This window comes from Streptomyces sp. NPDC048825, assembly GCF_043198355.1.
GTDB classification, from domain to species: domain Bacteria; phylum Actinomycetota; class Actinomycetes; order Streptomycetales; family Streptomycetaceae; genus Streptomyces; species Streptomyces xiangluensis.
Map to the genome: position 1 here is coordinate 286027 of NZ_JBICUR010000004.1, position 57154 is coordinate 343180.

General features: G+C 69.3%; 52 protein-coding genes (2 of these 52 running past the window's edge). 30 read left to right on the forward strand and 22 right to left on the reverse strand.

Annotated features, from left to right (window positions below):
- Together ACGFNK_RS12700 and ACGFNK_RS12705 are read left to right on the forward strand one after the other, a co-directional pair.
- Positions 1–480 carry the 3' portion of a helix-turn-helix domain-containing protein gene (locus tag ACGFNK_RS12700; protein ID WP_393415028.1) on the forward strand. Its footprint begins 381 nt before the window's first position, so only the last 480 of its 861 coding nucleotides appear in the window; its start codon lies off the left edge, out of view; its stop codon occupies positions 478–480.
- A complete protein-coding gene (locus tag ACGFNK_RS12705; protein WP_386345727.1) occupies positions 481–744 on the forward strand; it encodes a DUF397 domain-containing protein in 264 nt (87 codons plus the stop codon).
- Positions 745–925: 181 nt separating this feature from the next.
- Here the strand turns inward: ACGFNK_RS12705 and ACGFNK_RS12710 are convergent, their stop codons facing one another.
- Entirely contained in the window at positions 926–2413 is a 1488-nt protein-coding gene (locus ACGFNK_RS12710; RefSeq protein WP_393415031.1) for a PLP-dependent aminotransferase family protein, read from the reverse strand.
- Positions 2414–2499: 86 nt separating this feature from the next.
- On the opposite strand from ACGFNK_RS12710, the gene ACGFNK_RS12715 reads away from it, so the two are divergent.
- Positions 2500–3018 carry a carboxymuconolactone decarboxylase family protein gene (locus tag ACGFNK_RS12715; protein WP_393415558.1) on the forward strand — a complete coding sequence of 173 codons (519 nt, stop codon included), beginning with the start codon at positions 2500–2502 and terminating at the stop codon, positions 3016–3018.
- A gap of 22 nt (positions 3019–3040) precedes the next feature.
- Here ACGFNK_RS12715 and ACGFNK_RS12720 read toward each other — a convergent pair whose 3' ends face one another.
- Positions 3041–4528: a glutamate synthase subunit beta gene (locus ACGFNK_RS12720; protein WP_393415033.1), complete on the reverse strand. Its 1488-nt coding sequence runs from the start codon at positions 4526–4528 to the stop codon at positions 3041–3043.
- A gap of 195 nt (positions 4529–4723) precedes the next feature.
- Positions 4724–5203 (reverse strand): DUF1772 domain-containing protein, encoded by a 480-nt coding sequence (locus tag ACGFNK_RS12725; RefSeq protein ID WP_388677663.1) that lies wholly within the window; start codon positions 5201–5203, stop codon positions 4724–4726.
- Between the two features lie 187 nt (positions 5204–5390).
- Here ACGFNK_RS12725 and ACGFNK_RS12730 point away from each other — a divergent pair, with 187 nt between their 5' ends.
- Positions 5391–6023 (forward strand): uridine kinase, encoded by a 633-nt coding sequence (locus ACGFNK_RS12730; protein ID WP_393415035.1) that lies wholly within the window; start codon positions 5391–5393, stop codon positions 6021–6023.
- 256 nt (positions 6024–6279) lie between these two features.
- Positions 6280–6708 (forward strand): CBS domain-containing protein, encoded by a 429-nt coding sequence (locus tag ACGFNK_RS12735; RefSeq protein WP_393415038.1) that lies wholly within the window; start codon positions 6280–6282, stop codon positions 6706–6708.
- A gap of 91 nt (positions 6709–6799) precedes the next feature.
- Here ACGFNK_RS12735 and ACGFNK_RS12740 read toward each other — a convergent pair whose 3' ends face one another.
- Positions 6800–7927, reverse strand: coding sequence for a magnesium and cobalt transport protein CorA (locus ACGFNK_RS12740; protein WP_386345716.1), 1128 nt, complete (start codon positions 7925–7927; stop codon positions 6800–6802).
- 202 nt (positions 7928–8129) lie between these two features.
- Between ACGFNK_RS12740 and ACGFNK_RS12745 the strand changes: the two genes are divergently transcribed.
- The gene (locus ACGFNK_RS12745; RefSeq protein ID WP_393415042.1) at positions 8130–8924 is read left to right on the forward strand and encodes a methyltransferase domain-containing protein; all 795 of its coding nucleotides are present in this window, start codon (positions 8130–8132) and stop codon (positions 8922–8924) included.
- 52 nt (positions 8925–8976) lie between these two features.
- Here the strand turns inward: ACGFNK_RS12745 and ACGFNK_RS12750 are convergent, their stop codons facing one another.
- Positions 8977–9948, reverse strand: coding sequence for a carbohydrate kinase family protein (locus ACGFNK_RS12750; protein WP_393415045.1), 972 nt, complete (start codon positions 9946–9948; stop codon positions 8977–8979).
- Between the two features lie 56 nt (positions 9949–10004).
- Positions 10005–10907, reverse strand: coding sequence for a pseudouridine-5'-phosphate glycosidase (locus ACGFNK_RS12755; protein WP_393415048.1), 903 nt, complete (start codon positions 10905–10907; stop codon positions 10005–10007).
- A 100-nt stretch (positions 10908–11007) separates the two neighbouring features.
- Between ACGFNK_RS12755 and ACGFNK_RS12760 the strand changes: the two genes are divergently transcribed.
- Positions 11008–11436 carry a VOC family protein gene (locus tag ACGFNK_RS12760; protein WP_393415051.1) on the forward strand — a complete coding sequence of 143 codons (429 nt, stop codon included), beginning with the start codon at positions 11008–11010 and terminating at the stop codon, positions 11434–11436.
- Positions 11437–11624: 188 nt separating this feature from the next.
- Here the strand turns inward: ACGFNK_RS12760 and ACGFNK_RS12765 are convergent, their stop codons facing one another.
- The 3 genes from ACGFNK_RS12765 to ACGFNK_RS12775 form a co-directional block, all read right to left on the reverse strand.
- Positions 11625–12950, reverse strand: a complete 1326-nt coding sequence (locus ACGFNK_RS12765; protein ID WP_393415054.1) for an MFS transporter — start codon at positions 12948–12950, stop codon at positions 11625–11627.
- A gap of 102 nt (positions 12951–13052) precedes the next feature.
- On the reverse strand, positions 13053–13607 hold the full coding sequence (locus tag ACGFNK_RS12770) for a methylated-DNA--[protein]-cysteine S-methyltransferase (RefSeq protein ID WP_393415057.1): 555 nt from the start codon (positions 13605–13607) through the stop codon (positions 13053–13055).
- A gap of 90 nt (positions 13608–13697) precedes the next feature.
- Complete coding sequence (locus ACGFNK_RS12775) at positions 13698–14573, reverse strand: glycerophosphodiester phosphodiesterase (protein WP_393415060.1); 876 nt, start codon at positions 14571–14573, stop codon at positions 13698–13700.
- A 276-nt stretch (positions 14574–14849) separates the two neighbouring features.
- Between ACGFNK_RS12775 and ACGFNK_RS12780 the strand changes: the two genes are divergently transcribed.
- The 5 genes from ACGFNK_RS12780 to ACGFNK_RS12800 all read left to right on the forward strand — a co-directional run bounded on the left by ACGFNK_RS12780 (position 14850) and on the right by ACGFNK_RS12800 (position 21941).
- A complete protein-coding gene (locus ACGFNK_RS12780) occupies positions 14850–15713 on the forward strand; it encodes an MHYT domain-containing protein (protein ID WP_393415063.1) in 864 nt (287 codons plus the stop codon).
- A gap of 40 nt (positions 15714–15753) precedes the next feature.
- A complete protein-coding gene (gene uvrB, locus ACGFNK_RS12785; protein WP_393415066.1) occupies positions 15754–17883 on the forward strand; it encodes an excinuclease ABC subunit UvrB in 2130 nt (709 codons plus the stop codon).
- Between the two features lie 140 nt (positions 17884–18023).
- A complete protein-coding gene (locus ACGFNK_RS12790; protein ID WP_055615261.1) occupies positions 18024–18602 on the forward strand; it encodes a TerD family protein in 579 nt (192 codons plus the stop codon).
- Between the two features lie 37 nt (positions 18603–18639).
- The gene (locus tag ACGFNK_RS12795) at positions 18640–20619 is read left to right on the forward strand and encodes a TerD family protein (RefSeq protein ID WP_393415069.1); all 1980 of its coding nucleotides are present in this window, start codon (positions 18640–18642) and stop codon (positions 20617–20619) included.
- A 320-nt stretch (positions 20620–20939) separates the two neighbouring features.
- The gene (locus tag ACGFNK_RS12800; protein WP_393415072.1) at positions 20940–21941 is read left to right on the forward strand and encodes a TerC family protein; all 1002 of its coding nucleotides are present in this window, start codon (positions 20940–20942) and stop codon (positions 21939–21941) included.
- Positions 21942–22093: 152 nt separating this feature from the next.
- Here ACGFNK_RS12800 and ACGFNK_RS12805 read toward each other — a convergent pair whose 3' ends face one another.
- On the reverse strand, positions 22094–23140 hold the full coding sequence (locus ACGFNK_RS12805; RefSeq protein WP_393415075.1) for a S66 peptidase family protein: 1047 nt from the start codon (positions 23138–23140) through the stop codon (positions 22094–22096).
- Positions 23141–23253: 113 nt separating this feature from the next.
- Here ACGFNK_RS12805 and aroQ point away from each other — a divergent pair, with 113 nt between their 5' ends.
- Positions 23254–23727, forward strand: coding sequence for a type II 3-dehydroquinate dehydratase (gene aroQ, locus ACGFNK_RS12810; protein ID WP_393415078.1), 474 nt, complete (start codon positions 23254–23256; stop codon positions 23725–23727).
- 356 nt (positions 23728–24083) lie between these two features.
- On the opposite strand, the gene ACGFNK_RS12815 is transcribed toward aroQ, so the two are convergent.
- Positions 24084–24740 carry an MBL fold metallo-hydrolase gene (locus ACGFNK_RS12815; RefSeq protein WP_393415081.1) on the reverse strand — a complete coding sequence of 219 codons (657 nt, stop codon included), beginning with the start codon at positions 24738–24740 and terminating at the stop codon, positions 24084–24086.
- Positions 24741–24750: 10 nt separating this feature from the next.
- Positions 24751–25437, reverse strand: coding sequence for a maleylpyruvate isomerase family mycothiol-dependent enzyme (locus tag ACGFNK_RS12820; RefSeq protein ID WP_393415084.1), 687 nt, complete (start codon positions 25435–25437; stop codon positions 24751–24753).
- A 223-nt stretch (positions 25438–25660) separates the two neighbouring features.
- Here ACGFNK_RS12820 and uvrA point away from each other — a divergent pair, with 223 nt between their 5' ends.
- A complete protein-coding gene (gene uvrA, locus ACGFNK_RS12825; RefSeq protein ID WP_393415087.1) occupies positions 25661–28690 on the forward strand; it encodes an excinuclease ABC subunit UvrA in 3030 nt (1009 codons plus the stop codon).
- Between the two features lie 86 nt (positions 28691–28776).
- On the opposite strand, the gene ACGFNK_RS12830 is transcribed toward uvrA, so the two are convergent.
- The gene (locus ACGFNK_RS12830; protein ID WP_393415090.1) at positions 28777–29349 is read right to left on the reverse strand and encodes a YceI family protein; all 573 of its coding nucleotides are present in this window, start codon (positions 29347–29349) and stop codon (positions 28777–28779) included.
- Positions 29350–29449: 100 nt separating this feature from the next.
- On the opposite strand from ACGFNK_RS12830, the gene ACGFNK_RS12835 reads away from it, so the two are divergent.
- Positions 29450–30304 carry a helix-turn-helix domain-containing protein gene (locus tag ACGFNK_RS12835; RefSeq protein WP_393415093.1) on the forward strand — a complete coding sequence of 285 codons (855 nt, stop codon included), beginning with the start codon at positions 29450–29452 and terminating at the stop codon, positions 30302–30304.
- Between the two features lie 26 nt (positions 30305–30330).
- Here the strand turns inward: ACGFNK_RS12835 and ACGFNK_RS12840 are convergent, their stop codons facing one another.
- From ACGFNK_RS12840 to ACGFNK_RS12850, 3 genes are all read right to left on the reverse strand, one after another.
- Positions 30331–31242 carry a carbohydrate kinase gene (locus ACGFNK_RS12840; protein ID WP_393415096.1) on the reverse strand — a complete coding sequence of 304 codons (912 nt, stop codon included), beginning with the start codon at positions 31240–31242 and terminating at the stop codon, positions 30331–30333.
- Entirely contained in the window at positions 31239–32270 is a 1032-nt protein-coding gene (locus ACGFNK_RS12845) for a LacI family DNA-binding transcriptional regulator (protein WP_393415099.1), read from the reverse strand. Before ACGFNK_RS12845 ends, ACGFNK_RS12840 begins: the two co-directional genes overlap by 4 nt.
- 212 nt (positions 32271–32482) lie before the next feature.
- Positions 32483–33430 carry a hypothetical protein gene (locus ACGFNK_RS12850; RefSeq protein ID WP_393415101.1) on the reverse strand — a complete coding sequence of 316 codons (948 nt, stop codon included), beginning with the start codon at positions 33428–33430 and terminating at the stop codon, positions 32483–32485.
- Positions 33431–33627: 197 nt separating this feature from the next.
- On the opposite strand from ACGFNK_RS12850, the gene uvrC reads away from it, so the two are divergent.
- The 11 genes from uvrC (at position 33628) to ACGFNK_RS12905 (ending at position 45478) form a co-directional block, all read left to right on the forward strand.
- A complete protein-coding gene (gene uvrC, locus ACGFNK_RS12855; RefSeq protein ID WP_393415104.1) occupies positions 33628–35682 on the forward strand; it encodes an excinuclease ABC subunit UvrC in 2055 nt (684 codons plus the stop codon).
- The gene (gene rapZ / locus ACGFNK_RS12860; RefSeq protein ID WP_393415107.1) at positions 35679–36749 is read left to right on the forward strand and encodes an RNase adapter RapZ; all 1071 of its coding nucleotides are present in this window, start codon (positions 35679–35681) and stop codon (positions 36747–36749) included. The genes uvrC and rapZ overlap by 4 nt, the downstream gene beginning before the upstream one ends.
- On the forward strand, positions 36746–37813 hold the full coding sequence (yvcK, locus tag ACGFNK_RS12865) for a uridine diphosphate-N-acetylglucosamine-binding protein YvcK (RefSeq protein ID WP_393415110.1): 1068 nt from the start codon (positions 36746–36748) through the stop codon (positions 37811–37813). The genes rapZ and yvcK overlap by 4 nt, the downstream gene beginning before the upstream one ends.
- Positions 37804–38793: a DNA-binding protein WhiA gene (gene whiA / locus ACGFNK_RS12870; protein ID WP_165342597.1), complete on the forward strand. Its 990-nt coding sequence runs from the start codon at positions 37804–37806 to the stop codon at positions 38791–38793. Before yvcK ends, whiA begins: the two co-directional genes overlap by 10 nt.
- Positions 38794–39005: 212 nt before the next feature.
- On the forward strand, positions 39006–40016 hold the full coding sequence (gene gap / locus ACGFNK_RS12875; RefSeq protein WP_386345676.1) for a type I glyceraldehyde-3-phosphate dehydrogenase: 1011 nt from the start codon (positions 39006–39008) through the stop codon (positions 40014–40016).
- Positions 40017–40144: 128 nt separating this feature from the next.
- On the forward strand, positions 40145–41356 hold the full coding sequence (locus tag ACGFNK_RS12880) for a phosphoglycerate kinase (protein ID WP_386345675.1): 1212 nt from the start codon (positions 40145–40147) through the stop codon (positions 41354–41356).
- 42 nt (positions 41357–41398) lie between these two features.
- Entirely contained in the window at positions 41399–42154 is a 756-nt protein-coding gene (gene tpiA, locus ACGFNK_RS12885) for a triose-phosphate isomerase (protein ID WP_386346423.1), read from the forward strand.
- A 134-nt stretch (positions 42155–42288) separates the two neighbouring features.
- A complete protein-coding gene (gene secG / locus ACGFNK_RS12890; RefSeq protein ID WP_165342601.1) occupies positions 42289–42519 on the forward strand; it encodes a preprotein translocase subunit SecG in 231 nt (76 codons plus the stop codon).
- Between the two features lie 214 nt (positions 42520–42733).
- A complete protein-coding gene (locus tag ACGFNK_RS12895) occupies positions 42734–43069 on the forward strand; it encodes an RNA polymerase-binding protein RbpA (RefSeq protein ID WP_119105043.1) in 336 nt (111 codons plus the stop codon).
- A gap of 139 nt (positions 43070–43208) precedes the next feature.
- The gene (gene pgi / locus ACGFNK_RS12900; RefSeq protein ID WP_393415116.1) at positions 43209–44861 is read left to right on the forward strand and encodes a glucose-6-phosphate isomerase; all 1653 of its coding nucleotides are present in this window, start codon (positions 43209–43211) and stop codon (positions 44859–44861) included.
- Between the two features lie 110 nt (positions 44862–44971).
- Positions 44972–45478 (forward strand): DUF2087 domain-containing protein, encoded by a 507-nt coding sequence (locus ACGFNK_RS12905; protein ID WP_393415119.1) that lies wholly within the window; start codon positions 44972–44974, stop codon positions 45476–45478.
- 146 nt (positions 45479–45624) lie between these two features.
- On the opposite strand, the gene pgl is transcribed toward ACGFNK_RS12905, so the two are convergent.
- From pgl to tkt, 5 genes are read right to left on the reverse strand one after another with little or no spacing between them, the layout of a single operon-like run.
- Entirely contained in the window at positions 45625–46410 is a 786-nt protein-coding gene (gene pgl / locus ACGFNK_RS12910; protein WP_386345671.1) for a 6-phosphogluconolactonase, read from the reverse strand.
- Positions 46407–47645, reverse strand: a complete 1239-nt coding sequence (gene opcA / locus ACGFNK_RS12915; protein ID WP_393415122.1) for a glucose-6-phosphate dehydrogenase assembly protein OpcA — start codon at positions 47643–47645, stop codon at positions 46407–46409. The genes pgl and opcA overlap by 4 nt, the downstream gene beginning before the upstream one ends.
- Positions 47642–49180, reverse strand: a complete 1539-nt coding sequence (gene zwf / locus ACGFNK_RS12920; RefSeq protein ID WP_386345668.1) for a glucose-6-phosphate dehydrogenase — start codon at positions 49178–49180, stop codon at positions 47642–47644. The genes opcA and zwf overlap by 4 nt, the downstream gene beginning before the upstream one ends.
- A gap of 4 nt (positions 49181–49184) precedes the next feature.
- Entirely contained in the window at positions 49185–50303 is a 1119-nt protein-coding gene (gene tal, locus ACGFNK_RS12925) for a transaldolase (RefSeq protein ID WP_393415126.1), read from the reverse strand.
- Between the two features lie 34 nt (positions 50304–50337).
- Positions 50338–52440, reverse strand: a complete 2103-nt coding sequence (gene tkt / locus ACGFNK_RS12930) for a transketolase (RefSeq protein ID WP_393415129.1) — start codon at positions 52438–52440, stop codon at positions 50338–50340.
- A 376-nt stretch (positions 52441–52816) separates the two neighbouring features.
- On the opposite strand from tkt, the gene ACGFNK_RS12935 reads away from it, so the two are divergent.
- The 4 genes from ACGFNK_RS12935 to ACGFNK_RS12950 all read left to right on the forward strand — a co-directional run bounded on the left by ACGFNK_RS12935 (position 52817) and on the right by ACGFNK_RS12950 (position 56188).
- Positions 52817–53770: a heme o synthase gene (locus ACGFNK_RS12935; RefSeq protein WP_393415132.1), complete on the forward strand. Its 954-nt coding sequence runs from the start codon at positions 52817–52819 to the stop codon at positions 53768–53770.
- Positions 53771–53820: 50 nt separating this feature from the next.
- A complete protein-coding gene (locus ACGFNK_RS12940; RefSeq protein ID WP_344386992.1) occupies positions 53821–54195 on the forward strand; it encodes a hypothetical protein in 375 nt (124 codons plus the stop codon).
- A gap of 104 nt (positions 54196–54299) precedes the next feature.
- Positions 54300–55406 carry an amidohydrolase family protein gene (locus ACGFNK_RS12945; protein WP_386345662.1) on the forward strand — a complete coding sequence of 369 codons (1107 nt, stop codon included), beginning with the start codon at positions 54300–54302 and terminating at the stop codon, positions 55404–55406.
- A 29-nt stretch (positions 55407–55435) separates the two neighbouring features.
- The gene (locus tag ACGFNK_RS12950; protein WP_393415136.1) at positions 55436–56188 is read left to right on the forward strand and encodes a nucleotidyltransferase domain-containing protein; all 753 of its coding nucleotides are present in this window, start codon (positions 55436–55438) and stop codon (positions 56186–56188) included.
- Between the two features lie 51 nt (positions 56189–56239).
- Here the strand turns inward: ACGFNK_RS12950 and ACGFNK_RS12955 are convergent, their stop codons facing one another.
- Positions 56240–57154: the 3' portion of a heme A synthase gene (locus ACGFNK_RS12955; RefSeq protein WP_393415139.1), read on the reverse strand. It continues 96 nt past the right edge of the window; only the last 915 of its 1011 coding nucleotides appear in the window; its start codon lies beyond the right edge, outside the window; its stop codon occupies positions 56240–56242.

The window sequence follows — 57154 nt, forward strand, 5'->3', positions numbered from 1 at the left end:
GAGGAGTACGCCTATGGCGTTATGGAGTCCGGCGCCATCGGCCAGACGAGACCCGAGGACATAGAGCGACATGTGGCGCTGCGTATGCAACGCCAGGAGCTGCTCACACGTGAGGACGCGCCACGCTTCTGGGTCGTGATGGACGAGACGGCCCTGCGCCGGCCCGTCGGCGGCCCCGAGATGATGCGCGCCCAGATCGACAAGCTGCTCGAGGTCACGAAACTGCCGAACGTGACGCTGCAGATCGCCCCGTTCTCCTCGGGGCCGCACGCGGGCACGTACGGGCCCTTCGTGCTCTTCCGATTTGCCGTGCCCGAACTGCCGGACATGGTCTACAGCGAGTACTTGACCGGCGCCGTCTACCTGGACGCGCGTGCCGAGGTGGCCACTCATCTCGAGGTCATGGACCGCATGGCGGCGCAGGCCGCCACAGCACATCGCACGAACGAGATCTTGCTGGATCTCCGCAAGGAGCTGTGAATGACTCGCATCAAGTCCCGGGTTCACAACGGGCGCATCTACAACGGCATGCCCGCACGGGAGTTGGGCAGCGAAGGCTGGCACAAGCCCTGGAGCGGGGGCAACGGCGGCAACTGCCTGGAGGCGATGAAGCTCGCCGACGGCCGTATCGCGGTCCGTCAGTCGGCGGATCCGGACGGACCCGCCCTCATCTACACTCCCGGCGAGATGACGGCGTTCATTCAGGGGGCCAAGGCGGGGGAGGCGGACTTCCTGCTGTCCTGAGGCCCTTGTTCACCAACTCCGTTGTCAGTTGTCCATTATTCGTTGTCCTTTGAGTCCCCTATCAAGGTGTAGAACTGCTCGATCGACGGCGGCCCGACCGCGAGGGTGCGGCGGGCCGCCGCACAGCGGTGGGCCGGTTGTCGCCGACGCGACTCTTCGGCCACCTGCCCGATGTGGCCACTTACCCGGGCGGCAGCGCCGCGCACAACGCCTCCAGCGCGGCCCCGTACGCATGCTCCGGAGGCGTCGCATAGCCGACGACCAGCCCGTCCGGTCCGTCCGGTCCGCCCGGCCCAACGGGCGCCGAGACGGCTGCCTCCGGGTGCCGGAACTCGGCGAGCCCGTCCAGGGCCAGTCCCTGCCAGTGGGCGGCTCTGACGGCGGCTTGCTCGCTTCCGGGCGGCAGCCGTAGCACCGCGTGGAGCCCGGCCGCGATCCCGGTGACCTCGATGTGCGGTGCGTGGGCGGCGAGCGCGACGACGAGACGGTCCCGTCGCGTCCGGTACCGCTGCCGCATGCGCCGCACATGACGGTCGTACGCCCCGGAGACGATGAAGTCCGCGAGCGTCAGCTGGTCGAGGACGCTCACCCACGCCTCACGCTCGCCCTTCGCCTCCAGTACGGCATCGACGTATCGCTCCGGAAGGACCATCCAGCCCAGCCGGAGCGCTGGCGACAGGCTCTTGCTGACCGAGCCGATGTGGACGACCCGCTCCGGGTCCAGACCCTGAACTGCGCCCACGGGCTTGCGGTCGTAGCGGAACTCCCCGTCGTAGTCGTCCTCCAGAATCACCCCGCCACGCGCGCGTGCCCAGTCGATCACGGCGGCGCGGCGCGAGGGATGCAGGGGCCCACCGGTCGGGAACTGGTGTGCCGGCGTGAGCAGTACAGCCCGCTCCTTGCCCAACTCCTCGACCTGGGCGCCGTCTTCGTCGAGGGGCAGCGGGAGCGTCCGTACGCCTGCCGCTGCCAGCAACTCGCGGTGGAAGGGCAACCCGTACGCCTCGACGGCCAGCGGGCCCTGGAGCACCCCGCCTCCGGCGCCGCCGAAGAGGAGCCGCAGCGCGTGTGCGAAACCGGAGCAGATCACAATGCGGCCCGGCTCGGTGCGTACGCCACGCGCGCGTGCCAGGTACTCCGTGAGCGCCTCCCGTAGTTCGCGACGGCCGGCAGGGTCTCCCGGCCCGAACGCTTCGTTGGGCGCCTGCTGCAAGGCCCGCCGATACGAGGCGAGCCAGGCCGTACGCGGGAACACCGACACGTCCGGAGTGCCCTGCCGCAAGTCGTGTCGTGGTCCACGCACGCGTGGAGGTGCCTTCTTGGGCGTGCGCGCGGCACGTTGCAGGGGTTCGGCGCTCCCCCACTGCCTTAAGGGCGTGGGCGGTACCCCCATGGCGACCAGGGTTCCCGAGCCCTGGCGCGCGGTCAGCCAGCCCTCGGCGACGAGTTCGGCGTAGGCGTCGGCGACCGTGTTGCGGGCCACGCCGAGATCGGCGGCCAGTGAGCGGTACGGGGGCAGGCGGGTGCCCGGGGCGAGACGGCCGCTTCGCACGGCCTCGCGCAGGGCGCGGATGAGAGTGGCGCGACGACCTCTCTGGCCCGACAGCTCCAGTTCCAGATGCAGATCGGCGCCGATGCGCTCCGCCAAATTGACCCACGATTCCGCCATGAAAATGAACCCTACAGAGGGTCTTTCCGAGCCGTAGTTTCGTGGTCATGACGACGAACACGACGAACGCGATGAACGAGACGGACATGGTGAACACGGCGAGCACGGCGAGCACGGCGAATGCGACGAAGGCGGTGAACGGGGACGCGGTGTCCAAAAACGTTCGCCTCGACTTCGCGAAGTCCGCCCGGAAGGCTTTCCGGGCCCTCATCGGCTTCGACGCCGCCGCCCGCGAGGGGCTCGACCCGGCCCTCGTCGAGCTGATCCAGATCCGCGCCTCGCACCTCAACCACTGCGCGTACTGCCTCCACATGCACACCAACGACGCGCGCAGGGCGGGCGAGAGCGAGGACCGGCTGCACATGGTCGCGGTGTGGCGCGAGGCCCGGCACTTCTTCACGGAGCGGGAACAGGCGGCGCTCGCGCTGACGGAGGCGGTGACGCTGGTGGCCGACCGCGGTGTCCCGGACGACGTCTACGCGCGGGCCGCCGCCCAGTTCGACGAGCAGGAACTCGCCCAGGTCCTGGCACTGATCTTCGCGATCAACACCTGGAACCGGATCGCCCTGTCGACAGCAAAGGTGGCGGGCACGGACGAACGCTGACGCGGGTGTCCCTGGTGTTGTCTCACACCGTCATCGGCCGGTCGTACGGCCCTATCGGCGCCGGAAGCCGTGAACTCCCCGTCAGTTGACGGTCGACCGCCGCCGCCACCGCTCGGCCCTCCGCGATGGCCCACACGATCAGGGACTGGCCGCGCGCGGCGTCCCCGGCGGCGTACACGCCGGGGACGTTGGTCGCGAAGTCGGCGTCGCGGGTGATCGTGCCACGGGGGTCGAGACCGAGGCCGAGCTGGTCGACCAGGCCGTCGGAGCGGTCGGGGCCCGAGAAACCGAGGGCGAGCAGGACGAGGTCGGCGGGGAGTCGGCGTCCAGTGCCGGGGACGGGCCGGCGCTCGGCGTCGACCTCGACCAGGTGCAGCGCGCGTACATGCCCGTTCGCATCGCCGGTGAAGCGGAGCGTGGACGCCGCGAAGAGCCGCGCGTCGGCGTCCGCCGAGGGCGCCGTCCGCAGCTCGCGGGCCTCCTCATGCGCGGCCGACAGCCGGTAGATCTTCGGGTACGTCGGCCAAGGCTCGGTGTCCTCGTCGCGTTCCGTGCCCGGCTGCGTATAGATGTCGAGCTGGGTCACGGACGCGGCGCCCTCGCGTATCGCCGTGCCCAGGCAGTCGGCCCCTGTGTCGCCGCCGCCGACGATCACGACATGCTTGCCGGCCGCGGACAGAGGGGAGGCCTTCATGTCCCCCTCGCACACCCGGTTGGCCAACGGCAGATACTCCATCGCCTGGTGTATGCCATCCAACTGGCGCCCCGGTACGGGGAGTTCACGCCAGGCCGTGGCGCCCACGGTGAGCACGACGGCGTCGTAACGGGTCCGTAGCCCGGCGGCATCGATGTCCCGGCCGACGGCGGTCGACGTCCGGAACTTGGTTCCCTCTGCCCGCATCTGCTCGAGCCGCCGCTCCAGATGCCGCTTCTCCATCTTGAACTCGGGTATCCCGTACCGCATCAGCCCGCCGAGCCGGTCGTCCCGCTCGTACACGGCGACGGTGTGCCCGGCCCGCGTCAACTGCTGCGCCGCGGCAAGGCCGGCAGGTCCCGAGCCGATCACCGCGACCGTACGCCCCGAGAGCCGGTCCGGCGGTCGCGGCGGCGCGAAGCCCTCCTCCCAGGCCCGGTCGGCGATCGCGACCTCGACGTTCTTGATGGTGACCGCGGGCTGGTTGATCGCCAGCACACAGCCCGCCTCGCAGGGCGCGGGGCACAACCGGCCGGTGAACTCGGGGAAGTTGTTCGTGGCGTGCAGGCGATCGCTCGCCGCGCGCCAGTCGTCGCGCGAGACCAGGTCGTTCCAGTCGGGGATCAGATTGCCGAGCGGACAGGCCTCGTGGCAGAAGGGGATTCCGCAGTCCATGCAGCGGTCGGCCTGCGTGCGGATGATGGGCAGCAGCGCGCCGGGAACGTACACCTCGTCCCAGTCACGGGCCCGTTCCTCGACGGGGCGGCGCGGCCAGTCCTTGCGGGAGGCGTTGAGGAAACCCTTGGGATCGGCCATGGCCGTCTTCCCTTACATACGCGAACGGGGCCCGTACGGCTTCCGGCCTCCGGGGCGGCGGGCCGGGTCCGGAGGGCGGAGTGCGCAGGGCCTTGCGGCAGACTCTTTCCGCCACGATACGTCGCCCGCGGCGCGTACGCCTCAGTGCGTGCGCCGGCGCACGCACCTCTGCCTCAGCGCCTCTGCCTCAGCGCCTCAGGCGAGTGCCAGCACGTACGAGATCGCCGCGGCGGCGGACGCGATCATGCGGACGTGGTTCCACGTCGTCCACTCGCTCACATACGAGCGCCAGTACGCGGCGGCCTCCCGGGTCCCCGGATCCATCGTGGCCAACTTCTCGTTGCGCGGGACATTCGCGACCATCGTGACCCCGAAGCAGCCGAACAGATACAGCGCACTGCCGAGCAGCAACTCCACCGTGCCCTCGTCCGGCCACAGCACGAACGTGACCACCGCGAGCACCGCGCACAGTACGGCCGACCCGACGAACACGGCCATGAAGGCCGGCGTCAACGCCGTCACATTGATCGACTTCATCGCGGCAACGCCCTGTGCCGGCGGCAGCGCGGCAAGCCCTCTCATCACAAACGTCGAGAACGCGCAGAAGACTCCGGCCACCAGCCCCGTGCCGAGCACACCCAGCACCGTCAGCACGAAGTACGGTCCATCGATCATGACAACTCCCGTATGTTGAAAGATCCTGCCTGCCACTCCCTGTCACCACAAGTGAAGTCCGGCACGACCAGGGTCACCATCGCCGAGTGACTCGGGGGCATACGCGAAGCGCTCGGCCCTGTCAGGGGCGCGGGGCTGTATCGATGTGCGGCTCCGTCGCGAATCGCCCGCGCGGCATGATGGCCCTGTGCGACTCGAAGCGATCACTTGGGAACGGCTCGGCGACCTCCTCGCCGAGCGGTTGCTCGACCTGAAGCCGGACGACGGCAGCCCCTGGCCGCGCATCGCCTTCGACGGAGCCCCGGCCGCCCACCCCGGCGATCTCGCCGAACGCGTGGCCGAAGCCTTGCGCCTGCGCGGCCGGCCCGCCCTCGTCGTCGCCACGGAGGGCTTCGTGCGCCCCGCGTCGCTCCGGTTCGAGCACGGCCACCGGGACGTCGAGGCGTACTACGACGGCTGGTTCGACACGGGCGCCCTGTGGCGCGAGGTCTTCGGCCCGCTGGATCCCGGCGGCGACGGCCGCGTCCTGCCCGACCTCTGGGACCCCATCGCCGACCGCGCCACCCGCAGCCCTCACGTCCAACTCCCGCCCGGCGCCCTACTGTTGCTGCACGGCCCGCTGCTACTGCGACACTGGTTCCCGTTCGACTTCACCGTCCACATACGCCTCTCTCCGAGCGCCCTGCGCCGACGCACCCCCGAAAGCGAGCACTGGACGCTTCCCGCGTACGAGCGCTACGAGAGCGAGGCGGCTCCGGGCGACACAGCCGACGTCCTGGTGCGCGCGGACGACCCACGACACCCGGCATGGAACGGCTGACCTCGGCGAGTGGCTCTGGGCAACCTCGGTATCGACCCCCCAGCGGAGAAGAACGACGAGGTCCTGATGATCACCCGAGTTCTCCCGGAGCGGATCGTGACCTGCTGGGACTGATGCCGGGCGGGGCGTCGGCAGGGTCGCCGTACTCCGGGCCCTTGCGGGTGCGTATCGCCTTGCGCCCGGCGAGAATGTAGGGCGCCGGGACTAGCGGTGCGTCCCCGCGCCGCGCCGGCCCGCCGGCATCGGGAGGTACTTCATGGCCACTGCCGGAGACATCATGCACCGCGGCGCCCAGTGGATCCCCGCCCACGAGACCCTGGACCGCGCCGCCCAGCTGATGCGCGAGCTCAATGTGGGCGCGCTGCCCATCAGCGACGAGAACGAACGGCTTTGCGGCATCCTCACGGACCGCGACATCGTGGTGGGCTGCGTGGCCATGGGCCACGACCCGGCACGCGTCACCGCGGGCGAGATGGCCCAGGGCACACCGCGCTGGATCGACGCGAACGCCGATGTCAGCGAAGTGCTCGGCGAAATGCAGGGGCACCAGATCCGCCGCCTTCCTGTCATCGAGAACAAGCGTCTGGTCGGAATGATCAGCGAGGCCGACCTGGCCGCGCATCTGACGGAAGAACAGCTCGCGCACTGGGCCGAGAGCGTCTACGCGAGGACCGCCACACGCTGACGCCGAGATCCCGCGCCACCGAGATCCCGCGCTACCGGGAACCCGCTCTCGTCCGGTCGGCCGTGCCGGACGAGGAGCGTCAGAGCCGGTGTCACAGCCAGCCGTTGCGCTTGAACCCCCGGTACAGAACGAAGCACGCAGTGGCGATCACACCGAGCGTCAAGGGGTAACCCAACCTCCAGTGCAGCTCCGGCATGTGTTCGAAGTTCATGCCGTACACACCGCAGACCATCGTCGGCACGGCGATCAGCGCCGCCCATGCCGTGATTTTCCGCATGTCCTCGTTCTGCGCGACGCTGACCTGCGCGAGGTGCGCCTGCAGAATCGAGTTGAGCAGCTCGTCGAACGCGGCTATCTGCTCGGTCGCCCGCAGCAGATGGTCGGAGACGTCCCGGAAGTACGCCTGTATCTCCGGATCGACCACCCGTATCGGCCGGGTGGCGAGATCCATGAGCGGGCGGCTCAGGGGCGCCACTGCCCGCTTCAGCTCGAGGAGTTCACGCTTGAGCTGGTAGATGCGCCCAGGGTCGGCCCGAGCGCCGCTCTCCGCGAACACATCCGTCTCGACCTGGTCGATGTCCGCCTGCACCGAGTCGATGACGTTCAAATAGTCGTCGACCACATGGTCCGCGATCGCGTGCAGCACCGCGGCCGGTCCCTTGGCGAGCTGCTGGGGATCGGCCTCCAGCTCCTCGCGGAGCGGGCCCAGGGAACCATGCCGGCCGTGCCGCACCGTGATCACGAAGTGGTGGCCGACGAACACCATGATCTCGCCGGTGTTCACCACCTCGCTGGTCGCGGTCAGTTCGGTGTGATCGACGTAGCAGACCGTCTTGAGCACCGCGAACAGCGTCTCGCCGTACCGCTCCAGCTTCGGGCGCTGATGCGCGTCCACCGCGTCTTCGACCGCCAGCGGATGCAGGTCGAAGAGCTCGGCGATGCCCGCGAACTCCACTTCCGTCGGCTCGTGCAGCCCGAGCCAGACGAAACCGTCGTCGGCCTTGCTGACCTGCTCCACCGTCTCGACGAGATCGCGACCGCCGGGCACTCTCGTCCCGTTCTCGTACGCCACGCAGTTCACCACCGCGGAGCCCAGCGGGGACCGGGCCGGGTGACTCAGGTCCACACGGGGACGCCGCCGTGCCAACCGCGCCACCTTGCGAAGGCCGCCGACCCTGTCAAGGCCCGTGACCTTCCGCAGATTCCCTGCCATCGACATCTGGAATCTCCTCGTGGATCTCCTCGCGCCGCACTCTGCGCCTGCAGCGGCCAGTCTGCCAGGCCGCTTCGACGGTGAAGAAAGCCTGTGGGAACGGAACACTCCGATCCAGTGCCCTGGCGTGTGCTCCGGTAGTCCTGATATGTGACCGACGGGAGCGTCACCGGTCACGGATAAGACGGACAACTGGGATGATTCCCCCATGACGCGAACCGACGGGTATCTTCTCGACAACCGACAGACCGAGGCCGGGCAGCGCTTCGATGCCCTCGCCACCCTCTTCGACCCCACGACGTTCCGCCACATCGAGCAGTTCGGCATCGGATCCGGCTGGCGCTGCTGGGAGGTCGGCGTGGGCGGCACATCCGTGGTGTCCTGGCTGGCCAAGAAGGTCGGCCCCACCGGACGGGTCGTCGCGACCGACATCGACACCTCGTGGGCGGCCTCGGCCACCCGGGCGCCGGTCGAGGTGCGAGTGCACGACGTGGGCGTGGACGAGCCGCCGGGCGAGGGCTTCGACCTGGTGCACGCCCGGCTCGTACTGTCCCATGTGCCGCAGAGGGAACGGGCGTTGCAGTCGATGATCAGAGCCTTGCGGGCCGGCGGACGGCTTCTGGTCGAGGACGCCGACCCCTCACTGCAACCGCTGCTCTGGCCCGACGAACGCGGCACCGAGCAGCAGCTGGCCAGCCGGCTGCGCCACGCCTTCCGCCAGTTGCTCGCCGAACGCGGCGCCGATCTCGCGTACGGCCGTCGGCTTCCGCGGCTGCTTCGCGAGGCCGGACTGCGACAGGTGGAGGCGGACGCGTACTTCCCGATCACCTCGCCCGCCTGCGCCGCCCTGGAATCCGCGACGGTCCACCAGGTCCGCGACCAGCTCGTCGAGGCGGGCCAAGTCACTGCCCAGGACATCGACCGCCACCTGGCGAATGTGGCGGCAGGCGCCATGGACCTGGCCACGGCACCGCTGATCTCGGCGTGGGGGCGCAAGCCGTAGTTCCGGAGCGGGAGTTGGCGGGAGAGTGGCCACCATGTGCCCCTTCGGCCCGTTACGGGACCGTCCTCGGCCCGTCCATCCCCCTCTGAGGCCTCCCGCCCACCCGCTCCACCGCGAGCGCCCCCGCTCGACACCCCTGTGCTGCCGCTTCCCCGGGCCGGCTGCCCGAGAGCAGGGCGGCCAGGAAGGCGCCGGTGAACGCGTCCCCGGCTCCCGTCGTGTCCACGGGAGCCGCGGGCGTCGCCGGGACGAGATCCCGTACGGTGCCCGACTCGGCCACCAGAGCCCCGGCGCCGCCATGCTTGACCACCACCAGCGGGACGTGGCGGCTCAACTTGGCCGCCGCGTCCGCGGTATCGGGCAGCCCGGTGAGCAGGCAGGCCTCGTCCCGGCTCGGCAGCAGTACGTCGATCCCCTCGGCGAGCGAGAGGAACCTGTCCACGCCCAGTTCCGTGAGGAACCCCGCCGACGCGGGGTCCACACTCACCGGCACACCACGCGCGCGTGCCGACTCCAGAGCCACCGCCGCCAGCGCCCGGCACGACTCGGAGAAGAACAGGTAGCCCGACAGGTGTAGCCACGCGACGCCGTCGAGTAGCGACGGCGACCAGTCGTCGGGGTCGAGCCGCAGGGAGGCGCCGCTGTCCGTGAGGAACGTACGCTCCGCCGAAGCACCCGTGTCCACCAGGCAGATCACCGTCCCCGTCGGCGCCGCAGGATCGACGACCAGGTGAGGACGCACCCCCGAGGCGGTCAGCTCCCTCTCGTGCCACGCGGCGGCGTCGGCGCCCACCCGGCCCAGGAGCCGCACCTCCGCACAGCCCCAATGGGCCGCCCAGCATGCGACGTTGGCGCCCGCGCCGCCCGGCACGGTCCGGATGGCGGCGGCCGTATCGGTGCCGGAGGCGAGCGGTCCGCGGTACTGGGCGACGACGTCCGTGACGACATCGCCGACGACAAGAAGGGCTCCGTCACGAGGTTCACGTCGATACGGGCTCGTCGCGCCCCAGCCCGGCTCCCTCATGCTCCCGCCGGCCCCGACCCCGACCCCGACCCCGACCCCGATTTCGCCCGCCCCGGTCACGCCCCGGCCCAGGCCGCCGCGATCCGCCCCGCAAGCCGTACGTTGCCGCGTACGGCCGCCAGATTGGCGCTCAGCGACGCCCCGTCCGTGTGCCGGACCAGATAGTCGAGCAAGAACGGCGTGACCGCCTGGCCTGTCACGCCCTCCGCCTCGCACGCCTGTAGTGCGTCGGCCAGCACGCGCGCGTGGAGCTCGGGATCGAGCTGCTCCGCCTCGGGCACGGGATTCGCGACGATCAAGGCCGACTCGGGCCCGTCGAGCACGTCCTGTGCGCGCATCACGGCCGCGACCTCGGCGGGTGACTCCAGCGTCCAGTCCACCGGATGCCCCGAGTCGGACAGATAGAAGCCGGGAAAGCGCCCCGTTGCGTACCCGGCGACCGCGACGCCCAGTGTCTCCAGACGCTGCAGGGTCGCCGGCACGTCCAGGATGGACTTCACGCCCGCGCACACCACCGTGATCCGGGTACGCGCAAGAAGGCCCAGGTCGGCGGACTCATCCTGAGTGACCGTCCACTCCCGGTGCACGCCACCGAGGCCGCCCGTCGCGAACACGCGGACGCCTGCCCGCGCGGCCAGCAGTGCCGTCGCGGACACCGTGGTCGCCCCGCTCGCTCGCGTGGCGACGGCGAGTGGCAGATCGCGATGGCCGAGTTTGCGGATGCCGTCCTCGTTCGCGACCCGCTCCAGCTGATCCTTGTCGAGACCCACTTGGGGCTGCCCGTCCAGGACGGCGATCGTCGCGGGAACGGCCCCCTCCTGGCGTACGGCCTCCTCCAGTTCCAGTGCCACCTGGAGGTTGCGTGGGCGCGGCAGCCCATGGGCGATGATCGTGGACTCCAGGGCCACCACCGGCCGGTGCTCAGCGAGCGCCTCCCGTACCTCTTCGGACACCAGCACGCGCGTGCCTCCTGTCTGTCGGCTCTCCCCATCATCCCTGGCGGGCGGCCCGTCCCTCCAAACCCTTGCGGCGGCCGGAAGGGGGCAGCAGCCTGGAGGCATGACGGACAACTCGATACGTCTCGACCACGTCGTCCTCTGGGTGCGCGACCCCGTCGCCTCGGCCGACTTCTACGAGAAGACGCTCGGCATGGAGCCGCTCAGGGTCACCGATTTCGCCGTGGGGACGGTGTCGTTCCCCTCTGTACGCCTCAATGAGGAAACCATCTTCGATCTCGCGCCCCTGCCGCTGGCCGCGCGTATGGACGCCGTCCCCGGGGCGGCGGAAAGCGCCGGCCACCCGGTCAACCATGTATGCCTGTCCCTCCCCGGTGAGGACTTCGACGCGCTCCGCGCTCGTCTCGAGGAGCGGGCCGTCCCTGTCTCGGACTTCTCGTACGACGCGTTCGGCGCGCGCGGAATGGCCAAGCGCAGCTTCTACTTCCGTGACCCGGACGGAAACATCTTCGAGGCACGGCACTACGAGTAGCTCTCAGGTTCACGAGTAGCTCTCGGGCAGGGAAAGGGGTGTCCACGCGTGGCGTGGACACCCCTTTTTGAACGTCGGACGAGCGGGGGCCTCAGACGGGCTGTCGCCGTCCCTTCGGCTCCGTGACTTCGGGTGCCGTTGGCTGTGCGCACGGCGGAGTCCGCCGCGTAGTCGCGGACACAGTCCGCTCAGCTGTCGGTGTCGCGAGGTGCTTCGGATTCGCGATGTTCTTCGGATATCGATGATCCCGCCTTGCGCTTGCCCCGGGTGAACAGTGCGAGCGCGCCGAGCGGCAGCAGCAGGCACGCGGCGATGAGGTTGAGCCAGCCGTAGCCCGCCTGCGCGACGATGAGGCCCGCTGCCGCGCCGCCGACGCCCGCCGAGGCGTTCATGGTCAGATCGGACAGCCCCTGTGCGGCGGCGCGCGCGGGCTGGGGCACGGAGTCCGTGAGGAGTGCGGAGCCCGAGACGAGGCCGGCCGACCAGCCGAGGCCCAGCAGAAAGAGCCCGGCGGCACTCTGCCAGTGACTGCCGCCCGCGGTGCCCGCGAGCAGCGCCGCGCAGGCCAGCAGCCCCACGGCGAGGCCTATCACGGAGAAGCGCCCGAACCGGTCCGACAACCGCCCCATGATCGGCGAGAACGCGTACATGCCCGCGATATGGCCGCTGATGACCAGTCCGATCAGATCGATGCTCGCGCCATGGTGATCGAGGTCGACCGGCGTCATCGACATGACCGAGACCATCGCCGTGTGCGAGACGGCCACCGTCACCAGAGCGAGGCGGGCGCGCGCAGAGGCCCGCACCGCGTCCAGCCCGGCCCGTATGGAGCGCGCCTCGGCGGACTGCTCCTCGACCGGTGCGAGCGCGCGGGCGGTGAGCAGAGGATCGGGCCGCAGCAGCACGGCGACCACGAGCGCCGAGAGGAGGAAGACCCCGGACGCCCACAGGAAGGGGCCCGCCGTCTCCGGTATGCCGAGCCCGGAGACGCTGCGCCCCGCGGGCGCTGCGATGTTGGGGCCGAGGACCGCACCGATGGTGGTGGCCCATACGACGTTCGAGATGGCCCTGGCCCGTCGCTGGGGCTCGGCGAGGTCAGCGGCCGCGAAGCGTGCCTGCAGATTCGCCGAGGAAGCCGCACCGAACGCCGCCATGCCGAGCAACAGCAGCGGGAAGTTGCCGACGGCCGCTGCGATCACGCAGAGGCCCGCGCCCAAGGCACCGATGAGATAGGCCAGGACGAGCCCCGGGCGACGACCGCGCGCGGTCATCAGCGCGGCCAGCGGCATGGAGAGCACCGCCGTCCCCGTGACCGTCGCGGTGGGCGCGAGTCCCGCCAGCGACTCCGTGCCGCTGATGTCCTCGGCCAGTACGACAGCGAGCGCGATGCCCGTGGCGACGCCTAGTCCGCCCAGGATCTGACTGGCGATGAGCACAGCGGACGTACGGCGCTGCAGTGCCGGCAGCCCCTCCGCGTTTACAGCCACGGCGGTCTGCCGCTCGACGGCGCTCATGGTGAACCCGCCGTGCCGGACGCGTGCGCACGCGTGAAGGATGTGGTCACCGGCGCAGTCTCCCCCTTTTTTCCCACCCGGTCTTCCGAACTCGGGACACCCTCAGAACAGCGGCTCCGGCAGCACCCCTTCCAGCGCCAGCAGCTTCCGCTTCGTCTCCAGGCCGCCCCCGAAGCCCCCGATTCCGCCGTCGCTCTCGACGACCCGGTGGCACGGCACGACGACCGGAAGCGGATTGGCGCCCATGGCCATGCCCACGGCCTGCGCCGCGCCCGGCTGACCCACGCGGCCGGCCAAGTCGCCGTACCCCACGACCTTCCCGTACGGAACGCCGGACGCCAGTTCGTGCAGCACCTGGCGGTTGAACCCGGAGATCAGGGACCAGTCCAGCGGCAGCTCGAAGTCGTGCCGGTCACCCGCGAAGTACGCCCGAACCTGGAGTATCGCCTCGGCCAGCAGCGGGGAGTCGGGTGCCTCGACGGGCTCGGCGCCGAGCCGGGACTCCAGCCGGTCCAGAGCCTTGTCGCGCACCGCTTCCGTGGCGTGGAAGACGACGTTGACCAGGCCCTCGTCGGTCGCGGCCAGCAGCAATGGACCGATGTCGCTGTCGACGACGGCCCACACCACCCGCTGCTCGTTCTGCCCATGGCTGTCCATGCGCTCCACCGTACGGCGCACCACTGACAACGCCGGTGGCGCGGACGCATGCGGCGTCCGCGCCACCGGTGAGCGCTCCGGTCGAGAGCCTCAGAGCTCGTTCAGCGAAGCCCGGACCACGTCGGGCTTGTTCGTGATGATGCCGTCCACACCGAAGTCCGCGACGCGTCGTGCGCCGTCGGCGGTGTCGACGGTCCATGTGAAGATCTCCAGCTGCTTGCCGTGCGGCCCCTTGAGCGCATGGATCGAGGAGACGTAGTCGGCCGAGATGGATGTGTGCGTCGAGTTGATCTGATCGGCGAACTTCGCGTACGCGGGCAGCTCCGCGACCGCCGGCGTGCCCAGGAAGCCCGTTTTGATGTCGGGCCGCAGCGCGTGCACGGTCCGAACGCTGTCCGCGCTGAAACTCTGGACGACCAGCTTGCTCCGTACGTGGTGCGGACCCAGCCAGCCCTCGTTGCTGAGGACCTTGAGGGTCTCCTTCTCGATACCCGGGTAGAGTTCAGGCTTCTTGATCTCCAGTACGAGCTTCTGGTGGTTGCGGGACACCCGGTTCATGTACTGCTTCAGCGTCGGCACGCGCGCGCCCGCGTACTCGGGGCCGAACCAACTGCCCGCGTCCAGGCGGGCGATCTCCGCCGCGGTGAAGTCCTTGACCTTCCACGGGGCCCGGCCGGGGAAGACCTCCTCGACGTTGGTCGTGCGTGCCAGGTTGTCGTCGTGGATCACCACGAGCTCGCCGTCCTTGGTGCGCTGGACGTCGTTCTCGACCCAGCGGAAGCCCAGCTCCGCCGCCTTGTCGATGGCGGCCAGGGTGTTCTCGGGAGCGTAGGCGGAAGCACCGCGGTGGGCGACGACCAGCGGCTGATCGTCGCCCACCGCGGCATGAGCGGGGGATAGGGGCAGAACAAAGGCGGCGGCTCCCAGGAGTGCTGTGGTCGTGCCGGCGGCAGCGCGCGCATGCATGCGTACTCCTTGTGTCTGTGGTCACGGACCGCTCCAGAGTGACAGCAGAGTGTCAACAGGAGGGAGGTACAGGATGGCCACAGATTGAACGGAGTTGCCCGACGGCGATCACCAGTGCCGCACAACTGAGGCAAGGGCGTGTTTCTTTGCCGGAAAATCGTTCGAGCGCTCCGGTGGGAGTCATACTCTCTGCGTCAACCCTGGCCGCCATGGCGGTCCTGGGGCGGGGCATTGCACAGAATTCCGGGACGCAACAGGGCGGAAGGGCAACCGCGCATGCAGGGCACGGTCGACGGATTCAGCTACGGACTCGTCACACCGCTGGTGGCGTACCTCATGGCCTGCCTCGGTGGTGCGCTGGGCCTGCGCTGCACCACCAGATCGATGCTGGTCACCCACTCCTGGCGGCCCGGCTGGCTCGCGCTGGGCTCTGCGGCGATCGGCTCCGGCATCTGGACCATGCACTTCATAGCGATGATTGGTTTCTCCGTCCAGGAGACCCCCATCCAATACGACAAGCCGATCACCTTCGCGAGCCTCGGCGTCGCGATCCTCATGGTCGGCATCGGGATCTTCATCGTCGGCTACAAGGGGGCTTCCGGAACGGCCCTGTTCACCGGAGGCACCATCACCGGCCTGGGCATCGCTACGATGCACTACCTGGGCATGGCCGGAATGCGGCTCAACGGAAAGCTCGAGTACAACACCTTCACCGTGGCCGCCTCAGTCGTCATAGCAGTCGCAGCCGCGACCGCGGCGCTCTGGGCGGCGGGCCAGGTCCGCGGCTTTCTGTGGAGCGTGGGCGCGAGCCTCGTCATGGGCCTCGCCGTCAGCGGCATGCACTACACGGGCATGGCCGCGCTCAGCGTCCATCTGCACGCCACCACCGACGTCACCTCCGGTGACTCGCCCGCAGCCCTGCTGGCCCCCATGCTGATCGGCCCTCTCGCGTTCCTGTTCCTGGCCGGCGTCGTCGTGATGTTCGACCCGCTGATGGTCATGGGTAAGCCCGAGTGGAGCCCCGCCCAGCAGAAGCCCGGCATCCCGGCCCACATGGTCCGCCACACCGGCCGCCGGCCCACGACCCGCCCGCGCCGCCGCCCCGACCGCCCAGGCTCCCGGACCCCGCAGCGCTGGTGATCCGACCCCGTTGTCAGTGCGGAGTCGTACGGTGGATTCCATGCGGCCCGTATCCAAGATCGAACGCACGGTGGCGCCCTTCGAGGTCGTCAGTCCCTACTCGCCCAGCGGAGACCAGCCCGCTGCCATCGCCGAGCTCGAACAGCGCGTCCGCGCAGGTGAGAAGGACGTCGTCCTCCTCGGTGCGACCGGCACCGGCAAGTCCGCGACCACCGCGTGGATGATCGAGAAGCTCCAGCGCCCCACCCTTGTGATGGCGCCGAACAAGACGCTGGCCGCCCAGCTGGCCAACGAGTTCCGCGAGCTGCTGCCGAACAACGCGGTCGAATACTTCGTCTCGTACTACGACTACTACCAGCCCGAGGCGTACGTCCCGCAGTCGGACACCTACATCGAGAAGGACTCCTCGATCAACGAGGAGGTCGAGCGCCTGCGCCACTCCGCGACCAACTCGCTGCTCACACGCCGTGACGTCGTCGTGGTCGCCTCGGTCTCCTGCATCTACGGCCTCGGTACACCGCAGGAGTACGTGGACCGGATGGTCGCCCTCAAGCTCGGCGACGAGATCGACCGGGACGACCTGCTGCGCCGCTTCGTCGACATCCAGTACACGCGCAACGACATGGCCTTCGCCCGGGGCACCTTCCGGGTCCGCGGCGACACCATCGAGATCTTCCCGGTCTACGAAGAACTGGCCGTCCGCATCGAGATGTTCGGCGACGAGATCGAGGCCCTCTCCACGCTGCATCCGCTCACCGGCGAGGTCATCAGCGACGACGAGCAGCTGTACGTCTTCCCGGCATCCCACTACGTGGCGGGCCCGCAGCGCCTGGAGAAGGCCGTCAACGGCATCGAGAAGGAGCTCGAGGAGCGCCTCGCCGAGCTGGAGAAGCAGGGCAAGCTCCTGGAGGCCCAGCGGCTGCGCATGCGCACCACGTACGACCTGGAGATGCTCCGCCAGATCGGCTCATGCTCCGGTGTCGAGAACTACTCGATGCACTTCGACGACCGCGAGCCCGGCTCCCCGCCCAACACTCTCCTCGACTACTTCCCGGACGACTTCATGCTCGTCATCGACGAGTCGCACGTCACCGTGCCGCAGATCGGTGCCATGTACGAAGGCGACGCCTCCCGTAAGCGCACGCTGGTCGACCACGGCTTCCGGCTGCCCTCCGCCCTGGACAACCGCCCCCTGAAGTGGGAGGAGTTCCAGGAGCGCATCGGACAGACCGTCTACCTGTCGGCGACCCCGGGACAGTACGAACTCTCCCGCTCCGACGGCCATGTCGAGCAGATCATCCGCCCCACCGGCCTCGTCGACCCGGAGGTCGTGGTCAAGCCCACCGAGGGGCAGATCGACGACCTGGTGCACGAGATCCGCAAGCGCACCGAGAAGGACGAGCGTGTCCTGGTCACCACGCTCACCAAGAAGATGGCCGAGGACCTCACCGACTACTTCCTCGAACTGGGCATCCAGGTGCGCTATCTGCACAGCGACGTCGACACTCTGCGCCGCGTCGAGCTGCTGCGGGAACTGCGTGCCGGAGAGTTCGACGTCCTGGTCGGCATCAACCTCCTGAGGGAGGGCCTCGACCTGCCCGAGGTCTCCCTGGTGGCGATCCTCGACGCCGACAAGGAGGGCTTCCTGCGCTCCGGAACCTCACTGATCCAGACCATCGGCCGCGCGGCGCGCAACGTCTCCGGCCAGGTCCACATGTACGCCGACAGGATCACCCCGGCGATGGAGAAGGCCATCGAGGAGACCAACCGCCGCCGGGAGAAGCAGGTCGCGTACAACAAGGAGAAGGGCATCGACCCGCAGCCACTCCGCAAGAAGATCAACGACATCGTGGCGCAGATCGCCCGCGAGGACGTCGACACGGAGCAGCTGCTCGGCACGGGCTATCGCAACCTGAAGGACGGCAAGGGCGCCAAGGCCCCGGTGCCCGCGCTCGGCTCGAAGGGAGCCAAGCCCGCCAAGGGCAAGGCCAAGGAGACCGTGCCCACCGACCGCCCCGCCGCCGAACTCGCCGAGCAGATCGAGGAGATGACACAGCGGATGCGCGCGGCAGCCGCGGACCTGCAGTTCGAGATCGCCGCCCGGCTGCGCGACGAGGTCTCGGAGATGAAGAAGGAACTACGCCAGATGAAGGAGGCGGGCATCGCCTGACCACCGCGAATGGCGCGCTGTGTTGCAAGACCGACACAAAGTGTGGGCCAGGCTTAAGCACTGTCGGTGCCCCTGCGTAGGGTTGCTGGTCAACCGCAGGATTCTGCGGCAACAGGGGACGTTCGAGAGGGGAACAGCGCGTGACGGTCAACATGACCAAGGGTCAGGCCATCAGTCTGCAGAAGAACGACGGAGGCACCCTGACCGCGGTGCGCATGGGGCTTGGCTGGCAGGCGGCCCCGCGCCGCGGCCTGTTCGGCTCGCGCACCCGGGAGATCGACCTCGACGCCTCGGCGGTGCTCTTCGCGGACAAGCAGCCGGTCGACGTGGTGTTCTTCCGCCACCTCGTCAGCGACGACGGCTCCGTGCGGCACACCGGAGACAACCTCGTCGGCGGTGTCGGCCAGGGCGGCGACGACGAGGCGATCCTCGTCGACCTCGCGCGCATCCCGGTCCACATCGACCAGATCGTCTTCACCGTGAACTCCTTCACGGGGCAGACGTTCCAGGAGGTACAGGACGCGTTCTGCCGGCTGGTCGACGAGACCAACGGCCAGGAGCTCGCCCGCTACACACTCGCGGGCGGTGGCCAGTACACGGCGCAGATCATGGCGAAGGTGCACCGCGCGGGCGCAGGGTGGCAGATGACCGCCCTCGGTACGCCGGCCAACGGCCGTACGTTCCAGGACCTGATGCCCGCGATCCTGCCGCACCTGTAGACAGCCCGGCGCAGACGACAACGAGGGGGAGAAGGCGATGACGGCCGAGCTGGTGCGGGGACAGAACCATCCGCTGCCCCAAGCCCGACTCGAGGTCCGGGTGTCCGCCGGCAAGCCGATCGTGGCGGGAGCCACGCTCAGCGACGAGAACGGCAAGGTGCGGGGCGTCGAGTGGGTGGCCCACCCCGGCTCGCCCACTCTGCCCGGTCTCGAGGTCTCCAAGCAGGCGGCGGCCGACCACCGCCTCGCCTTCGACCTGGACGCCCTGACGGAGGCCGTGCACCGGGTCAGTGTGCTGCTCGCACTGCCGTCCGGAGTCGGCGGTCCCGGCCGGTTCGGCTCCGTCGCCGCTCCCTTTGTGGCGGTCACCGGACTCGACGGGTCCGAGATCGCCAGCTACACGATCACGGGCCTCGACGCAGAGACGGCCGTCGTCGCTCTGGAGATGTACCGCAGGCAGGGTGCCTGGAAGGTGCGCGCGGTCGGCCAGGGCTATGCGGGGGGCCTCGCCGAACTCCTCGCCGACCAGGGCCTGGCCCAGGCACCCCAGCTCGCGAACGACATCAACGAAGCGGTGGCCCGGGGCCTGGCACGTTCGGTGGCTGCGCCTCCGCCGCGCACGGCCGACGGCGACCGCTCCCGGCACACCGCGACATCGGCGCTGAGCCCCGAGCAGGGCGGCCCCACCCCTCAGGGCGCCACCGGCCACGTACCGCAGCAGACCGGCTACCCCGCAGGACCCGGTCAGACCGACCCGTCCGCCACCACGCCGCCTTCCCGGCCGACAGCCGGTGGTCCGGTCAACTACAGCCACCCCGGCCGGCAAGCCGCCGCGCCCCCCTCGCCCCCGCCGACCGCGCCACCGGCCCAGCCCGGACAGCCCGCGCAGCCCGTCGCGGGCGACGCGACCGGCTGGTCCATGGAGGAGCGGCTCTACAACCAGGTGTGGGGCATGTTCGAGGATCTGGCCCGCACCACGGCCGCCTATCGCAGTGCCGTCGACTTCGCCGACTCGCGTATGGAACAGGAGCTCGACAGGGTCTTGTCCGACCCGCGCAGCCGCATAGGCGGACAGGCGGATGCCGCCCGTGAGACGGCCCGCGCCAAGCACTCCCAGCTCGTCGATCAGGCAAGGGCCGCGCTCGACCGTGACCTCGCCCAGCTCAGCGCCGAGGCGGAGGTCGTCGAGCCCGCGCTGCCCACGGCGTTCGCGCGCTGGGACAGCCCCGTCTGGCAGGGCTACCGCGTGCCGATGGAGATCCCCATGGCCCTGCGCCTCGGCGATCTCCAGCTGCCCGAGAGCTCCGGGCTGAGCATCCCGATGCTGGTACGGCTGCCGCTGGAGCGTGGCCTGTGGATCGACAGCGGCCGCGCCGGATCTCTCGACGGCTCGCTCGCCGACTCCGACGAGCTGCGCCGCCTCGCCATGGACACAGCAGTTGCGCATGCCGCCCGGCTGCTCGCCGTCTACCCGGCGGGCGAATACACGGTGCACGTCATCGACCCGGCGGGTTCCGGCGCCTCGGCGCTCGCACCGCTCGTACAGACCGGTGTGCTCCATACTCCGCCCGCCGCCGGCGCCGCAGGAGTTACCGACGTCCTGGCCAGGCTCACCCAGCGCGTCGACCTGGTGCAGATGGCGATCCGCGGAGGCGCGGCCGACTCACTGCCACCCGACCTGGACACAGCTGAGCAGCTGCTGATCGTCAATGACTTCCCGCATGGTTTCGACGACCGCGCGGTGACCCAGCTGCGCTACCTCGCGGACGAGGGTCCGGCCGTCGGCGTCCACGTCATGCTGGTGGCCGACCGGGAGGACGCCGCCGCCTACGGACCGCTGCTCGACCCGCTCTGGCGCTCGCTCCTGCGCCTCACTCCCGTGCCCGACGACCACCTCGCCGACCCCTGGGTCGGGCACGCGTGGACGTACGAGCCCTCGCTCGTACCTCCCGGCAGTCAAGTGCTCCAGCACGTCCTCACTCAGGTCGCGGCGGCCCGCCGTGCCTGGAACCGCTGACGCTCCGCGGAGTCCGTCGCCTGCTCGGTCGCAGCCAGTCCCGCGTGCCGTCCCAAATCTTGGTCAACCCATCTGACCAGCACATTTGTCCTTTTCTTTGCCAATCTCTTTACCGTTCCTTGGTGATTGAGGTACTGTTTTTCGTGCGGAGGGGAGTACTCCCTTACTACTGCGGCGTGCCCGTCAATACGGATCTGGCCAGATCCCGGGGCGTCGGCCCGAAGGCACCAGGCGTCTCATTGCGCCCAGGAGCCCCGGGTGGAAGAGACCTCCGGCAGCGACGACGCTGACATTTGCCGTTACGTACTGCCGGAGGCGCAGTGGATGTCTCGACGACCCTTTGGGTCCTGACCATCGTGGGCCTTGCCGCCCTCATCGCGGTCGACTTCTTCATCGGCCGCAAACCCCACGACGTATCGATCAAGGAAGCCGGAATCTGGACCATCGTCTGGATCGTCCTGGCGGGACTGTTCGGACTCGGGCTGCTCGTCTTCGGCGGCGGCCAGCCCTCAGGCGAGTTCTTCGCGGGCTTCATCACCGAGAAATCGCTGAGCGTCGACAACCTCTTCGTCTTCGTCCTGATCATGGCGAAGTTCTCGGTGCCCTCGCAGTACCAGCAGCGGGTCCTTCTCGTCGGCGTACTGATAGCGCTCGTGCTCCGGGCGATCTTCATTGCCGCGGGTGCCGCGATCCTCGCGAGCTTCGCGTGGGTCTTCTACATCTTCGGCGCCTTCCTCATCTACACCGCCTGGAAGCTGATCCAGGAGGCTCGGGCCGACCAGGACGACGAGGAGTGGGAGGAGAACAAGCTGCTCAAGGCCGCCGAGAAGCGCTTCGGTGTGGCCGACCGCTACCACGGCACCAAGCTGTGGATCCAGCAGAACGGCAAGCGGGTCATGACGCCGATGCTCGTCGTCATGCTCGCGATAGGCACCACGGACGTCCTCTTCGCGCTCGACTCGATCCCCGCGATCTTCGGCCTGACGCAGGACCCGTACATCGTCTTCACGGCCAACGCCTTCGCGCTGATGGGTCTGCGGCAGCTGTACTTCCTCATCGGCGGACTGCTCAAGAAGCTGGTCCACCTCAGCTACGGACTGTCGGTCATCCTCGGCTTCATCGGCGTCAAGCTGGTGCTGCACGCCCTGCACGAGTCCGGGGTCCACGTCCCGGAGATCTCCATCCCGGTCTCCCTCGGCGTGATCTGCGCGGTCCTGATCGTCACCACGATCACCAGCCTGATGGCCTCCAAGAAGCAGGCGGCGGCCGAGGCGGCGCAGAAGGAGACCGAAGGGACTCCGAAGGACAGCATCGAGGCCTGAGCCTGACGGCGTCGGAAGCAACAAACAGCACCGGGAGCGGTCGGCGCCTTGCCGGCGACCGCTCCCGGTGCTTGCTTCTGTCCTGCGGGCGTCACAGAGTGCGACGCGCCGACGAGGCCGCCGCGAGCCGCAGCGCGGAGGCTCGGCATCCTTCAGTACGTGACCGTGACGCGTCGGGCCGGGCCGTCCACGCGGATCACGCCCCCGTAGGGGATGACCAGTTGCGGATCGGTGTGACCGAAGTCCACGTCGAGGACGACCATCATGTCCCGGGCATACATGTCCACCGCCCGGAGCACGGCCTCACGCTGCTCGCGCGCGTAACGGGCCTTCGCCTCAGGGGCGTTGGGCTTCTCGAACGACCACGTCTTCGGGCGGCCCATCAGGAGCGCGGGGAAGCGGCCGAGCAGTCCGCGCTCGCCCATGCTCCGCAGGATCCAGAAGACGTCGTTGGCACTCGGCATGTCCTCGGACGTCTCAAGGACCAGCACGCAGCCGTCGTACACGGAGGGATCGCGGGCGATCTCGCGATCCGCCATCAGCAGCCAGGACAAGATCTCGATGTTGCCGCCCCAGGAGCGCGCCTCGACCACACGCTCCGGGCGGTGCCAGGTCCAGCCGCCACCGGGCTCGGTCGGCGGTTCGGAGGCGAAGGTCTCCGGGGAGTCCCATGGCAGGTCGATGTCACGGAAACGCTCGGCGGGCCTGAGTTCGTACTCCCCGGAGGTGAAGAGCGCGGCCCGCAGTGACTCCGCGGTCAGCGGGTGCACGGCGCCCGGCCGGCCGAGTTCGCACATCACGCTCGCGCCGTGATAGGCGACGATCCCGGTGTTGTGCAGATACGCGAGCAGGTTCGTGTTGTCGCTCATGCCGAAGAACGGCTTAGGGTTCGCGCGGATCAACTCCCGGTCCAGCAGCGGCAGTACGGTGATCTGGTCGTCGCCGCCGATCGACGCGATGACCGCTTTGACCGTCGGATCGGCGAACGCTGCGTGGATGTCGTCGGCTCGCGCCTGTGGTGTCGCGCCCATCGTGCGGGTCGTCGGGTACTCGACCGGTTCGAGACCGTACTCCTTGCGCAGCCGCTCCAGGCCCAACTCGTAGGGGAGCGGGAAGAGGCCCGGGAGCCCCGCGGACGGCGAGATGACGGCGATCCGGTCGCCGGGCGACGGCTTGGACGGATACGTCGGTGGCGTCATGACCGGAGCGTACGAGCCGTCCCCGCCCCGGCGCACCGTGATAAACCGAGTCTGAGCAGCAGACCTGAGCGTCGCCCTCGGGCGACGGCTCAGCCGACAGGACCGGAGGAACAGTGCCCCGCACCCTCGCCACCGCCCCGATCATGATCCTCAACGGCCCCAACCTGAATCTCCTGGGCCAGCGCCAGCCGGAGATCTACGGCTCGGACACGCTCGCCGACGTCGAGGGGATGTGCGCCAAGGCGGCTGCCATGTACGGCGGGACGGTGGACTTCCGCCAGTCCAACCACGAGGGCGAGTTGGTCGACTGGATCCACGAGGCCCGCCTGAACCATGTCGGCATCGTGATCAATCCCGGCGCCTACTCGCACACTTCCGTCGCGATCCTGGACGCCCTCAACACCTGTGATGACATGCCCGTGTTGGAGGTCCACATCTCCAACATCCACAAGCGTGAGGAGTTCCGGCATCACTCGTACGTCTCGCTCCGCGCCGACGGGGTCATCGCGGGCTGCGGCGTGCAGGGATACGTGTTCGGGGTGGAGCGGGTCGTGGCGCTGGTGGGAGCGGGTCGCGCGGAGGCCTGACGCGTGGGCCGCGGGCCGCCCGGAGGCGGGCTCGCGGCCCCGTCACACCACGGTGGTGGCCGGCCGCCGGACGTCGACCGACCGCCGCCGTGATGGGCCGCCGGCCCGAGGGCGGGGATTCGGGTGGCCGGCGACCCCTCCGCTCAGGAGCGTCTTCCTGCGCGGGCTGCCTCCAGTGGACCGCGCCGCCGCGTGCGCCGGGAGCGCGTGCGTGACACCGGCGCGTGCGCTCGGTTCACACGGGGCGCGCGACGGCGCGCGCCCGCGAAACGCGCGTCCCCGCCTGACGAGTACACGAAGGCCAACGCCCGCCCGACGCCAAGCTGTTCCTCAACCCACTGCCTGGGCCGGGCAGTTCACCAGCCCCGCGCGTGCCACTCCGGCAGATGCGGCCGCTCCGCGCCCAGCGTCGTGTCGTTGCCGTGCCCCGGGTAGACCCACGTCTCGTCGGGGAGCACACCGAAAATCTTCGTCTCGACATCGCGGATCAAGCTGGCGAACGCCTTTGGATCCTTCCGGGTGTTGCCCACGCCACCCGGGAAAAGACAGTCACCCGTGAACACATGAGGATGCCCATGCGGATCGTCGTAGACGAGCGCGATCGAGCCGGGCGTGTGCCCCACCAGATGGCGCGCGGTCAGCTCCACGCGCCCCACCCGAATCGTGTCGCCGTCGTCGACCAGGACGTCGGTCGCTACGGGGATGCCCTCCGCGTCCTGACGACCCGCGTACGTACGCGCGCCCGTGGCCGCCACGACCTCCGCGAGCGCCTGCCAGTGGTCGCCGTGCTGGTGAGTGGTGACCAAGGATGCGATGCCGTCGGCGCCGATCAGCGTGAGCAGCGTCCCGGCGTCGTTGGCCGCGTCGATCAGGAGCTGCTCGTCGGTGGCCCGGCAGCGCAGCAGATAGGCGTTGTTGTTCATCGGGCCGACCGCGACCTTGGAGATCATCAGGTCCTGCAACTCGTGCACATCCGCAGGGCCGCCGACCTTCACCGCTCCGCTGTACGTCATGTTCTTCAGCCTATAGCGGAGGGAGTGCGGGGAGCGGACCGCCATCGGTGCTCAGTGCGGAACCGTCGCGGCGGCCGCAGAGCCAGCCGAGCAGGTCGGCCTGGCGCCCCGTGACGGTGATCTCCGGCTCGGTTGCCACTCTTCCCGTGCTCCACGCGCGCGTGCCGTCCGTGATGCGTGTGGGCGGCACTTCTGGATGCCCGGTGAAGCGCTCGGCGAGGAAGCCGATCTCCCGCTCCGTGAAATCCTCCGGCAGGTCCTCCAGCTCGTACCCGATCCCCAGATCCACGTGATGCAGCTCCACCTCGACCCACCGCCGGAACGGCACCCGGGATGCCGCGTCGGTAACCCCGTTGCGCAGCTCCACCGTGCGGGACCAGTCCGCAGGCGCGGCGCCCGTCGCCTGGAAGCGGGCCGCGCTCTCGCGTACGTCGGCCAGCTGGACGTCCAGCGGCCGTGGCGCGTCCCGCTCGATGTCGGTGTCGCGGGCGTCCGCGGAGGCGTACATGGGGCGCCCTTCGAGAACGTTGACGAGAGCGTCCGCGTTGCGGGCGAGGTGGGCCAGGACATGGCCGCGGCTCCAGCCGGGCAGCCGTGACGGCTCGGCCACGGAGGCGTTGTCGAGTTTGGCCGCTGCGGTGAGCAGTCGTTCGGTCGCGTCACGTACTGACGCCAGGTCGCGCACATGATCGTTCATGGCAACGACCCTAGCTCCGCCGCACGTTCGGGTGAAGGTGGAGGACCGCCCCTGCAAATCGAATGCGCGTGCTATAGGCTCAGGCGCGGCGTCGGGCATGCTGGATGGCCCGGGATTGTTACCAACCAGGGAAACCAACCGGCGCTGTCAGTGGCTCCCCCTAGTCTGAAAAAAGACGGGGGCCCCGCCCCTGTCACTTCTCTCAAGAAAGGTGCGGACCGGCGTGGCCGACCGTCTCATCGTCCGTGGGGCGCGCGAGCACAATCTCAAGAACGTCTCGCTCGACCTCCCGCGCGACTCGCTCATCGTCTTCACGGGTCTGTCCGGGTCGGGCAAGTCCTCGCTCGCGTTCGACACGATCTTCGCCGAGGGACAGCGGAGGTACGTCGAGTCGCTGTCCTCGTACGCCCGGCAGTTCCTCGGGCAGATGGACAAGCCGGATGTCGACTTCATCGAGGGCCTGTCGCCGGCCGTCTCCATCGACCAGAAGTCGACCTCGCGCAACCCGCGCTCGACGGTCGGCACCATCACCGAGGTCTACGACTACCTGCGCCTGCTCTTCGCGCGCATCGGCAAGCCACACTGCCCCGAGTGCGGTCGCCCCATCTCACGCCAGTCGCCGCAGGCGATCGTCGACAGGGTTCTGGAGCTGCCCCAGGGGAGCCGTTTCCAGGTCCTGTCGCCACTGGTGCGTGAGCGCAAGGGCGAGTTCGTCGACCTCTTCGGTGATCTCCAGACCAAGGGGTACAGCCGGGCCCGGGTCGACGGAGAGACGATCCAGCTCTCCGAACCGCCGAAGCTGAAGAAGCAGGAGAAGCACACCATTGAGGTCGTCGTCGACCGCCTCACGGTGAAGGAGGGCGCCAAGCGCCGCCTCACGGACTCCGTGGAGACCGCGCTCGGCCTGTCCGGCGGCATGGTCGTCCTCGACTTCGTCGACCTCCCCCAGGACGACCCCGAGCGCGAGCGCATGTACTCGGAGCACCTCTACTGCCCGTACGACGACCTGTCCTTCGAAGAGCTGGAGCCCCGTTCCTTCTCCTTCAACTCGCCCTTCGGCGCCTGCCCGGAGTGCACGGGTATCGGTACACGCATGGAGGTCGACCCCGAGCTGATCGTCCCCGACGAGGAGAAGTCCCTCGACGAGGGAGCCATCCACCCCTGGTCGCACGGGCACACCAAGGACTACTTCGGGCGTCTGATCGGAGCCCTCGCGGACGCGTTGGGATTCCGGACCGACATCCCCTTCGCGGGCCTCCCGCAGCGCGCCAAGAAGGCCCTCCTGTACGGGCACAAGACGCAGATCGAGGTGCGGTACAGAAACCGCTACGGCCGCGAGCGCGTCTACACCACGCCCTTCGAAGGGGCCGTCCCCTTCGTGAAGCGGCGGCACAGCGAGGCCGAGAGCGACGCGAGCCGCGAGCGCTTCGAGGGCTATATGCGCGAGGTGCCCTGCCCCACCTGTGAGGGCACGCGCCTCAAGCCCCTCATCCTCGCGGTCACCGTCCTCGGGAAGTCGATCGCCGAGGTCTCCGCGATGTCCATCAGCGACTGCGCGGAATTCCTGGGCGAGATGAAGCTCAACGCGCGCGACAAGAAGATCGCCGAGCGCGTCCTGAAGGAGGTCAACGAACGGCTGAGGTTCCTCGTCGACGTAGGCCTCGACTACCTCTCGCTGAACCGAGCGGCGGGCACCCTCTCCGGCGGCGAGGCCCAGCGCATCCGCCTGGCCACTCAGATCGGCTCCGGCCTCGTAGGCGTCCTGTACGTCCTGGACGAGCCCTCCATCGGGCTGCATCAGCGCGACAACCACCGCCTCATCGAGACCCTGGTCCGGCTGCGCGACATGGGCAACACGCTCATCGTCGTCGAACACGACGAGGACACGATCAAGGTCGCCGACTGGGTCGTGGACATCGGCCCCGGCGCGGGGGAGCACGGCGGCAAGGTTGTACACAGCGGCCCCCTGAAGGAGCTGCTGGCCAACCCCGAGTCGGTGACCGGGCAGTACCTGGCGGGCAAGAAGGAGATCGCACTCCCGGAGATCCGCCGCCCCGCCGACCCGATCCGCAAGCTCACCGTGCACGGCGCCCGCGAGAACAACCTCCAGGACATCGACGTGTCCTTCCCCCTGGGCGTCCTCACGGCCGTCACGGGCGTCTCGGGCTCCGGAAAGTCGACGCTCGTCAACGACATCCTCTACACCCACCTGGCCCGCGAGCTGAACGGCGCCCGGAACGTTCCCGGGCGGCACACGCGCGTGGACGGGGACGACCTCGTCGACAAGGTCGTACACGTCGACCAGTCGCCCATCGGCCGCACGCCTCGGTCGAACCCGGCGACGTACACCGGAGTCTTCGATCACGTCCGCAAGCTGTTCGCCGAGACGACCGAGGCGAAGGTCCGCGGCTACATGCCGGGGCGCTTCTCCTTCAACGTCAAGGGCGGCCGCTGCGAGAACTGCTCCGGTGACGGCACCATCAAGATCGAGATGAACTTCCTTCCGGACGTGTATGTCCCCTGCGAGGTCTGCCACGGGGCGCGCTACAACCGGGAGACGCTGGAGGTCCACTACAAGGGCAAGTCCATCTCCGAGGTCCTGGACATGCCCATCGAGGAGGCCCACGGCTTCTTCGAGGCCGTGCCCGCGATCGCGCGCCACCTGAAGACCCTCAACGACGTCGGTCTCGGCTATGTGCGGCTCGGCCAGCCCGCGCCGACCCTCTCCGGCGGCGAGGCCCAGCGCGTGAAGCTGGCCTCCGAACTCCAGAAGCGGTCGACGGGACGTACGGTCTACGTACTCGACGAGCCGACCACCGGTCTGCACTTCGAAGACATCAGCAAGCTGATCTCGGTCCTGTCGGACCTGGTCGACAAGGGCAACACGGTCATCGTCATCGAGCACAACCTCGACGTCATCAAGACCGCGGACTGGGTCGTCGACATGGGCCCCGAGGGCGGAAACGGTGGCGGCCTCGTCATCGCCGAGGGCACGCCCGAGCAGGTCGCGGGGGTGCCGGCGAGCCACACCGGCAAGTTCTTGAGGGAGGTGCTGGGCGCCGAGCGCGTCAGCGACGCCGAACCGGTGAAGGCCCCGCGCAAGGTGGCGGCCAAGAAGACGGTGGCCGCCAAGTCGATGACTAGGACGGCGGCGACGGCCAGGACCGCCAACAGCACCGCCACCAAGAAGGCGGACGCGGCTACGAGGAAGGCGGCTCCGGCGAAGAAGACGGCGGGCGCCCGGAAGGCCTGAGCCGGGTTCGTACGCGTACAGCCGGCTCACACGAACGCGCCGCGCCCCACGGGAACTCCTCCTGTGGGGCGCGGCGCGTTGCACAGTCAGCCGGCCTGCCCCTGCGGCTCGACGAACTGCATGTCCAGCTGGATCTTGACCACTTCACCGAGCAGCCCCGGGGCGAAGTCCAGGCCGAAGTCGCTGCGCCGGATCTCGCCGGCCGCCTCGAATCCGGCGTGCCTGCGGTTGTCGATGACGGAGTCCACCACGCCCCCGAACTCCACTGCGAACGTCACCGGACGCGTCACCCCGCCGATCGTCAACTCGCCCTCCATCGACCACTCCTCGCCCTTTCCGGACACACGAGTGGATCGGTACGTCATCGTCGGGCGGGTCGCCACGTCGAGCAGTTCGGGGGAGCGGGTGTGCGCGTCACGGTCGGCGTTGCCCGTGTCGATGGAGGCCAGCGCGATCTCGGCGCTCACCTTGATGTCGTCGGCCGACTCACCCACGTACAGCTCGGCCTTCACCTCGCTGAAGCGGCCCCGCACCTTGGCGATGCCGAGGTGGCGGATGGTGAAGTTCACGGCGGAATGGAGGGGGTCGAGCTCCCAGTCGCCGGGGAGCAGCGGGAGAGCGGAAGCGGACACTGCGGTCGAGGTGTTGTCGTTAGCCATGCGGCCACTCTGCGAGAGATGCCGGACGGGAGGGAGACCGGGCTGAGGATGGTAGTGACAGGGCCACCCTCCAGTGCTCGTGCGTTGATACGTTCCTTGGGTGAGCGACAACGAGTTGGGCACCTTCTTGCGCACGCGCCGTGAGGCGGTCACACCCGCCGAGGTGGGGCTGCCCACCGGACCCCGTCGTCGCACGCCGGGGCTGCGCCGCGCCGAGCTGGCCACGCTGGCCGGCATCAGTGTCGAGTACCTGACCCGGCTCGAACAGGGCCGTGACCGCAACCCGTCGTCCCAGGTGCTCGGCGCCCTGGCGGACGCGTTGCGGCTGGCCGTGCACGACCGCATCCTGCTGCGCCGCCTGGCGAAGGAGTCGGGCGACGACGCCGTGCTCTGCAGCGGCGGGATGACTCCGACCCGCATGGTGCGTCCCACCACGCGGGCCCTGCTGGACCGGCTGGAGCCCACCCCCGCCGTCCTGCTGAACTGGCTCGGCGACATCCTCGCGTACACCACCGGTTATGAACGGCTCGCGGCCCCCTTGGGGCTGCTCGACGGCGCGCAACCCAGCATCCTCCGCTTTGTGTTCATCGACGAGAGGGCCCGCGCCGCCTTCCCGGACTGGGATCGCGTGGCCGACGAGCAGGTCGCCGCCTTCCGGCACGAGGCGCCGTCCAGCGATCCCCATGCGGCCGCGCTGATCGACGAGTTGACCGTCACGGCCGGAGCCCCGTTCGCCGACCGCATGGCCGCCATGCCCGTCATGCCCCGGCCGACCGGAGCCGACCTCGTCGCCCATCCCGAAGTCGGCCCTCTGCGCCTCGCCCACGAGACGCTCGCCCTGCCGAACGACGGCCAGCGCCTGATCGTGCACCTGCCCGCCGACGACGCCACGGCCGACGCGCTCGACCGGCTCAATGGCCGCCGGCCCGGCGCGTTGCGCGCGGTCAACAACTGACGCCCGCCGGTGGCCGCACAGACCGTCTAGAAGTCGCCCACCTCAGAGGCGTACGGCGGCTCCGCGCCCGCTCGTGAGCAGGTGATCGCCGCCGCGCGTGCCGCGAATCGCAGCAGGTCGCCCCAGCCGTCGGCGCCCAGGTCGGCCAGCGCCGCCGCGGACAGGGCGTCGCGGGCGGCGAGACCGTGCAGCAGGGCCGCGTTCACCGTGTCGCCGGCGCCGATCGTGTCCACCACGTCGACCCGTTCGCCCGGCACCGCGTACTCCGCGCCGTCGCGGGTGAAGACGGTCAGGCCGTCGCCGCCGTGCGTGACCACGACGGCAGCCGGGCCCGATGTCAGCCACTCGCGCGGGGTGCCGCCGAGCCAGTCCGCGTCCTCCTCGGACACTTTGAGCAGCGACACCGAGGGCAGCCAGCTCTTGAACCGGGCCCTGTAGGCGTCCGCGTCGGAGATCAGCACTGAGCGGATGTTCGGGTCGAGCGTGGTGAACACGCCCTGCGCGGCCGCGACCCGCATCAGCTCCTCGTAGGCACTCGCGCCCGGCTCCAGCACCAGCGAGCAGGTGCCGAAGGACACCGCCCTTGTACCGGACGGGAGTTGGTCCGGAGCCGAGAACAACCGGTCCGCCGTGCCCTCGACGTAGAACGAGTAACGGGCCGAGCCGTCCGTGCCGATCGACGCGACAGCGAGGGTCGTCGGCTCTGCGCCCCGCTGCACGGACGACACGTCGACGTTCGCCTCACGCAGCCCGTCGAGCAGGGCCTCGCCGAAGACGTCGGACGACACCCGGGAGCAGAAGGCTGCCGGGGAGCCGAGGCGGCCCAGCGCCACCGCCGTGTTGTACGGGCCGCCGCCGCGGCGCGGATCGAGTCCCGCGAGCGCGCCCGCCTCCTGCGGCACCAGGTCGATCAGGGCCTCACCGGCGACGACGATCACGAGTCGGGTCCTTTCTCGGGGCAGCCGCACGAAGTGCGGTGAACGAAGGCGGAGGGCAGCCGGAGCGTACGGGCCGGACGGCCGGGGGAGGCCAGCCGCTCCAGGAGCAGCCGTACGGCCTGGCCCCCGATCTCCTTGCTGGGCTGGGAGACCGCGGTGAGCCGGGGCGAGAAGAGGTCCGCCCAGGAGAAGTCGTCGAAACAGCACAGGGCCACGTCATCGGGCACGGACAGACCCCGCTCCCGCAGGGCTCGCAGTGCGCCGATGGTCATGGCGTTGTTCGCGGTGACAAGAGCCGTCGGCGGCACCGGGAGAGACAGCAGGTCGCCGGTCGCGCGCTCGGCGCCCTCCGCCTCCGAGCTGCCGGACACCACGAGACGTTCGTCGAACGGGAGCCCCGCGTACGCGAGCCCGTGCCGGTAACCCGAGATCCGCTCACTCGTGGTGCTGAGCCCCGGCAGACCGCCGACCAGGCCGATCCTCTTGTGGCCCAGCTCGGCGAGGTGGGTGACCAGATGCCTGACGGGCTCGGCGTTCTCCGCGCAGACCTGGTCGAACGTGAAGCCGGGCGCCGCGGACTCGTCGACCAGCCGGTCCAGGAACACCGTCGGTACGTCATGCCGCCCGAGGTAGCCCATGAGCTCGCCCGGATGCACCGACGGCGCGACGATCATGCCGTCCACCCGCCGCTCGTGCAGCAGTTGGACCACCTTGCGCTCGTGCTGCGGATCGTCGTGGGGGTCCGCGATCAGCAGGCTGTACCCCTGCTCCAGGGCACCGGCCTCGACACCCTGCAGGATCTCCGTGAAGTACGGATTGCTGATCGCCGACACCGCGAGCCCGATGGATCGGGTACGCGCCGTGACCAGGGATCTCGCCAGCGAGTTGGGCGTGTAGCCGAGCTCGTCGATGGCGTCGAGCACCGCCTGGCGGGTGGCCGGCCGCACCGTGCGGGTGTTGTTGAGGACGTGCGAGACCGTCGCGACGGAAACGCCCGCGCTGCGGGCCACGTCGACCATGGTCGCCATGTGGTGCCTCCTCCCACCCTCGCAGCGGCCGTACAGCCGGGCGCTGTCTGGACGGACCGTACCTCATGGGACGGCAGACGTAAACGCTTGCGCAAACGATTACGTAAGCGTTTGCGCAAGCCTTTACGCGAGCGCTTGCGCAATCGTTTACGTCAGCGTCTACGTGCAGCGCTACGCCACCCGCCCCCAAGCGCCGCCTCAGCCGCTCGCTGTCACTCCCAGTCCCACCCGATCCCCACGATCCCCGACCGCACCCGCGGCTCGACCATGTGAACCGACCGATGGTGCCCGCTGAGCGTCAGTTCCTGGCGGCCGCTGCGCGGCGCCGCCGCCGAGTGCTGGGTGAAACGGTGGCAGCGCACGGGCAGCGCGTCCTCGGCGAACTGAACCTCCAGGGCGTACTGACCGCCCGGGGAGCCGAAGTCGCGGACGTACTCCCTGGACGCGCCGGCCGTGCCGTCCTCGACGCCGTAGCGGAACAGGCAGGTGTCGCCGATCCGCAGCCGAGTGTCGAAGAGAAGCTCCGCCACGAGCACCCCGGTGTCGTGGTGCCAACGCACGCGTCCCGTACGGCAGTTCTCCAGGGCGTGCACTGTCATGTGCTCCGGTGCGCACCCCGGGTCGCCGTGGTGGACGGCCACATAGCGGTCGATGCCGTCCTTGTGGGCGCGCACGATGTGCTGCGAGTCGCGCCCCGACAGCTCCCGGCGTGATCCGATGCGCACCCGCTCGTGCCGGCCGAGCATGTGCAGTCCACTGTCGAGCGACGCTCCCAGCTCGGCGAGCAGCTTCTCCAGGGCGCCGGAGGCCTCCACCCGGGAGCGGTACGAACGGGCCGCGGGGTGTGCCGGACCGGGGCGCTCCTCGGCCTGGGCGAGCAGTCGTACCAGCGACTCGTCGGGCAGCTGGAGGATCTCCTCCAGGGCGCGTACGGCCCGCAGCGACTCGGGGCGCTGCGGGCGGCGGGCGCCCTGCTGCCAGTAGCTCAGGCTCGTCACGCCGACCTTGACCCCGTACCGCGACAGATGATGCTGGACGCGCTGCAGCGGCAGTCCGCGGGCGGCGATCGCGGCGCGCAGGGCCACATGGAAGGGGCCGTCCCGCAGGGCGGTCTCCAGTTCGGCCGTGGCGACGTCCGCGTGCTGTATGCCGTGCCGCATGCAGGAGCCCTTCTGTGAATGCCGAGGTTTACGGCCCCAAGTCATCCCGCATTGAAGCGTGTTGATCATGGCCGGGCAACACTTGGCGCCCAGCGGTCAAAACTCGGCAACTCCCGGCAGAGTTCTGTCCACAGGGGCGCAGAGGCTCCGTCCACAGGGCCGCCGCGGTGTCACACCACGCCAGTAGGGTGTGAGACATGGCCGACCCCTCCAGCTACCGCCCCAAGCCGGGGCAGATCCCCGACTCGCCGGGGGTCTACAGGTTCCGCGACGAGCACCGCCGGGTGATCTACGTCGGAAAGGCGAAGAGCCTGCGCCAACGCCTGGCCAGCTACTTCCAGGACCTGGCGGGCCTCCACCCGCGTACGCGCACCATGGTGACGACGGCAGCGTCGGTGGAGTGGACGGTGGTGTCCACGGAGGTCGAGGCGCTGCAGCTGGAGTACTCCTGGATCAAGGAGTACGACCCCCGGTTCAACGTCAAGTACCGCGACGACAAGAGCTACCCGTACCTCGCGGTGACGATGAACGAGCAGTTCCCGCGCGTGCAGGTGATGCGCGGCCACAAGCGCAAAGGCGTGCGCTACTTCGGCCCGTACGGGCATGCGTGGGCGATCCGCGACACCGTGGACCTCCTGCTGCGGGTCTTCCCCGTCCGCACCTGCTCCGCCGGCGTGTTCAAGAACGCCGAGCGCACCGGCCGCCCCTGTCTGCTCGGCTACATCGGCAAGTGCTCGGCCCCCTGCGTCGAGCGGATCTCCGCCGAGGACCATCGTCAACTCGCCGATGAGTTCTGCGACTTCATGGCCGGCCGCACAGGGACGTACATCCGTCGTCTGGAGCGGCAGATGACGGACGCGGCCGAGGAGATGGAGTACGAGCGGGCGGCCCGCCTCCGCGACGACATCGAGGCCCTCAAGAAGGCCATGGAGAAGAACGCGGTCGTGCTCGCCGACGCGACAGACGCCGATCTGATGGCGGTCGCCGAGGACGAGCTGGAAGCCGCGGTGCAGATCTTCCACGTGCGGGGCGGACGGGTGCGCGGCCAGCGAGGCTGGGTGACGGACAAGGTGGAGGCCGTCACCACCGGGGATCTCGTCGAGCACGCCCTCCAGCAGTTGTACGGCGAGGAGAAAGGCGACTCCGTGCCCAAGGAGGTGCTCGTCCCGGCACTGCCCGATCCCGTCGAGCCCGTCCAGGAGTGGCTCACCACGCGCCGGGGCTCCAATGTCTCGTTGCGCATTCCGCAGCGCGGCGACAAGAAGGCCCTGATGGAGACGGTGCAGCGCAACGCCCTCCAGGCACTCGGGCTGCACAAGACCAAGCGCGCCTCCGACCTGACCACCCGCTCGCGCGCTCTGGAGGAGATCGCCGAGGCCCTCGACCTGGACAGCGCGCCCCTGCGGATCGAGTGCTACGACATCTCTCACCTCCAGGGGGACGACGTCGTGGCCTCCATGGTGGTCTTCGAGGACGGCCTCCAGCGCAAGAACGAGTACCGCCGTTTCCAGATCAAGGGCTTCGCCGGCCAGGACGATGTCCGTTCCATGCACGAGGTGATCACCCGCCGCTTCAAGCGCTACCTCGCCGAGAAGGAGAAGACCGGCGAGTGGGCGGACGGGGAGAACACGCTCACCGAGGACGACGGCCGGCCCAAGCGGTTCGCGTACCCGCCGCAGCTGGTCGTCGTCGACGGCGGGCAGCCTCAGGTCGCGGCCGCCCAGAAGGCGCTGGACGAGCTCGGCATCGACGACATCGCCGTGTGCGGCCTAGCAAAGCGCCTCGAAGAGGTCTGGCTGCCCGGCGATGACGACCCGGTGGTGCTCCCACGGACCAGCGAAGGGCTCTATCTTCTTCAGCGTGTGCGCGATGAGGCGCACCGCTTCGCGATCACCTACCAGCGCACCAAGCGGGCCAAGCGCTTCAGGGCGAGCCCGCTGGACGATGTGCCGGGCCTCGGTGAAACGCGTAAACAGGCGCTGGTCAAGCACTTCGGTTCGGTGAAGAAGCTGCGATCCGCGACCATCGAGCAGATCTGTGAGGTCCCCGGCATAGGCCGCAAGACGGCCGAGGTGATCGCCGTGGCCCTCGCCGAGGCGACCCCGGCCGCACCCGCCGTGAACACGGCGACTGGAGAGATCATGGAAGACGAGGAATACGAGGCGGACGCAGTACCCGATACGACGGAGGGTTCCGCTCAGGAGCCCGTATCTGCGGGCGCCTCGAACGAGCGACGGGGGCAGGAACCATGAGCGAGCAGGACGGGCAAGGCACCGGGCGCACAGCCGAACAGGAAGCCGGGCGCACAGCGGAACACGAGAAACCGCCGAAGGCGGCGAGCGATGATCACTCGCCGCCCGAAGCGAGCAAGCAAGCGGGCGAGCAAGCGCCCGAAGCTGGCCGGCAAGACGGAGCACAAGTGAGTACGGGTATCGAAACAGCAGGGGTCCCCGATGCGGCCATCCCCGAGCTGGTGATCATCTCCGGTATGTCCGGCGCGGGCCGGTCGACCGCCGCCAAGTGTCTGGAGGATCTCGGCTGGTTCGTAGTCGACAACCTCCCGCCCGCGCTGATCCCCACCATGGTGGAGCTCGGCGCCCGCTCCCAGGGCAACGTCGCCAGGATCGCGGTCGTCGTCGACGTACGGGGGCGCCGCTTCTTCGACAACCTCCGTGAGTCCCTCGCCGACCTGGAGTCCAAGAGCGTCACGCGGCGGATCGTCTTCCTGGAGTCCTCCGACGACGCCCTGGTGCGCCGTTTCGAGTCCGTGCGCCGCCCGCATCCCCTCCAGGGCGACGGCCGCATCGTCGACGGCATCGCCGCCGAGCGCGAACTACTCCGGGAACTGCGAGGCGACGCCGACCTGGTGATCGACACCTCCAGCCTGAACGTGCACGAGCTGCGCGCCAAGATGGACGCCCAGTTCGCCGGAGAGGAGGAGCCCGAGCTGCGGGCCACCGTCATGTCCTTCGGCTTCAAGTACGGCCTCCCGGTCGACGCCGACCTGGTCGTGGACATGCGGTTCCTGCCCAACCCGCACTGGGTCCCGGAGCTGCGCCAGTACACCGGCCTCAACGAAGAGGTCGCGGCATACGTCTTCAACCAGCCAGGCGCCAAGGAGTTCCTCGACCGGTACGCCGAGCTGCTCCGCCTCGTCCAGGCCGGCTACCGCCGCGAGGGCAAGCGCTATGTGACCATCGCGGTCGGCTGCACCGGAGGCAAGCACCGCTCCGTCGCGATGTCGGAGAAGCTCGCCGCCCGTCTGGTGTCCGAGGGAGTGGAGACGGTCGTCGTCCACCGGGACATGGGCCGCGAATGACGGGTCGTACGCTGCGACTGAGCAGGCTGCGCCGGGTCGGCACCGAAGGCCAGGGCGGCAAGCCCGCCGAGGCGCGCGGCGGCAAGCCACGCCGCCGCGGCACGCAGCCCAAGGTCGTCGCGCTCGGCGGTGGCATGGGACTGTCCGCCTCGCTCGCCGCCCTGCGTCGCATCACCGGCGACCTCACCGCGGTCGTCACGGTCGCCGACGACGGCGGCTCGAGCGGCCGTCTCCGCGACGAGCTGGGCGTGCTCCCGCCCGGCGATCTGCGCAAGGCTCTCGCCGCGCTGTGCGGCGACGACGACTGGGGCCAGACCTGGGCCCGCGTCATCCAGCACCGCTTCCAGTCCCAGGGCGAACTGCACGAGCACGCGGTCGGCAATCTGCTGATCGTCGCCCTCTGGGAGCAGTTGGGCGACCACGTCCAGGCCCTGGACCTGGTCGGCAAGCTCCTGGGCGCGCAGGGGCGCGTGCTGCCCATGTCCGCCGTGCCCCTGGAGCTCCAGGCCCTCGTCAAGGGCCACGATCCGGAGCGGCCCGAGGACATCGAGACGGTACGCGGCCAGGCCACCGTTGCCCTGACCACCGGCGAGGTGCAGTCCGTGCACGTCGTGCCGCACGACCCGCCCGCCGTCCCCGAGGCCGTCGCGGCGGTCCTCGACGCGGACTGGGTGGTCCTCGGCCCCGGCTCCTGGTTCTCCTCGGTGATCCCGCATCTCCTCGTGCCCGATCTGCTCGACGCGCTCACGGAGACGAAGGCGCGCCGGGTGCTCTCCTTGAACCTCGCCCCGCAGCCGGGAGAAACCGAGGGCTTCTCCCCGCAGCGTCATTTGGAGGTTTTGGGACGACACGCCCCTAAACTCGCCCTGGACGTGGTACTGGCCGACGAGGCCGCCGTGCCCGACCGCGATTTACTCACCGAAGCCGCTCAGCGGTTCGGGGCCGCGGTCGAGCTGGCGCCGGTGGCCCGGACCGATGGATCTCCGAGGCACGATCCGGAGCTGTTGGCCGCCGCGTACGACCGTATTTTTCGGATGCATGGAAGGATCGGCCCATGGCGATGACGGCAGCGGTGAAGGATGAGATCTCCCGGCTCCCCGTCACCCGGACCTGCTGCAGAAAGGCGGAGGTCTCCTCCCTTCTGCGGTTCGCCGGCGGCCTCCACCTGGTGAGTGGCCGCATCGTGATCGAGGCGGAGCTGGACACCGCGATGGCGGCGCGCCGCCTCAAGCGGGACGTCCTGGAAATCTTCGGCCACAGCTCCGAGCTGATCGTGATGGCTCCCGGGGGCCTGCGCCGCGGCTCCCGCTATGTCGTCCGTGTGGTTGCCGGCGGCGACCAGCTGGCCCGTCAGACGGGGCTGGTCGACGGCCGGGGCCGGCCGATCCGCGGGCTGCCCCCGCAAGTGGTCTCGGGCGCCACCTGTGACGCCGAGGCGGCCTGGCGCGGGGCGTTCCTCGCGCACGGCTCGCTGACCGAGCCGGGCCGCTCGTCCTCCCTGGAGGTGACCTGCCCGGGACCCGAGGCGGCGCTCGCGCTGGTCGGCGCGGCCCGGCGGCTCCAGATCGCCAGCAAAGCCCGTGAGGCGCGCGGCGTGGACAAGGTGGTCGTCCGTGACGGTGACGCGATCAGCGCGCTGTTGACCCGCCTCGGCGCCCACGAGGCCGTGCTGGCCTGGGAGGAACGCCGGATGCGCCGCGAGGTCCGCGCCACGGCGAACCGTCTCGCCAACTTCGACGACGCCAACCTGCGTCGCTCCGCCCGCGCCGCCGTCGCCGCCGGAGCCCGTGTGCAGCGCGCCCTGGAGATCCTCGGTGACGAGGTCCCCGAGCACCTTGCCGCCGCCGGACGGCTGCGCATGGAGCACAAGCAGGCCTCCCTGGAGGAGCTGGGCGCGCTCGCCGACCCGCCGCTGACCAAGGACGCCGTCGCGGGGCGTATCCGCAGACTGCTCGCCATGGCCGACAAGCGGGCCCAGGACCTGGGCATCCCGGGGACGGAGTCCACCCTCTCCGAGGAACTGGCCGACAATCTGGTGGGCTGACCGCACGGCCCCGACGCAACTCCCTACGCCCCCCTACGGGCCTCGATGCCCGGGCGGTCCGTCCCCCTACTGGTGGGTACGGATGGCAGTGCCGTGTATGGGCCCTCGGATGTCACTCTGGGGGCCTCAGGGAGGTAGGGTCGTAGGCGGTCGGGGACATCCCATACAACTCGCCGGCATCTGAGCCGGCGTACCAACGAGGAGATCGGTTCGTGACGATCCGCGTAGGCATCAACGGCTTTGGCCGCATCGGTCGTAACTACTTCCGCGCGCTGCTGGAGCAGGGTGCAGACATCGAGATCGTGGCTGTCAACGACCTGGGTGACACCGCGACCACCGCTCACCTGCTGAAGTACGACACCATCCTGGGCCGCCTGAAGGCTGAGGTGTCCCACACCGAGGACACCATCACGGTCGACGGCCACACCATCAAGGTGCTGTCCGAGCGCAACCCCGCCGACATCCCGTGGGGTGAGCTGGGTGTCGACATCGTGATCGAGTCGACCGGCATCTTCACGAAGAAGGCCGACGCCGAGAAGCACATCGCCGGTGGCGCCAAGAAGGTCCTCATCTCGGCTCCGGCCAAGGACGAGGACATCACCATCGTGATGGGCGTCAACCAGGACAAGTACGACGCGGCCAACCACCACGTCATCTCGAACGCTTCCTGCACCACCAACTGTGTGGCCCCGATGGCCAAGGTTCTCGACGAGAACTTCGGCATCGTCAAGGGTCTGATGACGACGGTCCACGCCTACACGAACGACCAGCGCATTCTGGACTTCCCGCACTCGGACCTGCGCCGCGCCCGCGCCGCCGCCGAGAACATCATCCCGACCACCACCGGTGCCGCGAAGGCCACCGCGCTGGTGCTCCCGCAGCTCAAGGGCAAGCTGGACGGCATCGCGATGCGCGTCCCGGTCCCGACCGGCTCGGCCACCGACCTGGTCGTGGAGCTGCAGCGCGAGGTCACCAAGGACGAGGTCAACGCCGCGTTCAAGAAGGCCTCCGACGACGGTGACCTCAAGGGCTTCCTGACCTACACCGAGGACCCGATCGTCTCCTCGGACATCGTCGGCGACCCGGCCTCCTGCACCTTCGACTCCTCCCTGACCATGGTCCAGGAGGGCAAGTCGGTGAAGATCCTCGGCTGGTACGACAACGAGTGGGGCTACTCCAACCGCCTCGTGGACCTCACGGTCTTCGTCGGCGGCCAGCTCTAAGTCCCAGAGCAAGGCACCTCGATGTGAGCACAGGGCTCGGGCAGCGCAAGGCCGCGCTGCCCGAGCCCTGTGTCACGTGCTGATCGATCAGCCCTCCAGGACAACAGAGCTATCCCAGGAGTCCCCCTATGAAGACGATCGACGAACTCCTCTCCGAAGGCGCGGACGGCAAGCGGGTCTTCGTCCGCGCTGACCTGAACGTGCCGCTGGCCGACGGCCGCATCACCGACGACGGGCGTATCCGCGCCGTCCTGCCCACCGTCAAGGCACTCGCGGAGGCGGGCGCCAAGGTGGTCGTCGCCTCGCATCTGGGCCGCCCCAAGGGTGCCCCGGACCCGGCGTTCTCGCTGCTGCCCGCCGCCGAGCGGCTCGGTGAACTCCTCGGCGCGCCTGTCGCGTTCGCCCAGGACACCGTCGGCCCCGCCGCCCACGACGCAGTGAACGGCCTGGAGCCCGGCCAGGTCGCGGTCATCGAGAACCTGCGCTTCAACGCCGGTGAGACGTCGAAGGACGACACCGAGCGCGGCGAGTTCGCGGACCAGCTCGCGGCCCTGGCCGATGTCTACGTGGGCGACGGTTTCGGCGCGGTGCACCGTAAGCACGCCTCCGTGTACGACCTCCCGGCGCGCCTGCCGCACTACGCCGGCTACCTCATCGCCACCGAAGTCGGTGTCCTGAAGAAGCTCACCGAGGACGTCAAGCGCCCCTATGTCGTCGCGCTCGGCGGCGCCAAGGTCTCCGACAAGCTCGCCGTCATCGACCAGTTGCTCGGCAAGGCCGACCGGCTGCTGATCGGCGGGGGCATGGCGTACACCTTCCTCAAGGCCAAGGGGTACGAGATCGGCAGCTCTCTCCTTCAGGAGGACCAGATCCCGGTCGTCATCGAGTACATCGAGCGCGCCGAGAAGTCTGGTGTCGAGCTGGTCCTGCCCGTCGACGCACTGGTCGGGTCCGAGTTCCCGGACCTGAAGACCAAGGCCCCGGCCAATCCCACCACCGTCGCCGCGGACGCCATCCCGGCCGACCAGATGGGCCTGGACATCGGTCCGGAGTCCCGCAAGCTGTATGCCTCGAAGCTCGCCGACGCCGCCACCGTCTTCTGGAACGGTCCCATGGGCGTCTTCGAGCACCCCGACTACGCCGAGGGCACCAAGTCGGTCGCCCAGGCCCTTCTCGACTCCCCGGCCTTCACGGTCGTCGGCGGTGGCGACTCCGCCGCGGCCGTTCGCATCCTGGGCTTCGACGAGACGGCATTCGGCCACATTTCGACCGGTGGTGGCGCCTCCCTCGAATACCTCGAGGGCAAGACGCTCCCCGGCCTCGCCGCACTGGAGGACTGACCCCTGATGGCTGCATCTAACTTCTCTGGGCGCACGCCGCTGATGGCGGGCAACTGGAAGATGAACCTCAACCACCTCGAGGCCATCGCCCACGTCCAGAAGCTCGCCTTCGCCCTCGCCGACAAGGACTACGAGGCCGTCGAGGTCGCCGTCCTGGCACCCTTCACCGACCTGCGCTCCGTGCAGACCCTGGTCGACGGCGACAAGCTCAAGATCAAGTACGGTGCCCAGGACGTCTCGGCGCACGACTCCGGCGCCTACACCGGCGAGATCTCCGCCCCGATGCTGGCCAAGCTGAAGTGCACCTACGTGGCGGTCGGCCACTCCGAGCGCCGGCAGTACCACAACGAGACCGACGAGCTCTGCAACGCCAAGGTCAAGGCCGCCTTCAAGCACGGTCTCACGCCGATCCTGTGCGTCGGGGAGGAACTGGAGGTCCGCGAGGCGGGCAACCACGTCGCGCACACGCTCGCCCAGGTCGAGGGCGCCCTCAAGGACGTACCGGCCGAGCAGGTCGAGTCCATCGTGGTCGCGTACGAGCCTGTCTGGGCCATCGGCACCGGCAAGGTCTGCGGCGCCGACGACGCCCAGGAGGTCTGCGCGGCGATCCGTGGCAAGCTCGCCGAGCTGTACTCGCAGGAGCTGGCCGACCAGGTCCGCATCCAGTACGGCGGCTCCGTGAAGGCCGGGAACGTCGCCGAGATCATGGCGAAGCCCGACATCGACGGCGCTCTGGTCGGCGGCGCCTCTCTGGACGCCGACGAGTTCGTCAAGATCGTCCGGTTCCGCGACCAGTAAGCACCGGTCCGGTGACCAGTAAGTAGGCGCTGGCGGCGATACGTCGTACCCTTGCGGGGGCCGGGCGGCTTCGCTTATGGAGCTCCGGCCCCCGTCGTCCGTACAAGTCCGAGGAAGTTGGTCCAGCCGTGGTTATGGGGTTCTCGATCGCCCTGATCGTCTTCAGCCTGTTGCTGATGCTGCTGGTGCTGATGCACAAGGGGAAGGGCGGCGGCCTCTCCGACATGTTCGGTGGCGGCATGCAGTCGTCGGTCGGCGGCTCCTCGGTCGCCGAGCGAAACCTCGACCGCATCACCGTCGTGGTCGGTCTGTTGTGGGCCGCGTGCATTGTCGTGCTCGGCATCCTGATGAAGGTCACCAACTGACCAGCGGCTGACGTCGGTACGACAGCGCATCTTTCGCATAAAGCCCCATGTCCGGTACGCGCTCGCGAGCGCGGCCTATCATGGGGCTTGCGTCTTTGGGTGGGGTGTAACTCCAGTCACTGGACGCGCGTTGGCCCTTACGTACACTGAGGCGCTCGCAGCGAAGCATCACGCCGACTCGCTTCGCGGCACCATTACGCAGGGAGTTACAACCGTGGCAAGTGGCAACGCGATCCGAGGAAGCCGGGTCGGGGCGGGGCCGATGGGCGAGGCCGAGCGCGGCGAGTCCGCGCCACGGCTGCGCGTCTCCTTCTGGTGCTCCAACGGACACGAGACGCAGCCGAGCTTCGCCAGCGACGCGCAGGTACCCGAAACCTGGGACTGCCCGCGCTGCGGCTTTCCGGCCGGACAGGACCGGGACAACCCGCCGGACCCGCCGCGCACCGAACCGTACAAAACGCACCTGGCGTACGTACGGGAGCGGCGCAGCGACGCGGACGGCGAGGCGATCCTCGCCGAGGCGCTCGCCAAACTGCGGGGCGAAATCTAGGACTTGAGGAACCGGCCGGGCACCCACGGGTGCGCGGCCGGAGCTGTTGCGTGGCGTCAAGCCCTGATCAATTAGGTTGGGACCGGCAGCGGGGCAACGTACGCAGCAGGACAGGTACGAAAGAAGGCTGAAGTCCGAGATGAACGCAGATAGCCGTATCCGGCTCAACCAGAAGCCCGAGTGGACCGCTCTGGCCAAGCACCGCGAGGAACTCGGCGAGGTGCGGCTGCGTGAGCTGTTCGCCGCGGACCCGGGGCGCGGCGCCGGATACACACTTCAGGTCGGCGATCTGCACGTCGACTACTCCAAGCATCTGGTCACCGACGAGACACTGCGGCTGCTGCGTGAACTGGCCGCCGCGGCCGATGTGTTCGGGCTGCGGGACGCCATGTTCCGCGGCGAGAAGATCAACACGACCGAGAACCGCGCCGTGCTGCACACCGCGCTGCGCGCGACACGCGACGCGGTCATCGAGGTCGACGGCGAGACCGTCGTACCGAGTGTGCACGCCGTGCTCGACAAGATGGCCGACTTCTCGGACCGCGTCCGCTCGGGCGCGTGGACGGGGCACACCGGCAAGCGCATCCGCAATGTGGTCAACATCGGCATCGGCGGCTCGGATCTCGGTCCGGCGATGGCATACGAAGTGCTGCGGTCCTTCACCGACCGAGAGCTGACCGTCCGCTTCGTGTCGAACGTGGACGGGGCCGATCTGCACGAGGCGGTACGGGACCTGGACCCGGCCGAGACGCTGTTCATCATCGCCTCGAAGACCTTCACCACCATCGAGACGATCACCAACGCGACCTCGGCGCGCGACTGGCTGCTGACCGGGCTGAGGGCGGACCAGGGTGCCGTCGCCAGGCACTTTGTGGCCTTGTCGACGAACGCCGAGAAAGTGTCGGACTTCGGTATCGACACGGCCAACATGTTCGAGTTCTGGGACTGGGTCGGTGGCCGGTACTCGTACGACTCGGCGATCGGCCTTTCGCTGATGATCGCGATCGGTCCGGACCGGTTCCGCGAGATGCTGGACGGTTTCCGGCTGGTCGACGAGCACTTCCGTACCGCGCCCGCCGAGTCCAACGTGCCGCTCCTGCTCGGCCTGTTGGGCATCTGGTACGGCAACTTCCATGACGCGCAGTCGCACGCGGTGCTGCCGTACTCGCACTATCTGTCCAAGTTCACGGCGTACTTGCAGCAGTTGGACATGGAGTCCAACGGCAAGTCCGTGGGGCGCGACGGCGAACCTGTGGAGTGGCAGACCGGGCCCGTCGTGTGGGGCACACCGGGGACCAACGGGCAGCATGCGTACTACCAACTCATCCACCAGGGCACGAAGCTGATCCCCGCCGACTTCATCGGGTTCGCCGAGCCGGTCGCGGATCTGCTGCCGGGGCTTGTCGGCCAGCACGATCTGCTGATGGCCAACTTCTTCGCGCAGACGCAGGCGCTGGCCTTCGGGAAGGCGCCGGACGAGGTGCGTGCGGAGGGGGTGCCCGAGGAGCTGGTGTCGCACAAGACGTTCCAGGGCAACCATCCGACGACCACGATCCTCGCGCGCGAGCTCACTCCGTCGGTGCTCGGCCAGCTGATCGCGCTCTACGAGCACAAGGTGTTCGTGCAGGGCGCCGTCTGGAACATCGACTCCTTCGACCAGTGGGGTGTCGAGCTCGGCAAGGTGCTCGCCAAGCGTGTCGAGCCCGCGCTGACCGAGGGCGCGGAGGTGCCGGGCCTTGACGAGTCGACGAAGGCGCTGGTCGCCAAGTACCGGGAGATGCGCGGGCGTTGAGCCCAGGCGGCTCGGGCATTGGCCTCGGGCCGCGGCACCGTTAATCGGATGCGCGGCCTTCGCTCGGCGGGTGACACTGCTCCGGCGCTGTCACTCGCCGGGAGGACGTCATGGACCAGCTGCTCGCCGCACTCGCGGATCCCGAACGCCAGAAGCTGTACGCCCGCATCGTGCTGGACACACTGCCCCCGCGCGAGCAGGACTCCGCCCTGGTGCGCAAGCACCTGGGGCGCCTGGTCGCCGCAGGGCTCGTCGAGCGGATGGCGGACGGCTCCCTGCGGGCCGATGCCGCCGTGTTCCGGCGTGTCCGGCCCGCGGAGGAGGCTCATCCCGGTGTTCCGCGCCGTCTCGTGGGGTTCTTCGCGCAAGGGCGGCTGACCGCGATTCCGGTGCGCCCGGCCGTACGCCGTGAACTGCTCACCCATCTGACCGGCACGTTCTTCGAGACCGAGCGCAGCTACTCCGAGTCCGAGGTCAACGAGGCGTTCCGCACCGTGCACGACGACACGTCGGCGCTGCGCCGCTATTGCGTGGAGAGCGGGCTGCTCGTACGCGAGCGGGATGGCAGCGTCTACCGACGCGTAAGCGCTCCGCTGGGTGCGGGGGATTGCGGGTAGCGCCGTAGGGGTGCGGTTGCGTGCGGGCTGCGGGTAGTTCTGGGCTGGTCGCGCAGTTCCCCGCGCCCCTTCGGGCGCTGGACGCGTCGTAGGCCCCGCCTGACCACACATCCAGCGGGGCCTACGACGCATGCGGAACAGGGTGCTCAGGGCGACGCCGGTGGATACAGCGAGCGGGGCAGTTGGGATGCCGCTGCCGCGTCCAGGAGCCACAGTGTGCGGGAGCGGCCGTACGCGCCCGCTGCCGGGGCCTGGATCTCGCCCGCTCCCGAGAGCGCGATGGCCGCTGCCGTCGCTTTGTCCTCGCCCGCGGCCAGGAGCCACACCTCGCGAGCCGCCCGGATCGCGGGCAGGGTCAGCGTGATACGGGTCGGCGGGGGCTTGGGCGCGCCGTGTACGCCGACCACCATGCGCTCCGTTTCCCGTACGGCGGGCAGCTCCGGGAAGAGCGACGCCACGTGCGTGTCCGGGCCGACGCCCAGCATCAGGACGTCGAAGGTGGGGACGGTGCCATGGTTCTCGGGGCCCGAGGCCTTGGCCAGCTCGCCGGCGTACGCTTCCGCCGCCGCGTCGGCGTCCTTGCCGTACGGGCCGTCCGACGCGGGCATGGCGTGCACGCGGTGCGGATCCAGCGGTACGGAGTCGAGGAGCGCCTCGCGGGCCTGGGTGACATTGCGCTCCGGGTCGCCCTCGGGCAGGAACCGCTCGTCACCCCACCACAGGTCCAGGCGGCCCCAGTCGATGGCATCCCGCGCGGGTGCCGAACTCAGCGCCGCGAGGAGGCCGTTGCCGTTGCGCCCGCCGGTGAGCACCACCGAGGCGTAGCCCCGGGAGGCCTGGGCGTCCACGATCTTCGTGATGAGCCGGGCCGCGGCGGCCTGGGCCATCAGTTCCTTGTCGTGGTGGACGACGAGCTGCGGCGCGGTGCTCACTTGGACGCCACCCTCTTGGCCAAGTCGGCGGGGGTGGCCGGAGCCTTGTCGGCCTCCTTCGCCGGCTCATCGGCGGACGCCTCATCCGGTGCCTCTGCATCGGAAGCCCCGGCGTGAGAAGCCCCGGCGTCAGAAGTCCCAGCCTCGGAAGTCCCAGCCTCGGAAGCCCCGGCTCCGGAGACCCCGGCCCGGAAAGCCGCAGCTCGGGACCCCGCCGCCGTAGCAGCCGTACCCCCGGAGGCGCCGCCCCCGGAGCCCTCAGTCCATCCGCCCGCGGAACCCCCCGCGAGCGAAGCGGACTTGAAGCCTCCGCTGCCCAGCCGTTCCACGCCGAACCGCAGCGCCGAGGCATATGTGTCGTCCGGGTCCAGCCGCCGCAGTTCCTCAGCTATCAGCTCGGCCGTGTCGCGGCGGTTCAGTGCCACCGCCCGGTCGGGCTGGCCCTGGATGGACAGCGTCGCCAGGGAACCGTCGGCGCGGTCCAGGACGATCGGTCCGGAGCTGGTGGCCATCCGGACGGAGGTGAGACCTGGCCCGGAGGACAGCGAGCGCTTGACCGGGACATCGAGCCGGTCCGCGAGCCACATGGCGAGCAGCTCGCAGCTCGGGTTGAACTCCTCGCCCTCCACCTCGACCGAGGTGACCTCGCAGGTGACCTGGTCCAGGGCCGCGGCCAGCATCGAACGCCAGGGCGTGATGCGGGTCCACGACAGGTCGGTGTCGCCGGGGGTGTAGGCGTCGGCGCGGGCACCGAGGTCCCGTACGGGCTGCTCGGCGGCGTATGTGTCGGTGACGCGGCGCTGCGCCAGGGCGCCCAGTGGGTCCTGGGCCGGGTCGAGCGGCGCGTTCACCGGCCACCAGACGACGACCGGCGCGTCCGGCAGCAGCAGGGGGAGGACCACCGACTGAGCGTGGTCGACCACCTCGCCGTACAGCCGCAGTATCACCGTCTCGCCGGTGCCCGCGTCCGCGCCGACCCGTACCTCGGCGTCGAGCCGCGAGGTGGTGCGGTCGCGGGGGGAGCGGGAGATGCGCTTGATGACCACGAGGGTGCGCGAGGGGTGCTCGCGGGACGCCTCGCTGGCGGCCTTCAGCGCGTCGTAGGCGTTCTCCTCGTCGGTGACGATGACGAGGGTGAGGACCATGCCGACGGCGGGGGTGCCGATGGCCCGGCGGCCCTGCACCAGCGCCTTGTTGATCTTGCTGGCTGTGGTGTCCGTGAGGTCGATTTTCATGGCCGGCGCCAGCTCCGTCCATCTCGTTCGAGCATTTCGTCCGCCTCGGCCGGGCCCCAGGTGCCCGACGGGTACTGCGCGGGCTTGCCGTGCTTGTCCCAGTACTCCTCGATCGGGTCGAGGATCTCCCAGGACAGCTCGACCTCTTCGGTGCGCGGGAAGAGGTTGGCGTCGCCGAGCAGGACGTCGAGGATCAGCCGCTCGTACGCCTCCGGACTGGACTCCGTGAAGGACTCGCCGTACGCGAAGTCCATCGACACGTCCCGGACCTCCATGGAGGTGCCGGGCACCTTGGAGCCGAAGCGGACCGTGACGCCCTCGTCCGGCTGGACGCGGATGACCAGCGCGTTCTGGCCCAGCTCCTCCGTCGCCGTGTGGTCGAAGGGGGAGTGCGGGGCGCGCTGGAAGACGACCGCGATCTCGGTGACACGGCGGCCCAGACGCTTGCCCGTGCGCAGATAGAAGGGGACGCCCGCCCAACGCCGGTTGTCCACCTCCAGCTTGACGGCCGCGTAGGTGTCGGTCTTCGACTTGGGGTCGATGCCGTCCTCTTCGAGGTAGCCGATGACCTTCTCGCCGCCCTGCCAGCCCGCCGCGTACTGCGCGAACACCGTGTTGCGGCCGAGGTCCTTGGGCAGCTTCACCGCACCCAGCACCTTGGTCTTCTCGGCGGCCAGCGCGTCCGCGTCGAAGGAGGCGGGCTCCTCCATCGCGGTCAGCGCGAGCAGCTGGAGCAGATGGTTCTGGATGACGTCGCGGGCGGCGCCGATTCCGTCGTAGTAGCCGGCGCGGCCACCGATGCCGATGTCCTCGGCCATCGTGATCTGGACGTGGTCGACGAACGAACGGGTCCAGATCGGCTCGAACATCTGGTTGGCGAAGCGCAGCGCCAGGATGTTCTGGACGGTCTCCTTGCCCAGGTAGTGGTCGATACGGAAGACCTGGTCCGGGGAGAAGACCTCGTGCACGATCCGGTTGAGCTCCTCGGCCGACTTCAGGTCGTGGCCGAACGGCTTCTCGATGACCGCGCGGCGCCAGGAGCCGTCCTTCTGGTCGGCCAGGCCGTGCTTCTTCAGCTGCTGCACGACCTTGGGGAAGAACTTCGGCGGTACGGACAGATAGAAGGCGAAGTTGCCGCCCGTGCCCTGCGCTTTGTCGAGGTCCTCTATGGTCGCCTTCAGGTTGTCGAAGGCGTCGTCGTCGTCGAAGGTGCCCTGGACGAACCGCATGCCCTGGATGAGCTGCTGCCAGACCTCCTCACGAAAGGGGGTACGGGCGTGCTCCTTGACCGCGTCGTGGACCTCCTGCGCGAAGTCCTCGTCCGCCCACTCGCGGCGGGCGAAGCCGACGAGCGAGAAACCTGGCGGCAGCAGGCCGCGGTTGGCGAGGTCGTAGACGGCGGGCATCAGCTTCTTACGGGACAAATCGCCCGTGACGCCGAAGATTACGAGGCCCGACGGCCCCGCGATACGCGGGAGCCGTCGGTCTGCGGCGTCACGAAGCGGATTCGCTCCGGTGCCGGGAGAAGGAGTCAAGATCTCAGCCCTCCGAGGGGGCGAGGCGCTTGAGCTCCGCCTCGGTCGACTTGAGCAGGTCGTTCCAGGACGCCTCGAACTTCTCGACGCCCTCGTCCTCCAGCAGCTGGACCACCTCGTCGTACGAGATGCCGATCTTCTCGAGCGCGTCGAGGTCGGCGCGGGCCTGCTCGTACGTACCCGCGATGGTGTTGCCGGTGATCTCGCCGTGCTCCTCGGCGGCGAAGAGGGTGGCCTCCGGCATGGTGTTCACCGTGTTCGGCGCGACCAGGTCGTCGACGTACAGGGTGTCCTTGTACGCCTTGTCCTTGACGCCGGTCGAGGCCCACAGCGGACGCTGCTTGTTGGCCTGCGCCTTGTCGAGGGCGGCCCAGCGGTCCGAGGAGAAGACCTCCTCGTACGCCTGGTAGGCGAGTCGCGCGTTGGCGACGCCCGCCTTGCCGCGGGCGGCCTTGGCCTCGTCCGTGCCCATGGCGTCGATCCGCTTGTCGATCTCGGTGTCCACGCGGGACACGAAGAAGGACGCCACGGAGTGGATCTTGGACAGGTCCAGGCCCTTGGCCTTGGCCTTCTCCAGACCGCTCAGGTAGGCGTCCATGACCTCGCGGTAGCGCTCCAGCGAGAAGATCAGCGTGACGTTCACGCTGATGCCGTTGCCGATCGTCTCCGTGATCGCCGGGAGTCCGCCCCGCGTGGCCGGGATCTTGATGAGCGTGTTCGGGCGGTCCACCAGCCAGGCGAGCTGCTTGGCCTCGGCGACCGTCGCCCGCGTGTTGTGCGCGAGACGCGGGTCGACCTCGATCGAGACCCGGCCGTCCTGGCCGCCGGTGGCGTCGAAGACCGGGCGCAGGATGTCGGCGGCGTCGCGGACGTCCGCCGTCGTGATCATGCGGATGGCCTCCTCGACGGTGACCTCACGGGCGGCGAGGTCGGCGACCTGCTGCTCGTACCCGTCACCGCTCGAGATCGCCTTCTGGAAGATCGACGGATTGGTCGTGACGCCCACGACGTGCTGCTGGTCGATCAGCTCGGCGAGGTTGCCGGACGTGATCCGCTTGCGCGACAGGTCGTCCAGCCAGATCGCGACGCCTTCTTCGGAGAGGCGCTTCAGTGCGTCTGTCATGGAAAATGCATCTCCTACGTGTCGTATGTCAGCGTCAGCGCTGGGCTGCGTCGATCGATTCCCGGGCGGCGGAGGCGATGTTCTCGGCAGTGAAGCCGAACTCGCGGAAGAGGACCTTGCCGTCGGCCGAAGCACCGAAGTGCTCCAGGGAAACGATGCGTCCGGCGTCTCCCACGTACTTGTGCCAGGTAAGACCGATCCCGGCCTCGACCGCGACACGCGCCTTGACGGACGGCGGCAGGACGCTGTCCCGGTACCCCTGGTCCTGCTCCTCGAACCACTCCACGGACGGCATGGACACCACCCGCGTCGGCACCCCGGCGGCCTGGAGCTGCTCGCGCGCCTCGACGGCGACATGCACCTCGGAACCGGTCGCGATGAGCACGACCTGCGGCGCAGCGCTCTGTCCTTCGGACCCTTCGGCGTCGAAGAGCACGTAACCGCCCTTCGCCGCACCCTCGTTGGGCTCGTACGTCGGCACGCCCTGGCGGGTCAGCGCGAGACCGTGCGGGGCGCCCTTGCCGAACTCCTTGGTGTAGCGCCCCAGGATCTCGCGCCAGGCGATGGCGGTCTCGTTGGCGTCGGCCGGGCGGACGATGTTCAGGCCCGGGATCGCGCGCAGCGAGGCGAGGTGCTCGATCGGCTGGTGGGTGGGGCCGTCCTCGCCGAGACCGATGGAGTCGTGCGTCCATACGTACGTCACCGGCAGGTGCATCAGGGCCGACAGGCGCACCGCGTTGCGCATGTAGTCGGAGAACACCAGGAACGTACCGCCGTAGATACGGGTGTTGCCGTGCAGCGCGATGCCGTTCATCTCCGCGGCCATGGCGTGCTCGCGGATGCCGAAGTGGATCGTGCGGCCGTACGGATCGGCCTCGGCGAGCGGGTTGCCCTGCGGCAGGAACGAACTCGTCTTGTCGATCGTGGTGTTGTTGGAGCCCGCCAAGTCGGCGGAGCCGCCCCACAGTTCGGGGATGACCGCGCCGAGTGCCTGGAGCACCTTGCCGGAGGCGGCACGCGTGGCGACGCCTTTGCCCGGCTCGAAGACGGGGAGGTGCGACTCCCAGCCCTCGGGCAGCTCGCCCGCGTTGACGCGGTCGAACTCGGCGGCCCGCTGCGGGTTGGCCGTACGCCAGGCGGCGAGTGACTTCTCCCACTCGGCGCGGGCCTCACGGCCGCGGTCGCCCAGCGAGCGGGTGTGCGTGATGACCTCGTCGGCGACCTCGAAGGACTTCTCCGGGTCGAAGCCGAGGACGCGCTTGGTGGCCGCGACCTCGTCGTCGCCGAGCGCCGAGCCGTGCGCGGCCTCGGTGTTCTGCGCGTTCGGGGCCGGCCAGGCGATGATCGAGCGCATCGCGATGAACGACGGCTTGTCGGGGACGGCCTTGGCCTTCTGGATCGCCTCGTACAGCGCGGCCGGGTCGAGGTCGCCGTTCTCCTTCGGCTGCACGCGCTGTACATGCCAGCCGTACGCCTCATACCGCAGAGCCGTGTCCTCGGAGACAGCCGCCTCGGTGTCGCCCTCGATCGAGATGTGGTTGTCGTCCCACAGCAGGACCAGGTTGCCCAGCTTCTGGTGGCCGGCCAGCGACGAGGCCTCGGCGGAGATGCCCTCCTGAAGGCAGCCGTCACCGGCGATCGCGTAGATGTAGTGGTCGAACGGGGAGGTGCCGGGGGCGGCCTCCGGGTCGAAGAGACCGCGCTCGTAGCGGGCGGCCATCGCCATGCCCACCGCGTTGGCGACGCCCTGGCCGAGCGGGCCCGTCGTCGTCTCCACGCCCGCCGTGTGCCCGTACTCGGGATGGCCCGGGGTCTTCGACCCCCACGTCCTGAACGCCTTCAGGTCGTCCAGCTCCAGGCCGAACCCGGCGAGGTACAGCTGGGTGTAGAGGGTCAGGGAGGAATGGCCGGCGGAGAGGACGAAACGGTCCCGTCCTGTCCAGTCCGGGTCTGCCGGGTCATGCCGCATCACCTTCTGGAAGAGGGTGTATGCGGCGGGTGCCAGGCTCATCGCCGTACCCGGATGGCCGTTGCCGACCTTCTGTACGGCATCGGCGGCCAGGATGCGGGCCGTGTCGACGGCTCGCTGGTCCAATTCGGTCCACTCGAGGTCTGTGGTGGTCGGCTTGGTGCTCACCCTGAGTCAGGGCTCCTCTCCACATGTTCCACATGTCGAATGCCGGTGCACATGCGCGCCCACCGGCCGTTGTCGAGCCTACCCCCGTAAGAACACGCATTTTTTCGAGTCATTCCACAGTGCCGTGAGTGTTCCGGCACCGCCTCCCTGACCGGCGCGTTCCGCGGCCGGGCGGGGAATGAACGTGAATACGCAGCCGGTGTTCCGAGCGCTCAATCAAGCCGAATCAAGGGATGCCGATGCCTTCCTGGGGCCCTCTCCAACACGACCCGACCCCCGCGAAGAGCGGGGTCTGGGCAACGTCTACAGTGGCGTGGTACGCGCGGGCCTTTACCCGGAGTTCACACTCGGGGCTCGCTGGGATGTCTCTGTAGGGGTGTACGTGACGGCCGTTGAATCCCGTCCTGCGGGTGTGCTCGGGACGAGTCAGAGCACGAAGCACCGGCCGTTCGGGGCCCGCATCAAGGCGTTCATTGCTCTCACCAAGCCGCGGATCATCGAGCTGCTGCTGATCACCACCGTGCCGGTGATGTTCCTCGCCCAGCAGGGCGTGCCCGACCTCCGGCTCGTCCTCCTCACCTGCGTCGGCGGTTACCTCTCTGCGGGCGGAGCCAACGCGCTGAACATGTACATCGACCGTGACATCGACGCCCTCATGGCGCGCACCTCGCAGCGCCCACTGGTCACCGGCATGGTCAGCCCCCGCGAGTGCCTGGTCTTCGGCATCACGCTCGCCGTCGTCTCGACCCTGCTGTTCGGCCTGACCGTCAACTGGCTGTCCGCCTGGCTCTCGCTGGGGGCCCTCCTCTTCTACGTCGTCGTCTACACGATGATCCTCAAGAGGCGTACATCGCAGAACATCGTCTGGGGCGGCATCGCCGGCTGTCTGCCCGTCCTCATCGGCTGGTCCTCCGTCACCAACTCCATGTCCTGGGCCCCGGTCATCCTCTTCCTCGTCATGTTCTTCTGGACGCCGCCGCACTACTGGCCGCTGTCGATGAGGGTGCGGGACGACTACGCGCGCGTGGGCGTGCCGATGCTTCCGGTCATCGCCTCCAACAAGGTCGTCGCACGGCAGATCGTCCTCTACAGCTGGGCGATGGTCGCCGTCTCTCTGCTGCTGACGCCGCTGGGCTACACCGGCTGGTTCTACACGGCCGTCGCCCTGGTGACCGGCGGCTTCTGGCTCTGGGAGGCGCACGGGCTGCAGGCCCGCGCCAAGGACGGGGCCGTGGGCGCGAAGCTCAAGGAGATGCGCCTCTTCCACTGGTCCATCACGTACGTCTCGCTGCTGTTCGTGGCAGTGGCGGTGGACCCCTTCCTGCGATAGCCGCATTTCGCCCGTCGCCGTTTGATCTACCCGTCGGTAGCATCCTGACCATGGCAGATACGGCAGATACGGCAGACACCCAGCAGGCCGACGAGGCCGCGGACCGCAAGAAGGCCGCCAGGGCGGAGCGTCGTGTGGCGCGCCTCACCAAGCAGATCTCGTCCTTCGCCAAGGCACACGGCGGCGCCGAGGGGCAGATCGCGTACCTGGGACAGCGCGGCGCCCGCATCGTCCTCGTCGGCGAGGACGGCGAGTGGGGCGACCTCGTCGCCCCGACCCACGCGATGGCCGAGCAGGCGGTCCAGAAGTCCGGCATCACCGTCCACGAGTCCTTCGACGGCGACTTCGCGGCGAAGGTGAAGACGGGGCGCTACGAGTGGACGCGGATGGCGGGGATCCAGCTGGGCGGCCCCCGTAACGACTGACGGCAACCGGCAGTTTTCGTACTTCCGCGACCGTAACCAGCACCTGACCCCCGGCTCACCCGTTAGGACCTGTAAAGGCAGGGCCCACTCGCGGGGGAGTCCCGATGATCGAAACGCCGTCGCTGGTGGACCAGTACTGCCATGGCGTGCTGCGGACAGAGCTGGGCCTGGGCACCTTCGAGGCGCACCTCGCCCGGGGTGAGGGCCGGCCGGCAGCGGGTACGACCTTCTTCGACACCCAGACGGGTTTCGCCGTACGCCGCTGGTGCCCGCCCCTGCTCGGTCTGGAACCGCACTGTCCGCCCGCCCGCTATCTCGCGCGACGCCGTGAGCTGGGCGTACTGGAGTCGGGGCGCAGGCTGTTGCGGGGCAGCGGGATCACGACGTATCTGGTCGACACCGGACTGCCGGGCGACCTGACAGGACCCGGCGAGATGGCCTCGGCCGGGGGCGCCGACGCTCACGAGATCGTCCGCCTGGAACTGCTCGCCGAGCAGGTCGCCGACACCTCCGGAACCGTCGAGTCGTTTCTCGCCAACCTCGCCGAGTCGGTGCACGCGGCGGCGGCGAACGCCGTGGCGTTCACATCGGTGGCGGGCGCACGGCACGGTCTGGCGCTGGCACCCGAGCCGCCGGGCCCGGGTGAGGTCCGGGGTGCGGCGGGCCGCTGGCTCACCGGACGCCGCGTCGGCGGCACCCTGTCCGACCCCGTGCTGCTGCGGCACCTCCTGTGGATCGCCGTCGCGTCGGGCCGCCCGCTCCAGCTGCACGCGGGACTCGGCGAAGGGGACCTGCGCATCGACCGCACCGACCCCGTCCTGCTCACCGACTTCGCCCGCGCCACGGCCGGCCTCGGCACCGACCTGGTCCTGCTGCACGGCTACCCGTACCACCGGCACGCGGCGCATCTGACCGGGGTCTTCCCGCATGTGTACGCCGACCTGGGCGCCTCCCTCGTCCGTACGGGCGCCCGCGCCTCCGCCGTGCTCTCGGAGATCCTCGAACTCGCCCCCTTCGGCAAGCTCCTCTTCTCCTCCGGCGCCCACGGCCTGCCCGAACTCCATGTGGTCGGCGCCCGCCTCTTCCGCGAGTCGCTGGCCCGGGTGCTCGGTACCTGGGTGGCCGAGGGGGCATGGTCGCTGTCCGACGCGCAGCGGGTGGCCGGGCTGATCGCGGCGGAAAACGCGCGGCGGGTGTACGGGCTGGAGTGAGCCGCCCGCACCGTGCGCAGACTGTGGGCATGACACGCAGCGACGCGACCGACCGGCTCCTCGACCGCTTCCTCACCGAACTGCGCGACCTCGCCCCCGTCGCCGTATGGGCGCACGGCTCACTCGGCGGTGGCGATTACCAGGAGGGCCGCAGCGACCTGGACCTGATCGCGGTCCTGGACGATCGGATCACTGCTAGAACGGTCTGGCAGGTGGCGCGGCTGCACGCCCGTATGCGCAACGAGGCGCTCGTAGACAAGTTGCACTGCGCCTACCTGACGCCCGGGACTGCGGCAGGCGCGGAGCGACGGCACCTCATCTGGAGACACGAGCACCTGGGCAAGTTCCCCGTCACGCCGGTCACACGGCGCGAGCTGCACACCTTCGGGCTGGTCCTGCACGGAGAGCCGCCCACGGGCCTGCTGCCGCCTGTGCCGGACCATGAGCTCGCCGAGTTCGTCGTGCGCGACCAGCGGGACTTCTTGCGGCGGGAGGTTGACCGGGCGAGCAACTGGACGCAGGACATCTGGGTGGACTACGGGCTCGTCACGCACGCCCGTGCCGCAGTCACCCTGAAGGACGGGCGGCTGATCACCAAGCGAGAGGCACTGGAGCTGCTGCCCGCACTCGGCGCACCCGTCGAGGTGGTCGAGGACGTCAGACGGCGGCGGTACGAGGGCCCCGGTGCGGAGCCGGGCGAGGAGTGGACCGCACGCAGGGCCGAGCTGACCAGGGCCTACCTCGGGCCGGCGATCGACAGCCTCGTACGGGCCTACGCGTGACGCACGTACGACCTACGCGTGACGCACGCGCGCGTAGGGCACGTTTCCTGCCTACGCGCGCGTGGCGACCCGTTCCGTCGACCGTCCCGGCCCCGGAACCTCCACGGCCTCGTGCCGCTCCCGCAGCGACAGCAGCACCCTCAGCGTGGCGATCCACACCAGGCAGGAGCCGAGCATGTGGAGGCCGACCAGAACCTCCGGAAGGTCGGTGAAGTACTGGACGTACCCGATGGCACCCTGCCCGAGGAGCACCAGGAAGAGGTCACGGGTGCGGTGGAGCGGACCCTTGGGGGCGTCGACGGCCCGCAGGACGAACCACAGGGTGAAGGCCATCGTCACCACGATCCAGGCCAGGACGGCATGCAGCCTGGTGATGTTCTCCCAGTCCAGAGGGATGCGCTCGACCTCCCTCGAGTCACCGGCGTGCGGGCCCGCGCCCGTGACCACCGTGCCCACAGCGATGAGCAGGGCGGTGACGGCGACCAGGGCCCATACGAGCTGCTGCACCGACTTGCCGACCAGCGGACGCGGCGCGGAGTCGCCCTCCCGGGTGCGCTGCCACATGACGGTGGCGACGGCGATCAGTGCGGTGGAGAGCAGGAAGTGGGCGGCGACCGTGTACGGGTTGAGGCCGACCAGGACGACGATGCCGCCGAGCACCGCGTTGCCCATGACGACCCAGAACTGTGCCCAGCCGAGGCGGGTGAGGCCACGCCGGTACGGCTGCGCGGAGCGCGCCGCGATGATCGCCCAGCCGACCGCGGCGCTCAGGACGTACGTCAGCATCCGGTTGCCGAACTCGATGACGCCGTGGATGCCCATCTCGCTCGTGTTGGTCAGCGAGTCGTCGGTGCACTTGGGCCAGGTCGGGCAGCCGAGCCCCGAGCCGGTCAGACGTACGGCGCCGCCGGTGACCACGATGACCACCGCCATGACGAGTGCGGCGAGGGCCGCTCGCTGAACCGT

Excerpts from the sequence above, each read along its gene's own strand:
- ACGFNK_RS12880 (WP_386345675.1), top strand. The coding sequence starts at position 40,145 with ATGAAGACGATCGACGAACTCCTCTCCGAAGGCGCGGACGGCAAGCGG.
- ACGFNK_RS12775 (WP_393415060.1), bottom strand. The coding sequence starts at position 14,573 with ATGCATGCGCGCGCTGCCGCCGGCACGACCACAGCACTCCTGGGAGCC.
- ACGFNK_RS12710 (WP_393415031.1), bottom strand. The coding sequence starts at position 2,413 with ATGGCGGAATCGTGGGTCAATTTGGCGGAGCGCATCGGCGCCGATCTG.
- ACGFNK_RS12830 (WP_393415090.1), bottom strand. The coding sequence starts at position 29,349 with ATGGCTAACGACAACACCTCGACCGCAGTGTCCGCTTCCGCTCTCCCG.
- ACGFNK_RS12720 (WP_393415033.1), bottom strand. The coding sequence starts at position 4,528 with ATGGCCGATCCCAAGGGTTTCCTCAACGCCTCCCGCAAGGACTGGCCG.
- ACGFNK_RS12815 (WP_393415081.1), bottom strand. The coding sequence starts at position 24,740 with ATGACGTACAGCGGAGCGGTGAAGGTCGGCGGCCCTGCGGATGTGCAC.
- ACGFNK_RS12805 (WP_393415075.1), bottom strand. The coding sequence starts at position 23,140 with ATGACGCCACCGACGTATCCGTCCAAGCCGTCGCCCGGCGACCGGATC.
- tpiA (WP_386346423.1), top strand. The coding sequence starts at position 41,399 with ATGGCGGGCAACTGGAAGATGAACCTCAACCACCTCGAGGCCATCGCC.
- ACGFNK_RS12780 (WP_393415063.1), top strand. The coding sequence starts at position 14,850 with ATGCAGGGCACGGTCGACGGATTCAGCTACGGACTCGTCACACCGCTG.
- tal (WP_393415126.1), bottom strand. The coding sequence starts at position 50,303 with ATGACAGACGCACTGAAGCGCCTCTCCGAAGAAGGCGTCGCGATCTGG.
- whiA (WP_165342597.1), top strand. The coding sequence starts at position 37,804 with ATGGCGATGACGGCAGCGGTGAAGGATGAGATCTCCCGGCTCCCCGTC.
- opcA (WP_393415122.1), bottom strand. The coding sequence starts at position 47,645 with ATGAAAATCGACCTCACGGACACCACAGCCAGCAAGATCAACAAGGCG.
- ACGFNK_RS12940 (WP_344386992.1), top strand. The coding sequence starts at position 53,821 with ATGGCAGATACGGCAGATACGGCAGACACCCAGCAGGCCGACGAGGCC.
- uvrB (WP_393415066.1), top strand. The coding sequence starts at position 15,754 with ATGCGGCCCGTATCCAAGATCGAACGCACGGTGGCGCCCTTCGAGGTC.
- yvcK (WP_393415110.1), top strand. The coding sequence starts at position 36,746 with ATGACGGGTCGTACGCTGCGACTGAGCAGGCTGCGCCGGGTCGGCACC.
- pgi (WP_393415116.1), top strand. The coding sequence starts at position 43,209 with ATGAACGCAGATAGCCGTATCCGGCTCAACCAGAAGCCCGAGTGGACC.
- ACGFNK_RS12795 (WP_393415069.1), top strand. The coding sequence starts at position 18,640 with ATGACGGCCGAGCTGGTGCGGGGACAGAACCATCCGCTGCCCCAAGCC.
- ACGFNK_RS12750 (WP_393415045.1), bottom strand. The coding sequence starts at position 9,948 with ATGAGGGAGCCGGGCTGGGGCGCGACGAGCCCGTATCGACGTGAACCT.
- ACGFNK_RS12715 (WP_393415558.1), top strand. The coding sequence starts at position 2,500 with ATGGTGAACACGGCGAGCACGGCGAGCACGGCGAATGCGACGAAGGCG.
- ACGFNK_RS12705 (WP_386345727.1), top strand. The coding sequence starts at position 481 with ATGACTCGCATCAAGTCCCGGGTTCACAACGGGCGCATCTACAACGGC.
- ACGFNK_RS12735 (WP_393415038.1), top strand. The coding sequence starts at position 6,280 with ATGGCCACTGCCGGAGACATCATGCACCGCGGCGCCCAGTGGATCCCC.
- ACGFNK_RS12770 (WP_393415057.1), bottom strand. The coding sequence starts at position 13,607 with ATGGACAGCCATGGGCAGAACGAGCAGCGGGTGGTGTGGGCCGTCGTC.
- ACGFNK_RS12850 (WP_393415101.1), bottom strand. The coding sequence starts at position 33,430 with ATGCGGCACGGCATACAGCACGCGGACGTCGCCACGGCCGAACTGGAG.
- ACGFNK_RS12760 (WP_393415051.1), top strand. The coding sequence starts at position 11,008 with ATGACGGACAACTCGATACGTCTCGACCACGTCGTCCTCTGGGTGCGC.
- ACGFNK_RS12820 (WP_393415084.1), bottom strand. The coding sequence starts at position 25,437 with ATGAACGATCATGTGCGCGACCTGGCGTCAGTACGTGACGCGACCGAA.
- rapZ (WP_393415107.1), top strand. The coding sequence starts at position 35,679 with ATGAGCGAGCAGGACGGGCAAGGCACCGGGCGCACAGCCGAACAGGAA.
- ACGFNK_RS12845 (WP_393415099.1), bottom strand. The coding sequence starts at position 32,270 with ATGGCGACCATGGTCGACGTGGCCCGCAGCGCGGGCGTTTCCGTCGCG.
- ACGFNK_RS12945 (WP_386345662.1), top strand. The coding sequence starts at position 54,300 with ATGATCGAAACGCCGTCGCTGGTGGACCAGTACTGCCATGGCGTGCTG.
- ACGFNK_RS12725 (WP_388677663.1), bottom strand. The coding sequence starts at position 5,203 with ATGATCGATGGACCGTACTTCGTGCTGACGGTGCTGGGTGTGCTCGGC.
- ACGFNK_RS12905 (WP_393415119.1), top strand. The coding sequence starts at position 44,972 with ATGGACCAGCTGCTCGCCGCACTCGCGGATCCCGAACGCCAGAAGCTG.
- ACGFNK_RS12765 (WP_393415054.1), bottom strand. The coding sequence starts at position 12,950 with ATGAGCGCCGTCGAGCGGCAGACCGCCGTGGCTGTAAACGCGGAGGGG.
- uvrC (WP_393415104.1), top strand. The coding sequence starts at position 33,628 with ATGGCCGACCCCTCCAGCTACCGCCCCAAGCCGGGGCAGATCCCCGAC.
- ACGFNK_RS12740 (WP_386345716.1), bottom strand. The coding sequence starts at position 7,927 with ATGTCGATGGCAGGGAATCTGCGGAAGGTCACGGGCCTTGACAGGGTC.
- ACGFNK_RS12950 (WP_393415136.1), top strand. The coding sequence starts at position 55,436 with ATGACACGCAGCGACGCGACCGACCGGCTCCTCGACCGCTTCCTCACC.
- secG (WP_165342601.1), top strand. The coding sequence starts at position 42,289 with ATGGGGTTCTCGATCGCCCTGATCGTCTTCAGCCTGTTGCTGATGCTG.
- ACGFNK_RS12745 (WP_393415042.1), top strand. The coding sequence starts at position 8,130 with ATGACGCGAACCGACGGGTATCTTCTCGACAACCGACAGACCGAGGCC.